Below are 55172 nucleotides of genomic sequence, written 5' to 3' on the forward strand. Positions count from 1 at the left end.
CAGCTATCTCGGTGAGCGCAGCGTCGGGCACGTCGACCCGGGCTCGGCGTCGGCCACCCTGCTGCTCGAGGCCCTGGCCGACACCGTTGCCGACCCCGTCGCCGACCCCGCCGCCGACCCCGCGGCCGACCCCGGCACCCCGTGATCGGCATCGTCGTCGTCTCGCACAGTGCCGCGCTCGCCGCGGCCGCGGTCGACCTGGCCGCGCAGATGGTGCCGAGCGGCGGGCCGGTGGTCGCGGTCGCCGCCGGCACCACCGACGGCGGGCTGGGCACCGACGCCACGGAGGTGGCGTCCGCGCTCGAGACGGCTGCGTCGCCCGACGGCGTCCTGGTGCTGATGGACCTCGGCTCCGCCGTCCTCAGCGCCGAGCTGGCCCTCGAGCTGAGCCCGCCCGACGGCCACGAGGTCCGGCTCAGCAGCGCCCCGCTGGTCGAGGGACTGGTCGCGGCAGTGGTGCGCGCGGCCGGGGGCGCCGACCTCGCGACGGTGACCGCCGAGGCCGAGAACGCCTTGGCCCCCAAGCGGGCAGCGCTCGGTCCCGCGGGTGACGTCGCACCCACCGCCGCCGACCCCGCGACCGGCCCGGACGGCGCACGCCTGACGCTCACCAACCCGCAGGGCCTGCACGCCCGGCCCGCGGCGCTGCTCGCGACGGCAGTCGGCGACCTCGACGCCGAGGTGGTGATCACCCATGACGGGCGCAGCGCCGACGCGGCGAGCTCGCTCGAGCTGATGGCGCTCGGCGCCGGTCCGGGCGCCGAGGTCGTGGTCACCGCCACGGGGCCGGACGCCGACGCCGCGGTCCGGGCGGTCACCGCGCTCGTGGCCGACGGCTTCGGCGAGGCCTGAGGGCCTACCAGCCGGTGACGATGTCGAGGACGTCGCCGAGGCGGTGGGCCACCGCGTCAGGCTCGCCCTCGGTGTGGCCGACCTGGCTGGGCGGGATCGCGCTGTGGGGCACGTGGATGGCGCGCAGCCCGGCGTGGTGGGCGCCCCACACGTCGTCGAAGAGCCGGTCGCCGACGTAGACACAGCGGGCGGGGTCGCTCGCGCCGACGGCGTCCATCGCCGCCCGGAACGCCTGCGGCGACGGCTTGGTCCACGGGATCTCGCTGGAGTAGACGTCGCCGTCGATCAGGTGGCGCACCCCGTCGCGGTCGAAGATGCCCTCGTGGACCGCGCGCGGCCAGATCGTGTTGGACAGGACGCCGACCTTGACGCCCCGCTCGTGGAGGGCCTCCCACAGCGGCCCAACCTCGGGGTCGGTGGCGGTGTGCGGCGCCCAGAACTCGTAGTAGGCCGCGAGCAGGTCGGGGTCGTGGGCGAGGCCGGCCTCGGTGAAGAGGTCGGCGACCGTCGAGCTCTGCTGGTGGTCACGGCTGCGGCCCCAGATCACGTCGCCCGCGCGGTGGAGCCGCTCGGCCGACACGCTGACGTCGTGGTCGACGTCGACCACCGCCTGCGCGAGCGCCAGCGACTCGGCGTGGAAGTCGATGTCGTGCCACTGCGTGAGGGTGCCGCCCCAGTCGAAGATCACCGCGTCGATGGTGTGCTCAGCCATGGGCAGAGACTAGGAGGCGGCACCGACGATCTCGGCGACCAGGCGCTCCGGCTGGTCGAGGCTGACGAAGGTCAGCGCGTCGTCGACCACGACGAGGCGCGCGTCGGGGAACGTCGCGGCCAGCCGCTCGGCCAGCGCCAGCTTGAAGAAGGGGTCGCGCCGCGCCCACACCAGGAGCACCGGACGCTCGAACGCCGCCAGGCTCGGCGCCACCGCGACGAGGTCGTCGCGACTCCAGCCCCGCGCGAACCTCGCCACGTCGCGTCGTACGCCGGCGTCGCTGAGGTAGGGCGTCACCCACGGCAGGGTCTCGGCGGCGGTGAGGCGCCGGCGCACGAGCCAGCCGAAGCCGAGCCGGCTGGTCCGCAGCCGGCCGACCCTCATCGACTGCAGCGCCACGCGGGCGGCCCGCGGGTGCCGGGCGAGACGGAAGAGCAGGTCGAACGGGAACGGCGGGAAGGTGTCGAACGCGTCGCAGTCGGTGAGCACCAGCCGGCCGACGCGCGAGGCGTCGGTGTCGAGGAGCAGCTGGCAGACCGCTCCCCCGGTGTCGCTTCCGACGAGGACGACGTCGTCCAGGTCGAGCGCGGCGAGGAACGTGAGCACGATCCGAGCGACGCCGCGAGGCGACAGGTCGGCGTCGGCACCCATCGCCGTGGCGTGCGCACCCAGGGGCCAGGTCGGCACCAGGCAGCGGAAGCCCTGCTCGGCGAGACGGTCGGGCACGTCGCCCCAGAGCGAGGAGTCGACGAGGAAGCCGTGGACGAGGACGACGGCGCGCCCGTCGGCGGGTCCGACCTCGCGGTAGTGGACCCGTCCGGCGGGGAGGTCGATGCCGTGGCTGCTCATGGAGGACTCCCCGCTATCGTTGCGAACACGTTGTACGTAACTTACGGACAGGTTGTATGAAAAGCAAGCGAACCCAGGCCGAGCGCACGGCCGGCACCCGTGCCGCGCTGGTCGCTGCCGCCCGCCCGCTCTTCGCGACCCGGGGCTACGCCGCGGTCGGTACCGACGAGATCGCGTCGGCGGCGGGGGTGACGAGAGGCGCGCTCTACCACCAGTTCGGGGGCAAGGAGGAGCTCTTCGTCGCGGTCTTCGAGCAGGTCGAGCAGGAGATCGTCCACCGGCTCGCGGCCGGTGCGGCCGGCGCCGGTGCGGCCGCCGATCCCTTCGCCGCGCTCGAGGACGACATCGGCGCCTGGCTCACCGTCTGCGCCGAGCCCGAGATCCACCGGATCGTCCTCATCGAGGCGCCGGCGGCCCTCGGCTGGGAGCGGTGGCGCGAGATCGGTCGCGGCTACGGCGTCGGGCTCGTCGAGCTGGTCGTCCAGGGCCTCGTCGACGCGGGCGCGATCGCGCCGCAGCCGGTCCGGCCGCTCGCCCACGTGCTGGTGGGCGCGCTCGAGGAGGCCGCGCTGTACGCCGCCCGCGCCCAGGACCGGACCGCCGCGACCGCGGAGGTGCGGGCCGCGCTGGTCGCCCTGGTGCGGGGGTTGGTCCGCTAGCGGCCAGCCAGGAGGACGTGTCCGTGTGGACCTCGGATCAGGAACGCACCAGCGCGACCAGGTGGTCGACGACCGCCGTGGCGGCGACGTCCTCGCGCTCGCCGGTCCGGCGGTCCTTGACCTCGACCACGCCGTCGGCCAGGCCCTTGCCGATGACGACGATGGTCGGGACGCCGATGAGCTCGGCGTCCTTGAACTTCACGCCGGGGCTGATCTTGCCGCGACGGTCGTCGTAGAGGACGCGGACGCCGGCGGCGTCGAGCTCGCGGGCGATCTCCTCAGCGGCCGTGTAGAGCGACTCGTCCTTGCCGGCCGCGACGAGGTGCACGTCGGCCGGGGCCACGTTGCGGGGCCAGCACAGGCCGACGTCGTCGAGGGTGCCCTCGGCGATCGCGGCGACGGCGCGGGTGACGCCGACGCCGTAGGAGCCCATGGTGACCGTCACGAGCTTGCCGTTGACGTCGAGCACCCGGAGGTCGAGGGCGTCGGCGTACTTGCGGCCGAGCTGGAAGACGTGGCCCATCTCGATGCCGCGGGCGCTCTCGAGGGTGCCGACGTCGCAGACCGGGCAGGCGTCACCGTCGCGGACGTCGGCGGCCTCGATCGTGCCGTCGGGCGTGAAGTCGCGGCCGACCACGAGGTCGAGCACGTGGCTGCCGTCGACGCCGGCGCCGGTGACCCAGCGGGTGCCCTCGACGACGCGGGGGTCGACGAGGTAGCGGATCTCGGAGGCGCTCTTCTCGCCGAGCGCGCCGGGACCGATGTAGCCCTTGACCAGCGCGGGGTGCCTGGCGAGCTCGGCCTCGTCCATGGCCTCGACCTCGATGGGCTCGAGCTGGCCCTCGAGGCGCTTCTGGTCGACGTCGCGGTCGCCGGGGATGCCGATGGCGAGGGGCTCACGGGTGCCGTCGGGGTGCTTGAGGACCACGAGGACGTTCTTGAGCGTGTCGCCGGCCGCCCAGGGCCGGTCGTCGCGGGGGAAGGCCGCGTTGAGGTGGTCGACGAGGGTCTGGATCGTGGGCGTCGCGGGGGTGGCCTCGGCGTGCGCGGCCGGCGTCTCGTCGTAGGACGTGGGCGCGGGTGCGCGTACCTCGACGGCCTCGACGTTGGCGGCGTAGTCGCAGTTGGTGCAGCGGACGTAGGTGTCCTCACCCACCGCGGCGCGGGCCAGGAACTCCTCGGACTTGGAGCCGCCCATCGCACCCGAGGTGGCCTTGACGATCACGTAGTCGAAGCCGAGCCGGTCGAAGATCCGGATGTAGGCGTCGCGGTGCTTCTGGTAGCTCGCCTCGAGCCCGGCGTCGTCGACGTCGAAGGAGTAGGAGTCCTTCATCGTGAACTCGCGGCCGCGCAGCAGCCCGGCGCGGGGGCGCGCCTCGTCGCGGTACTTGGTCTGGACCTGGTAGATCGAGAGCGGCAGGTCCTTGTAGGACGAGTAGAGGTCCTTGACCACCAGGGTGAACATCTCCTCGTGCGTGGGGCCGAGGAGGTAGTCGCCGCCCTTGCGGTCCTTGAGCCGGAAGATGCCGTCGCCGTACTCGGTCCAGCGGCCGGTCGCCTCGTAGGGCTCGCGGGGCAGGAGCGCGGGGAAGCTGAGCTCCTGCGCGCCGATGCCGTCCATCTCGTCGCGGATGATCGCCTCGACGCGGCGCAGCACCCGCAGCCCGAGGGGCAGCCACGAGTAGATGCCGGGCGCCGCGCGGCGGATGTAGCCGGCCCGCACGAGCAGGCGGTGGCTCGGGACCTCGGCGTCGGCAGGGTCGTCGCGCAGGGTGCGCACGAACAGGGTCGACATCCGCATGATCATGAGGTGCAGGCTACGGGTGACCCGACCGCGCCCACCAATCAGTTCGGGTACGCCGGTCGCTTCCACGACGGTCGAGCCGGGCGAGCCCCCGGCGGGACCGCGTCGACCACCGCGCGCGCGAGGTGCGAGCCCGTCAGGCGGGGCGCCTGGTCGCGGCGAGCGCGGCCTTGATCATCGGCCACTGGCCGGGGAGCCGGGCGATCGCACCGACCTTGAGCGCGGTGTTGTCGGTGCCGAGCGCGTCGGCGGCCATCTTGACGTTGGCCGGGAAGACGCCGAGCAGGAGCCCCACGCTCCCCCAGCCGGCGAGCCGCCGGGTCGGCGGCGCCAGGAGCCCCGCGGCGAGGGCGAGCTCGGCGACCCCGCTGCCGAGGATGACCTCGCGGTGCGCGGGCACCCACGACGGCATGATCGGCTCGTAGACCTGGGGCTTCACGAGGTGGATGAGGCCGCTGCCGAGGAAGCCGAGGGCGAGGAACCGGGTGCTGCGCGCGATGGTCACCGGGCGATCCTAGGAAACCCGGGCGTCGGCGTCAGAACATGACGGTCGAGAACCGCGTCGTCTCCTCGAAGCCGACCCGCTTGTAGGCCCGTCGGGCGGGCTGGTTCCACTCGTTGACGTAGAGCGACACGAGGGGCGCGATGTCGGCCTGGACCATCTGGACGACGGCAGCCATCCCGGCGACGGCGAGGCCCTCGCCGCGACGGTCGGGCGGCACCCAGACGCCCTGGATCTGGGCGGCGTCGGCGGTGGCGCAGGCGACCTCGGCCTTGAAGACCAGCCGGCCGCCGTCGAAGCGGGCGAACGACCAGCCCCGCGACATCAGCTGGGTGACGCGGGCGCGGTAGAGGTCGCCGGTGCCGCCCGCCTCGGGCGAGACGCCGACCTCCTCGGTGTACATCGCGACGCAGGCGGGATAGAGCAGCGGCAGGTCGGCGCGCTCGGTACGCCGGACGAACCGGTCGGCCTCGACCGCGGGCTTGCCCTCGATCACCATGTGCGGCTGCATCCAGCGGGTCTCCCGGGGTCGGCCCCACGTGCCGGCGACGCCGTTCCAGAACGTCCGGACGGCCTCGTGCGGCCCGACGATCGTGGTCGCGGTGCGGCTGCGGGTGAGGGCGCGCTCGGCGAACGCGCGGGCGTCGTCGGGGGTCGCCTCGATCGGCACCAGGTTGGCACCCACGTGGCACGCGGCGACCAGCTCGCCCGCGTCGAAGCGGCCCCACATCTCGCCACCGAGCCAGCGCGGCTCGAGGCTCGTCGTACGCGCCCGGTAGAGCGCGAACACGTTGGCGACGGGGTCGCGGTTGGCGAGCCTCAGGAAGGCCTCGAGGTCGGGGGTCCCCAGGACCCGGACCCCGTGACGACTGGCTGGCACGCGCCAACCCTAGTCACCATCGACAGGGTCAGGAGACGGAGACCGCGGCGGAGGCGCCGTCGACGGCCTCCATGCCCTCGGCGAGGCGCATGGCCTCCTCGATGAGCGTCTCGACGATCTGGGACTCCGGGACGGTCTTGATGACCTCGCCCTTGACGAAGATCTGGCCCTTGCCGTTGCCGGAGGCGACGCCGAGGTCGGCCTCGCGCGCCTCGCCAGGTCCGTTGACGACGCAGCCCATCACGGCCACCCGCAGCGGGACCTCGAGGCCGTCGAGGCCCGCGGTCACCTGCTCGGCGAGCGTGTAGACGTCGACCTGGGCGCGCCCGCAGGACGGGCAGCTGACGATCTCGAGCTTGCGCGGACGCAGGTTGAGCGACTGCAGGATCTGGATGCCGACCTTGACCTCCTCGACCGGAGGCGCGCTCAGCGACACGCGGATGGTGTCGCCGATGCCCTGGCTCAGCAGCGCGCCGAAGGCCGTCGCCGACTTGATGGTGCCCTGGAACGCCGGGCCGGCCTCGGTGACACCGAGATGGAGCGGCCAGTCGCCGGCCTCGGCCAGCAGCTCGTAGGCGCGGACCATGATCACCGGGTCGTTGTGCTTCACCGAGATCTTGAAGTCGCGGAACCCGTGCTCCTCGAACAGCCCGGCCACCCAGACGGCGCTCTCGACGAGCGCCTCGGGTGTGGCCTTGCCGTACTTCTCGAGCAGCCGCTTGTCGAGCGACCCGGCGTTGACGCCGATCCGGATGCTCGTGCCGCGGTCCTGGGCGGCGCGGGCGATCTCCTTGACCTGGTCGTCGAACTTGCGGATGTTGCCGGGGTTGACCCGGACGGCCGCACAGCCGGCATCGATCGCGGCGAAGACGTACTTGGGCTGGAAGTGGATGTCGGCGATGACCGGGATCTGCGAGTGCTGGGCGATCTCGGCGAGCGCGTTGGCGTCGACCTGGTCGGGGCAGGCGACGCGGACGATGTCGCAGCCCGTCGCCGTCAGCTCGGCGATCTGCTGGAGCGTGGCGTTGACGTCGGCGGTCACGGTGGTCGTCATCGACTGCACCGACACCGGCGACTCGCTGCCGACGCCGACCTTGCCGACCTGGATCTGACGGGTGGTACGACGGGGGGCCAGCACGGGCGGGGGCGCGGCGGGCATGCCCAGGCTGATGGGCGTCAAGGTCATGGCTCCAGGCTACTGCCGGGCCCCTCGGACCCCCGAGTCCGCGACACCGTCAGGGTGGGGTCAGAGCGGGCGCTCGACCGGGGCGACGAGGTCGCCCAGGATCAGCACCACGCCCATCACGAGCATGACGCTCGCGACGACGTAGGCGATCGGCAGCAGCCGGGCCGCGTCGACGTAGCCGGGGTCGGGCCGGCGGCGCAGCCGGGCGAGGCGTCGCCGCGTCGCCTCCCACAGCGCGGAGGCGATGTGGCCGCCGTCGAGCGGGAGCAGCGGCACGAAGTTGAACAGGCCGATGAAGAGGTTGAACCCCGCCACCAGCAGGATCAGGAAGAGGACCTTGTTCTCGGTCGACACGTTGCTGTCGGACGTGGTCTCGCCGGCGAACCGGCCACCGCCGACGATGCTGACCGGGCTGTCGGCGGCGCGCTCCTGGAGGCCGAGGACCGCCTCGCCGACGCCGTATACCTTGACCGGCAGGGTCCCGATGGCCTTGACCGTGTCGACGGTCATGTGGCCCATCTGCCCGAGGGTGAAGAGCGGGCCGCCCTTCTCGAGCGGAGTGGTCGTCGACGGGGTGACACCGAGGAAGCCGACCTGGGTGAGGACCTTGTCGTCGGACCTCGTCGGGTCGGGGCGGGCCTGCACCGTGGTGCTGGTCGTCCCGGTGATGACCTGGCCGTCACGCTCGTAGGTGATGACCGCGTCGCCCTCGGCGTTGTCGCGGATCAGGTCGCGCAGCTGCGTCCAGCCGGTGATCGCGACGCCGTTGAACTCGGTGACGGTGTCACCGGGCCGCAGCCCGATCTCGTAGGCGGGGGTCTTGGGGTCGTCGGCCTCGCACTTGGTGCGCTGCTCGGCGTAGGGGATCAGGCACTCCGACACCTCGCTGATCACCGGCTGCCCGGCGTTGATGGTCGTCTCGCCCTCGACGCCGTGGATCGCGAAGATGCCCCAGAACAGGAAGAACGCGATCAGCAGGTTGACGGTCGGGCCGCCCGCCATCACGACGACCTTCTTCCACGACGCCATCTTGTAGAAGAGGCGGTCGGAGTCCTCGGGCTTGACGAGCTCCCACTCGGCGGCCCGGGCGTCGCTGATGAGCTGGGTGAACATGCCGGTGTTGGACTTGCGGACGCGCTGGACGGCGTTGCCGTCCTCGTCGTGCTCGACGGAGTCGACCAGGTCGGCGGCCGCCGGGGGCAGCATCCCGACGATCTTGACGTAGCCGCCGAGCGGGATGGCCTTGACGCCGTACTCGGTCTCGCCGATCTGCTTGCTCCACACGGTCGGCCCGAAGCCGACGAAGTACTGGGTGACCTTCCCGCCGAACTTCTTGGCCGGGATCATGTGACCGAGCTCGTGCAGGCCGATCGACGTCAGGATCGCGCCGAAGAAGATCAGCACGCCGAGCACGTAGAGGAGGACGGTCATTCAGGTTCCGATCAGCTGGTGCGCCAGGTCGCGGGCCCAGCCGTCGGCGGCGAGCACGTCGTCGACGGTGAGCGTGTGCTCCGAGGGTACGTCGTGGGCGCGCACGACGTCCGCGACACGGTCGACGATCTCGACGAACGCGAGCCGGCCGTCGTGGAAGGCCTCGACGCACACCTCGTTGGCCGCGTTGTAGACCGCCGGGGCGGTGCTCCCCCGCTGCCCGGCCTCGCGGGCCAGCTCGATCGCCGGGAACGCGACGTCGTCGACCGGTTCGAAGCGCCAGTCGGCGGCCCGGGTCCAGTCGATCGGGGTCTCCACGTCGGGCACGCGGTCGGGCCAGCCGAGGCCGAGCGCGATGGGCACCAGCATCGTGGGCAGGCCGAGCTGGGCCACGACCGCGCCGTCGACGAACTCCACCATCGAGTGGATGAGCTGCTGGGGGTGCACGACGACGTCGACCCGGTCGAGGGGCACGTCGAAGAGCAGGTGCGCCTCGATCACCTCGAGCCCCTTGTTGACCAGGGTCGCGGAGTTGGTGGTGATGACCTTGCCCATCGCGAAGTTGGGGTGGGCCAGCGCCTGCTCCGGGGTGACCGAGCGGAGGTCGTCACGGGTGCGGCCGCGGAACGGGCCACCGCTGGCGGTCAGGACCAGGCGGCGCACCTCGCCGGCGGTCCCGGCCCGCAGGCTCTGCGCGATCGCGCTGTGCTCGGAGTCGACCGGCACGATCTGACCGGGCCCGGCCCGGTCGCGGACCAGGGGGCCGCCGATGATCAGCGACTCCTTGTTGGCCAGGGCCAGGGTGGTGCCGGCGTCGAGCGCAGCCAGCGTGGGCCGCAGGCCCACGGCCCCGGTGATGCCATTGAGCACGACGTCGCACGGCCGGCCGGCGGCCTCGGTCGACGCCTCCTCCCCCAGCCCGTGGAACCCGGGCGCGAACTCCGCCACCTGGGCGTCGAACAGGTCGCGGTTGCCGCCACCGGCCGTCAGCCCGACGACCCGGAACCGGTCGGGGTTGCGGCGCACGACGTCGAGCGCCTGGGTGCCGATCGAGCCGGTGGAGCCGAGGACGACGACGTCGCGTCGCCCGGTGCTGGGGGGTGCCGCCATGCGGCGAGTGTGTCAGGCGTGGTGCAGGCGGGTGCTCGCGCGACGGACCGGCCGGCCGGTGGCAGCGCCGGTCTGGACGGGGGACGCCACGACGGCGCGCTGGTGGGTGCGGGCGAGGTCGACGACCGCGACGACGGTGAGGACCAGCCCCAGCAGTGCGACGGCGGCGAAACCGATCGCCCAGGGAACGATCGTGGGCAGCAGGGTGAACGACATGAGAGGCTCCTTTGAGTTCTTCTACGAATGTAGAATCTACTGATGTAGAAACTACGTCGGGAGGAACCCGTGGGCAAGTGAGGGAGGATGTCTGCTGCGCCACACCCGGGCGCCCCGCTGAGCCCGATCCCGACCTCGACCCCGACCCCGACCCCAGGAGCGACCGATGGCGCGTCCCGTCGCCGCCGAGCGACGCGGCCTCCTGCTCGACGCCGCGCTCGACGTCGTGGTCGAGCTGGGCCTGCGCGGGCTCACCCACCGCGCCGTCGACCGGTCGGCCGGCCTCGCCGAGGGCACGACCTCGGCCTACTTCCGCACCCGGCAGGCCCTCCACGTGGCCCTGGCCGAACGCGTCACCCGACGCCTGACCGACGACGTCGACCGGGTGCTGCACGAGGTCGGTGAGCACGACGAGGGAAGCACCGAGGCGCTGGCCGCGGTCGCCGGCCTGTTCACCCGGTGGCTCGACGAGACCCCGTTGCTGCTCGCCAAGGTCGAGCTCACGCTCGAGGCCGGGCGCGACCCCGAGATCGCCGCGGTCGTCGCCGCCAGCAAGGCCCGCGTCGTCGACCTCGTGGCCGGCGCCCTGGGCGCCCTCGACCCGGCGCGTCCCGCCGCCGACGCCGCCGTGGTGGTCGCGTCGTTCGACGGCATCCTGCTCGCCGCGCTCCCCATGTCGCCGCACGACCGCGAGGCGTTCGTCGCCGACGCGGTGCGGCTGACGATCGGTGCCCGGGTCGGCTGAGCCCTAGGGACGGTCGGGCTCGCGGGCCAGCGGGTCCTCCACCTCGAGGTCGGCGTCGACGCGCGGGTCGCCGGCGTCGGCGAAGTAGTCGCCGGGCCGGGTCACGTCAGTGCCGTTGGAGACCTTGGCGGCGTTGAGGACGACGCTGAGCACCACCGTGACGACCAGGTTGAGGGCGAACGCGGTGATGGCGACGTAGCCCATGTCGCCGAGGCCCGGGATCTCGGCGAGGCTGCCGCCGAAGTGGTCGGTCGCGGCGCTGGAGATCTGGTAGGCCTCGACCGTGCCGTAGACCATCCCGACGGCCCAGCCGGCCAGCAGCGCCTTGCGGTGGAACCACCGCGTGTAGAGGCTGAAGACGATCGCGGGGAAGGTCTGCAGGATCCAGATGCCGCCGAGGAGCTGGAAGTTGATGGCGTTCTGCTTGTCGAGCGTCAGCACGAACACCAGCGCGAACGCCTTGACCACGAGCGACATCAGCTTGGAGACCTTGGCCTCCTGCTGGGGCGTGGCGTCCTTCTTGAGCCACTCCTTGTAGATGTTGCGCGAGAAGGTGTTGGCCGCGGCGATCGACATGATCGCCGCCGGGACGAGAGCACCGATCGCGATCGCGGCGAAGGCGACGCCGACGAACCAGTCGGGGAAGAAGTCCTCGAAGAGCTGCGGGACCACGAGCTGCGGGTTCTTCTCACCGTCGAGGCCGGTCGGGTCGGTCCCGGCCGCGATCGCCACCCAGCCGAGCAGGGCGAGCAGCCCCAGCACGAACGAGTACGCCGGCAGGATCGCCGCGTTGCGCCGGATCGTGTTGCGGCTGCCGGACGACAGGCTGGCGGTGATCGAGTGGGGATACATGAACAGCGCCATGGCCGACCCGAGCCCCAGCGTCGCGTAGGCCCACATCTGGCCGTCGCCGGGGATGTAGCTCCCGGTGGGCTTGCCGGTCGCGGGGTTGGTCGTCTGCATCTTGTCCTGGGCGGCCCCGAAGATCTCGCCCCAGCCGCCGACCTGCGAGGGCAGGTAGACGACGGCCACGATGATGACGAGGTAGATCAGCCCGTCCTTGACGAACGCGATCACCGCGGGCGCCCGCAGGCCCGAGGAGTAGGTGTAGGCCGCGAGCACGGCGAACGCGATGAGGAGCGGGAGGTCCTTGGCGATGACGTTGTCACCACCGCCGACCCCGGCCACCTCGAGCACCGCCTGGATGCCGACGAGCTGGAGCGCGATGTAGGGCATGGTGGCCACGAACCCGGTGACCGACACGGCCAGCGACAGCTGCCGGTCGTCGTAGCGCCCGCGGACGAAGTCGGCTGTAGTCACGTAGCCGTGGCGGTGGCTGACCGACCACAGCCGCGCCATGAAGACGAAGATGATCGGGTAGAGGATGATCGTGTAGGGCACGGCGAAGAAGCCCGCCACGGCGCCCATCGAGAACATCGCGGCCGGCACGGCCACGAACGTGTAGGCCGTGTAGAGGTCGCCGCCCAGCAGGAACCACGTCACCCAGGTCCCGAACTTGCGCCCGCCCAGGCCCCACTCGTCGAGGCTGTCGAGCTTCTCCGCCCGGCGGAACCGCGACGCCATGAACCCGAGCACGGTGACGAGGAGGAACAACGCGATCAGCACGACGAGGGCCGTCGTGTTGACGCTGGTGTCGGTCACCGAGCCGGTCAGCAGGGGCGTCATCGCCGGCCCCCGCGGGCGCTCTCGACGAGCTTGTAGGCCGTCCAGGTGAAGCCGGAGCAGAGGAAGACCCAGAGGAACTGGTACCAGAAGAAGAACGGGATGCCGCCGATCGACGGGTCCTCCCGCGCATAGCTCGGCACCCACAGCAGCGCGACCACGGGGACCGCGAGGCACACGCAGGCCCAAGCGATCTTGCGGCGGTCGGTGGGGGGCGTGCCGTCGTGCGGGCGTTGGTCCTCGCCCGAGCTCCCGAGACTCATGTGGCGGACGTTACTACCGGACGGCCGTCCCGACGAGGGCCTGCTCGCGGCAAGGGCGTGCCTAGGCGAGCAGCGCCACGATCCCGAGCACCACCGGCACGCAGCCCAGGGTGCTGACGAAGATCGCGTCGCGCGCCAGCAGCTCGGCGCGGCCGTAGCGACCGGCGATGACGAACACGTTCTGGGCGGTCGGCAGGGCCGAGATGACGGCGACCGCGAGCAGGGCGGCGTCCTCGAGACCGACCGCCAGCCCGACGGCGTAGGCCGCTGCGGGTTGCACGAGGAGCTTGAGCCCGACCGCCAGGCCGAGCTCGCCGGGCGGGACGCCGCGACCCGGGAGCGGCCCGAGGCGCAGGCTGACGCCGTACGCCAGCAGCATCGACGGGACCGCCATCCCGCCGACCAGGGCGAGCGGGTCGTTGACCGCCGCCGGCACGGTGACGCCGCTGAGGGCGACGGCCACGCCGGCGATGCTCGCGACCGTGATCGGGTTGCGCAGCGGGCGGGTGACGACCCGGGACCACGACGGGCGGGTCGGGCTCGCCGCGACGTCCAGCACGGTGAGGGCGAGCGGCTGCAGCACGAGCATCTGCAGCAGGAGGACCGGCGCGATCAGCGCGGCGTCGCCCAGGACGTAGGCGGCGATGGGCAGTCCGAGGTTGCCCGCGTTGCAGTAGGACGAGCACATCGACGCGATCACCGTGCGCCCGAGCTCCTCGCGCCGGAGCCGTGCGACCGTCGCGGTGACCGAGACGGTCGCGACGACGCCCGCGACGACGGCGACGAGCGTTCCGGAGAAGATCCGCTCGACGTCGTTGTCCTGCAGCACCGTGAAGAGCAGCGCCGGGCTGGCCAGGAAGAACGCCACCGCGCTCAGCGTGCGCTGGCCGGCCTCGTCGATCACGCCGGTGTGGGCCAGGAGCATCCCGAGGCCGATGATGACCGCGATCGTCGCGAACCCGGCGAGTACTCCCGTCACCTCAGGCCGTTGGCCCTGGTCCTGGCCGGCGGCCGCGGCGCGCGCAGCCACACGCGGAAGAACCGGTCGAGCTGCCAGCCCGTGATCCGCTCGGCGAGGTCGCGGAAGTCGTCGACGGTGCCGTTGCCGTAGCGGTGGTCGCGGGTCCAGGTGCGCAGCAACCGCCAGAAGCGGCGGTCACCGATCCGGTGCCGCAGGGCCTGCACGGCCATCGCGCCCCGGGTGTAGACGGCGTCGTCGAAGACCCGGCCCGGTCCGGGGTCGCCGATGTCGACGTTCCAGCGCGCGTAGCTGCTGCGGGTCAGCCGCAGCCACTGCTGGGCCGTGGGGCCGCCGTGCCGGGCGTCGTAGTAGACCTCCATGAACTGCGCGAAGCCCTCGTTGAGCCAGATGTCGCGCCAGCGCCGTACCGAGACCGAGTCGCCGAACCACTGGTGGGTCAGCTCGTGCACCACGATGTCGACGCCCTGGTAGTCGGGGTAGACCGGACGCGTCTGGTTCTCGAGCGCGAAGGCGCCCTGCTCGAAGCGGTCGCCCAGCGACGTCGCCACGCCGCCGGTCGACTCGAACGGGTAGGGACCGAGGCGTTGCGCGAGCCACGCGGTGATCTCGCCGCTGCGGCGCAGCGACCGCATCGCCGACGCGCGACGCTCCGGCTCGAGCTCCTGCGAGACCGCGACGTAGGACGGCAGCCCGCCCCGCACGGACTGCTCGACGTCGTAGCGCCCGAGGGCGAAGAACGCGAGGTAGGTCGCCATCGGGTGCACCGAGCGCCAGTGCGTGGTCGCCACCGCACCGTCGACCGTGCGGTCGACGAGCAGGCCGTTGGAGACGACCTGGTGGGTGGCCGGACCCGTGACGGTGATGTCGAAGGTCGCTTTGTCGCGCGGGTGGTCGTTGGCGGGGTACCACCAAGGCGCCATGTGGGGCTCGTTCATCGTGACGACCTCGTCCTCGTCGGCGAGCCAGTTGCGCTCGCCGGCGTAGCGGATCGGTCCGGGGCGGCCGGCGTAGGTCACGACGACGTCGGTGGTGGCGCCGCGCGCCAGGGCCGCCGCCGGGGTGACCTGCAGCTCGTGCGCACTGGTCTTGGTGAAGGCGGCCGGGGTGCCGCCGACGGTGACGGCGGAGACCGGCAGCAGCAGGTCGAGGTTGAACCGCGAGAGGTCGGCGGTGGCACGCAGGGTCAGGGTCGTCGTACCGGAGAGCTCGCCGGTGGCGAAGTCGTAGCGGTCGTCGATGTCGTAGTGCTGGACGTCGATGCCGCCGTTGCCGTCGAGCGGCCAGTAGGGGTCGCCGATGCCGGGCGCACCCGGCGCAGGCCGGGCAGGTGCGGGGTCGTCGGCCGGGAGGCTGCCCGTCGCGGACGACGGCAGCAGCCCGAGCAGGAGAGCGGTGGAGGTCAGCGCTCCGAGGCGACGGGTCCGAGACACCCCGAGAACCTAGCCTGCGGCGGGCGCGACCTCCATGAGGCCCCACGGGCTGCCGTAGGCGGTGAGCAGGTCGAGGAACGGCACGGCGTCGAAGGCCTCCGGCCCGAGCACGCCCGCCCCGGTCCACACGCCGGTCGCGAGCAGCTCGAGCGCGACGACCGGGTTGATCGCGGTCTGCCAGACGACGCACTGGTGGCCGTACTCCTGCATCGTCCACTCGTTGTCGACCACGTGGTAGAGGTAGGTCGAGCGTGGCTCGCCGTCCTTGCCCGTGCCGGTGACCCACAGGCCGGCGCAGGTCTTGCCCGTCATCCGCGGCCCGACGGTGGCGGGGTCGGGCAGCACCGCGGCGACGACGTCGCGCGGGCTCACCTCGACGCCCTTGACCCGGACCTTCTCGGTGCGGTCGAGGCCGAGGGTGTGCAGCACCTTGAGGATGGTGATGAACTCGTCGCCGAGGCCGTACTTGAACGTCGCTCGCTTGCAGTCGATCCAGCGCGGCATGAGGAGCACCTCCTCGTGCTCGACGTTGACGCACTCGACCGGCCCGATGCCCTCGGGGAAGTCGAAGACCTCCGGCTCGCTGAACGGCGCCGTGGTGAACCACCCGCCGTCCTGCCAGACCACCGGCGGGTTGAGGCACTCCTCGATCGTCGTCCACATCGAGAACGACGGCGCGAAGACCTCGTTGCCGTCGTCGTCGGTGACGACGAGGTTGGCGCCGTCGCGGGTGCCGAGCTCGTCGATCTCGGAGAACAGGTGGTCGGAGGCGTAGCGCGCGAAGACGTCGGACAGGCCGGGCTCGACGCCGATGCCGACGAGGGCGAGCCGGCCGGCGTCCTCCCACTGCGACGCGGCGGCGAACTGCTCGTCGCCGAGCTTGATGCCCGTCTGCGAGTACGGCGCCTCGGGGTGCGGCTTGGACAGCGACATCGCCATGTCGAGGTAGTCGGCCCCGGCGGCCAGGGCACCCTCGAAGATCGGCATGTTGAAGACCGGGTCGACGGCGTTCATCACGTGGGTGATGCCGTGCTCCTGGCACAGCGCGGTCACCGAGGCGGAGTCGGAGGCGTCGACCTGGGCGGCGACGTAGCGCGGGTCGGCGGCGGCACCCCGCTCGGCCCGGGCCAGGTCGTAGTCGGCGACCACGATCGTCTCGAAGAAGTCACGCCGCGCGGCGATCGCGGTGAACGCGCCGCCGACGCCACCGGCGCCGACCAGGAGGATCCTCACGAGCCGTCCCCGATGTAGCTCATGACGTGCTTGATGCGGGTGTAGTCCTCGAGTCCGTACATGGACAGGTCCTTGCCGTAGCCGGAGTGCTTGAAGCCGCCGTGGGGCATCTCGGAGACGAACGGGATGTGGGTGTTGATCCACACGACACCGAAGTCGAGGCGCTTGGAGACGCGCATCGCGGTGCCGTGGTCCTTGGTCCACACCGACGACGAGAGGCCGTAGCGGACGTCGTTGGCCAGGCGCAGCGCCTCGGCCTCGTCGGCGAAGGACTGGACCGTCAGGACCGGGCCGAAGATCTCGTCCTGGACCTGCTCGTCGCCCTGGCGCAGTCCGGAGATCACGGTGGGCTCGTAGAAGTAGCCGACGTCGCCCTGACGGCCACCGCCGGTCTGCAGGGTCGCGTGGTCGGGGAGCCGGTCGACCATCCCGGCGACCCGGTCGAGCTGGTCGGCGCTGTTGAGCGCGCCGTAGAAGGCGTCCTCGTCGCTGGGCGGGCCCGTGTGCAGTCCGCGGACGGCCTCGGTCAGGGCGGCGGTGAACTCGGCCGCCACGCCGGACTGGCAGAGCACGCGGGTCGCGGCGGTGCAGTCCTGGCCGGCGTTGAAGAGCCCGGCCTCGGCGATCGCGGTGGCGGCCTTCTCGATGTCGGCGTCGTCGAAGACCACGACCGGCGCCTTGCCGCCGAGCTCGAGGTGGACGCGCTTGACGTCGGCCGCCGCGGAGCCCGCGACCTCCATGCCGGCGCGGACCGAGCCGGTGATCGACACCATCTGCGGGGTGCGGTGCTCGACGAGCAGCCGGCCGGTGGCGCGGTCGCCGCAGACGACGTTGAGGACGCCGGGCGGCAGGAACTCCTGGCAGAGCTCGGCCAGGAGCGTCGAGCTGGCCGGCGTGGTGTCGCTCGGCTTGAGGACGACGGTGTTGCCGGCGGCGAGGGCCGGCGCGATCTTCCAGATCATCATCATCAGCGGGTAGTTCCACGGCGTGACCTGGCCGACGACCCCGACGGGCTCGCGACGGACGAACGACGTGTGGTCGGCGAGGTACTCCCCGGCCGACTTGCCCTCGAGCACCCGGGCCGCGCCCGCGAAGAACCGGAAGTGGTCGGAGCTCGGCGGCAGCTCCTCGGAGGCCGTGAGCCCGATCGGCTTGCCGGTGTCCTGCACCTCCACGGCCACGATCTCGTCGGCCCGCGCGTCGATGGCGTCGGCGATGTGGAGCAGCGCCCGCGCCCGCTCCTGCGGCGTCGTCTCGCCCCAGGTCTCGAACGCGGCCGCCGCGGCGGCGTAGGCCCGGTCGACGTCGTCGGCACCCGACAGCGGCGCCTGCGCATAGACCTGGCCGGTGCTGGGGTCGACGACGTCGTACGTCGTGCCGGACGCGGCCGGGACGAGCGCGCCGCCGACGACGTTGGAGAAGGTGAGGTCCGCCATGGGACGTGAGCCTAGCGATCACTGCGGATTTCGTCGCCTGTCGGCGCAAGACCTGCGGATCCACTTGCCCGAGCCCCCTCCGACCGCGCACGATGGGGGCATGGCTCTCGACGAGGCGCACCTGCAGCAGGCCGCCAAGGACCACCTCTGGATGCACTTCACGCGCCACGGCGCCTACGCCGGCAACGACGTGCCGATCATGGTGCGCGGCGAGGGCGTCCATCTCTACGACTCCCAGGGCAAGCGATACCTCGACGGGCTCGCCGGCCTGTTCGTCAGCCAGCTCGGCCACGGGCGCGAGGACCTCGCCGAGGCGGCGGCCCGGCAGGCCAAGGAGCTGGCGTTCATGCCGCTGTGGTCCTACGCCCACCCGAGCGCGATCGAGCTGGCCGAGAAGGTGGCGTCCTACGCCCCCGGCGACCTCAACCGGGTGTTCTTCACCAGCGGTGGCGGCGAGGCGGTCGAGTCGGCGTGGAAGCTCGCCAAGAACTACTTCAAGCTCACCGGCAAGCCGATGAAGCACAAGGTCATCAGCCGCACCATCGCCTACCACGGCACCACCGCGGGCGCCCTCTCGATCACCGGGCTCCCGCTGCTCAAGCAGCAGTTCGAGCCGTTGGTGCCCTCGACGTTCCGGGTGCCCAACACCAACATCTTCCGCGCTCCGATCCACGGCGACGACCCCGACGCGTTCGGTCGCTGGGCCGCCGACCAGATCGGCGTCGCCATCGAGAACGAGGGTCCCGACACCGTCGCCGCCGTCTTCCTCGAGCCGGTGCAGAACGCCGGTGGCTGCTTCCCGCCGCCGCCCGGCTACTTCGACCGGGTCCGTGAGATCTGCGACGAGCACGACGTCCTGCTGGTCTCCGACGAGGTCATCTGCGCCTTCGGGCGCCTCGGCTACATGTTCGGTGCGGAGCGGTTCGGCTACCAGCCCGACATCATCACCTGCGCCAAGGGCATCACCTCCGGCTACGCCCCGCTCGGCGCGATGATCGCCAGCGACCGGCTGATGGCGCCGTTCCTCGAGGACAAGGCAATGTTCGCCCACGGCTACACGTTCGGCGGCCACCCGGTCTCGACGGCCGTGGGTCTCAAGAACCTGCAGATCTTCGAGGAGGAGGGCGTCCTCGAGCACGTCCGCACCAACGCGCCGGCGCTCCGCGCCACCCTCGAGCGCCTCAAGGACCTGCCGATCGTCGGCGACGTCCGCGGCGACGGCTACTTCTACGGCATCGAGCTGGTCAAGGACCAGGCCACGCGCGAGACCTTCACCGCCGAGGAGTGCGAGCGGCTGCTCTTCGGCTTCGTCTCCAAGCAGCTCTACGCCGAGGGCCTCTACTGCCGCGCCGACGACCGGGGCGACCCCGTCGTCCAGCTCGCGCCGCCGCTCGTCTGCGACCAGACCCACTTCGACGAGATGGAGCAGATCCTGCGCACCGTCCTCGACAAGGCCGGGTCGATGCTCTGAGGGCGGGGCTTGTGGAAGGCTCGGTGTCGTGACCACCCGACCGGCTCCCCTCGACGACGTGGCCAAGGCGATCATCGAGCAGCTGCAACGTGACGGACGCCAGTCCTACGCCTCGATCGGCAAGGAGGTCGGGCTGTCCGAGGCCGCCGTGCGTCAGCGCGTGCAGAAGCTCGTCGACGCCGGCATCATGCAGATCGTCGCGGTCACCGACCCCATGCAGCGCGGCTTCGCCCGCCAGGCCATGATCGGCGTGACCGTCACCGGCGCCCTCGAGCCGGTCGCCGACGCCCTGTCCGCGATCGAGGAGGTCGACTACGTCGTCATCACCGCCGGCCGCTACGACCTGCTCGCCGAGATCGTCTGCGAGAGCGACGACCACCTCCTCGAGCTGATCTCCACCCAGATCCGCAGCATCCCCGGCGTCCTCTCCACCGAGACCTTCATGTACCTCGGCCTCCGCAAGCAGTCCTACTCCTGGGGCGTCCGCTGACCTGACCCTCCAGGGGTCGGGACCCCTCGCGAGCCATCGCGACGTGTTGCGTGCAGACGGCTTGAGCGAGGTCCCGCTGTCCTGATATAACTCTATTGAGTTAGTTAACTTAATGGCTCATCGGACCACCACCCCGCCCGGCTCACCGAAGGAGATGTGCTCGTGACCGACCTCGTCACCGGCCTCGGCCCGGTTCGCCGCCACGTCGAACGGGTCGACCACGTCGAACGGGTCGACCGGCTCGACCGCGCCGGAGCCGGCGCCGCCGCTCCCCGCAGCGCCCGCCGCGTCACATCCGAGGAGGTCCGCGACGCCGTGCTGTCCGGCTCGTGGGTCATCGACCTGCGCGGCCGGGCCGCGTTCGCCGAGGGCCACCTGCCCGGGAGCGTCAACGTCGAGTACTCCGCCCAGTTCGCGACCTACGTCGGCTGGCTCGTGCCCTGGGACGACGACCTCGTCCTGCTCACCGACACAGCCGAGGTCCTCGAGCCCGCACTGCGCGACCTCGCCCGGATCGGGATCGACCGCGTCGGTGCGCACGTCGATACCCCCGACAGTCCTCAGGACGGCGCCCACGACGGTGCGCCCGAGCCGCTCACGGCGAGCTACCGGCGGGCCGACTGGGCGGCGTACCGCGAGGCCCGGACCTTCGCCGCCGCCACCGGCACCCGCGGCCCCGTCGTCGTCGACGTCCGCCAGCGCGACGAGTGGCTCGACGGCCACCTTCCCGGCGCGCTGCACCTGCCGGTCCACGAGGTCGAGACGGCCGGGCGCCGGATGCCGCCGGGCGAGCTGTGGGTCCACTGCCGCTCCGGCTACCGCGCCGGCATCGCCGCGAGCCTGCTGCACCGCGCCGGTCGCGACGTCGTGCACGTCGACGACACCTGGGAGCGCGTCGGCGAGCTCCACATCGAGACCACCGCGGCCGCTGCCTGACCGCCGCCGCTTAATCGCTTGCGGACGTCGTACGACGTCCGCCACCCTGGCACCGAGTCGCCGGCGAGCCGCTGGTGCCGTCGAGAGGAGCGTGACATGTCCATGACTGTCGTTGGCCTGTCCGCAGACCACTCCCTCCTCCTCGAAACGAGCACCACCACCCATGACCTCCCAGGGCTTCACGCCTGACCCGTACGACCCCCAGCACGACCTCCACCCCGACTTCACCGTCGACTGGACCACCTACGACGACGTCGACGACGGCACCCAGCGCTGGTCGACCTGGCTCAGCGTCGAGCCGCTCTCGCGCGGCCCTGAGCCCCGTCCCGACTGGGTCGTGACGTCGCAGGGCGCCGTCGACACCGAGCTCGGCATCCTCAAGACCGGCAAGGAGGCCGACGTCTTCCTGCTCGAGCGCGCCGACCCGCTCGAACCCGACAAGGCCGTCGTGATGGCGGCCAAGCGCTACCGCTCCACCGAGCACCGCACGTTCCACCGCTCAGCCGGCTACACCGAGGGCCGCGCGATGAAGCGGTCCCGCGACGAGCGCGCCCTCAAGCGCAAGTCGACCTTCGGCAAGCTCGTCGCGTCCGGCGAGTGGGCGACCTCGGAGTGGGACGCGCTCAAGCGCTTCTGGTCCCTCGGGCTGCCGGTCCCCTACCCGGTGCAGATCGACGGCACCGAGATCCTCATGGAGTGGATCACCGTCGACGGCGACAGTGCGCCGCGCCTCGCGCAGACCCGCCCCGAGCCGGCGCTGCTGGCGTCGTACTTCGACCAGCTGCGCGACGCGATGGCGACGATGGTGCAGTCCGGGATCGTCCATGGCGACCTGTCCGCCTACAACATCCTGGCCGCGGGCGACCGGCTGGTCATCATCGACCTCCCGCAGATCGTCGACCTGGTCGGCAACACCAACGGGTTCGACTACCTGATGCGCGACTGCACCAACGTCTGCGCCTGGTTCCGGCAGAAGGGGCTCGAGGCCGCCGACGAGCAGGAGCTGTTCGGTGACCTGATGGCCCATGCGTTCTAGGGCGGCCCGCCCGGTGGGGTCAGGGCTATCTGACCCCATCGGGTCGCTGCGCTCCGGTCGAGACGTGAGTAGCCTCGGCTGACGTGAAGCGGTCTCGGGGGCGCGTCGTGCACATCGAGTCGGTGGCCGACCTCGACCACCGGCTGGCCGGCGGCGCGCGGCGGCTCGGCTCGTGGCGGGTCCACCGGCTCGACCTGGTCGGCCGGGCCGGGGAGCTGCTCGCCCGCGACGTGCGCGGGGCGGCGTTCCTGGGCTGCACCTTCGCCCCGGGCGACGACGACGCCCTTTCCGCGGCCGGCGCGCTGGTCCTGCCCGACGTCAACGCGTCGCCGCTCGACGTCTACCGGCCGCACCTCTACACGCCCGACGAGCTCTTCGACCGCACGCCCTACTCCCGCAGCCTCGACGCACGCACCTACGCCTGGGCCCAGCGGGTGCCCGGTCGCGACGACACCCTGGCCGCGGCGCTGCACGACCACGCCATCGACGAGGCCCTGGCCCAGTTCGTCTCCGGGAGGCGCATCGTCGGCGTGATGGGCGGCCACGCGCTGGCTCGGGACGAGCCGGCGTACGCCGAGGCGGCCCGGCTCGGACGCGCCCTCGGCCAGACGCTCGTCGTGGCCACCGGTGGCGGCCCGGGCGCGATGGAGGCCGCCAACCTCGGCGGCCGGCTCGCCGCGCTCGACGTGAGCGCCCTGGAGACCGCGCTGGAGATCCTGGCCGAGGTGCCGTCCTACCGCCCCTCGATCGACGCGTGGGCCTCCTGCGCGCGCACCGCCGTCGCCGGCCAGCCCGAGCCCACCACGACCCTGGGCGTGCCGACGTGGCACTACGGCCACGAGCCGCCCAACCTCTTCGCCACGGCGATCGCCAAGTACGTCCGCAACGCCACCCGCGAGGCCGTGCTGCTCGAGGTCTGCGACGCCGGCATCGTGTTCCTGCCCGGCGCCGCCGGGACCGTGCAGGAGGTCTTCCAGGACGCTTGCGAGAACTACTACGCCGAGGAGACCTCGGTCGCGCCCATGGTCCTCGTGGGCCGACGGCACTGGACCAGGACGGTGCCGACCTGGCCGCTGCTGCAGGCGCTGGCCAAGGGCCGGCCGATGGAGTCGCGCGTGCACCTCGTCGACACCGTCGACGAGGCGGCCGCGCTGCTCGCGGGGTGATGATCCGGCCCGCGAACCGCGCAGTTGCGCGGTTCGTGGCCGCCACCCAGCCCGACCCACCTCAGCCCGACAGTGCGTCCCACTCCGCCCGGTCGGCGACGACCTCGCGGTAGTGCCCGACCAGGGCCTCGTTGACCGAGCGCCACGACCGGTCGGCGACCGAGCGCCGCGCGGCCAGGCCCACCCGGCGCCGGAGCGCAGGGTCGGAGGCGAGCAGGTCGACGAAGGTCGCGAGGTCGGCGGCGTCGCCGGGTCGGTAGAGGAAGCCGGCCACGCCGTCGTCCACCACGTCGACCGGTCCGCCCTGGCGCGGGGCGACCACCGGGACGCCGGACGCGAGGGCCTCCTGGGCCGACTGGCAGTAGGTCTCGTGGCGCCCGGTGTGGACGAACACGTCGAGCGAGGCGTACGCCGCCCCGAGCTCGTCACCGTGCAGCACCCCGAGGAGGTGCGCCCCGGGCAGCAGCGACCGCAGCCGGTGCTCCTCGGGCCCGCCGCCGACGACGACCAGCTGGAGGCGCGGGTCGTCGGCCAGGACGGCGAGCAGGTCCAGCTCCTTCTCGGGGGCGAGCCGACCGACGTAGCCGACCAGGACCCGCCCGGGAGCATCACCGAGGAGGCGGGACCGCAGGGCGGGGTCGCGCCGGTCGGGGCGGAACTGCTCCAGGTCGACGCCACGCGGCCACAAGGCGGTGCCGGGGACGTCGAGGTCGGCGAGCTGGCGCAGGCTGGCCGAGGAGGGGGCGAGGGTGCGGTCGACCCGGGTGTGGATGCGGCGGGTGAGGGCCGCCATCGCCGCGGCACCCCCCGGCACGTCGTAGCGCTCGGCGAAGCCGACCAGGTCGGTCTGGTAGATCGCGACCGTCGGGATGCCGAGCTCAGCCGCCACCTTGGCGGCCTGGTAGCCGAGCGTCGCCGGCGAGGCGATGTGGACGACGTCGGGCGCGAACCGGAGCATCGTGCGACGCAGGCGCCGCCGGGTCTCCAGCCCGATCTTGAAGTCGCGGTAGAACGGCAGCGTCGCGCCCCGGGCGTGCCGCACGCGGAAGCCGGCGTAGACGTCGGGGCCGGTCGGGGCGACCACCTCGGCGTCGTGGCCCTCGGCGGCGAGGTGGTCGAGCACCCGGCGCACGGAGCCGGTGACGCCGTTGACCTGTGGGAGGAAGGACTCGGCGACCACCAGGACGCGGAGCCGGGAGGAGGGGCGGGAAGCACGGGCGAGCGGGAGCACGTCGGCCATGACGCCGACGCTAGGGACGCTCCGTCAACGAGGGGCGGTCGCCGCGTGGCGCGTGCGTGGCCCGTTCGTGAACGTCGGTCGTCACCCCGCGGTCACGAGGGGAGCGACCGGGACGACGTAGGAGCGCTCCTGGCCGAACACCGCGAACCCCGCCCGGCGCAGGACCGGGCCCGAGGTCTCGACCCGTCCCTTGACGAGCGCCGTCGTCGCGCCCAGCGACACCGCGTGGTCGAGCCGGGCGGCCAGGATGGCGCGGTAGGCGCCGCGGCCGCGGGCGTCGGGCACGACGCCGCCGCCCCACAGCCGGGCGACGTCGCCGGCCATCGTCAGCCCGCCGGCGGCGACCGGCCGGCCGTCGAGGTAGACCAGCGCACCCGCCGTACGACGGGCGTCGAAGTCGGCGCGGGCCTCGGCCGCCAGCTCGCGGACCCGGTCGTCGCCCGGCATCGACCCCTCGTCGAACGCCTCGATCCCGACCTGGATGACGGCACGGGTGGTGGCCTCGTCGACCTGCCAGCGCACCTCGAGGTCATCGGGCACGTCGAGCGCGCGCGAGCCGGCGGTGAGGTCGAGCGCGAACACGTCGACGGTCTCGTCGATCGTCCCGCCGCGGGACCGCAGGGACGGCTCCAGAGCAGGGGGCGCGTCGAGCTTGACCCAGACCAGGACCTCGTCGTGCCCCCACCCCCGCACGTGGCCGGCGACCTCGTCGAGGGTCTCCTCGACGGGCGCCGCGGGGTCGAACCGGATGACGTGGGGCGGCGAGCGGAAGTAGCCGGGCCAGCGCACGAGCAGGTAGCCGTCGGTCTCGACGGTGGTGGCGTCGGTGGGGTACCAGTTCCAGGCGGCGCTGGCGGTCGCGACGGCCGCGGGCGTCAGGCCCGCCGTCATGACGAGGTCACGCCTCGGTGGCGGCCAGCTGTCCGCAGGCGCCGTCGATCTCGCGACCGCGGGTGTCGCGCACGGTCGTGGGGATGCCGCGGGCCTCGAGCCGGCGGACGAACTCGCGCTCGTCGGCCGGGTCGGACGCCGTCCACTTGCTGCCCGGGGTGGGGTTGAGCGGGATCAGGTTGACGTGGACCCAGCCCCAGTCGCCGCGCATCAGCACGTCGGCGAGGAGGTCGGCGCGCCAGGCCTGGTCGTTGATGCCGCGCATCATGGCGTACTCGATGCTGACGCGACGCTTGGTGGTCTCGGCGTAGTGGAACGCGGCGTCGACGGTCTCGGCGACCGAGAAACGGGTGTTGATCGGCACCAGCTCGTTGCGCAGCTCGTCGTCGGGAGCGTGCAGGCTCAGCGCCAGCGTCACGGGGATGCCCTCGTCGGCGAGCTGGCGGATGCGCGGCACCAGCCCGACCGTCGACACGGTGATGCCGCGGGCGCTCATCCCGAGGCCGTCGGGGCTCGGGTCGACCATCCGGCGTACGGCGCCGATGACGGCCTTGTAGTTGGCCATCGGCTCGCCCATGCCCATGAACACGACGTTGGAGACCCGGCCGGGGCCGCCCGGCACCTCGCCGCGGGCCATCGACCGGGCGCCGGCGACGACCTGCTCGACGATCTCGGCGGTCGACATGTTGCGCTGCAGGCCGCCCTGGCCGGTGGCGCAGAACGGGCAGGCCATGCCACAGCCGGCCTGGCTGGAGACGCAGATCGTGGCGCGGTCGGGGTAGCGCATCAGCACCGACTCGACGAGAGCCCCGTCGAACAGCTTCCACAGGGTCTTGCGGGTGGTGCCCTGGTCGGCCTCCATGGTGCGCAGCGGCGTCATCAGCTCGGGCAGCAGCGCGGCGACGAGCTCGGCGCGCTGGGCGGCCGGCAGGTCGGTCATCTCGGCGGGGTCGTCGACCAGCCGGCCGAAGTAGTGGGTCGAGAGCTGCTTGGCCCGGAAGCCCGGCAGCCCCCGCTCCTCCAGCAGCGCCTTGCGGCCGGCGGCGTCGAGGTCGGCCAGGTGTGGCGGCGGCTTGCGACGACCGCGGGGCTCGTCGAAGACCAGCGGGAGGCTGGTCACGCCGGCCGGCTGGGAGGGATCGGTGCTCTCGGACATCCCCCTGATCGTCCCACTCCCCCGGCGCTCCTGCCGAAACGCCGGAGGACGGGCCTCAGCTGAGCGGCACGACGTCGGCGGCACCCAGCCGGGCGGCGTCGGCGGTGGCGTCATCGGGCATCTGCTGGCTCTGCAGCTCGGCCTCGACCCGCTTGCGGTAGTGGTCGATCTCGAGCGTCCGCTGCTCGTCGCTCCAGCCCAGCTCGGGACCCATCAGCGCGGCGACCTCCTCGGCGGCGCCGACACCGCGGTCGAACGTCTCGATCGACACCCGGGTGCGGCGGGTCAGCACGTCGTCGAGGTGCCGGGCACCCTCGTGGCTGGCGGCGTAGACGACCTCGACACGCAGGTAGTCGGGGGCGTTCTCGAGCGGCTCCCCCAGTGTCGGGTCGGCCGCGACCAGGTCGAGGAGCTCGTGGATCAGCGACCCGTAGCGGTTGAGCAGGTGCTCGATCCACACGTCGTGCAGGCCCGAGGACTCGGCGAGGACGTGGCGCGAGTTGACCAGCGCGCTGTAGCCCTCGGCCCCCAGCAGCGGGACCTTGGCCGTCACCGACGGGCCCACCTTGCGGTCGAAGAGCGACGACAGCCCGAAGACGGCCTCGTCGACGGCGTCCTGCGCCATGATCCGGTACGTCGTGTACTTGCCGCCGGCGACGACGACGAGCCCGGGCGCCGGATGACCGACCGCGTGCTCGCGCGAGAGCTTGGACGTCGCCTCGGACTCGCCCTCGAGCAGCGGCCGCAGCCCGGCGTAGACGCCCTGGACGTCGGCCCGCGTCAGCGGGGTCTCGAGCACGGCGTTGACGTGGTCGAGGAGGTAGTCGATGTCGGCCTCGCTGGCCGCGGGGTGGGCCTTGTCGAGGGTCCAGTCGGTGTCGGTGGTGCCGATGATCCAGTGCTGGCCCCACGGGATGACGAAGAGCACGGACTTCTCGGTGCGCAGGATGAGACCCACCTCGGACCGGATCCGGTCCTTGGGCACGACGAGGTGGATGCCCTTGCTGGCGCGCACGTGGAAGGTGCCGCGCTGGCCGCCGAGGTCCTGCGTCTCGTCGGTCCACACGCCCGTGGCGTTGATGACCTGCTTGGCGCGGATGGTCACCGTGGTGTCGTTCTCGAGGTCGCGCACCACCGCGCCGGTCACCCGCTCGCCCTCGCGCACGAGCTCGACGACGCGGGCACGCGAGGCGATCTTGGCGCCGTAGGCCGCCGCCGTACGGGACAGGAACATGGTGTGGCGGGCGTCGTCGACCTGCGCGTCGTAGTACTTCAGCGCGCCGATCAGCGCGTCCTTGCGCAGCGACGGCACCAGCTTGCGGGCGCCGCGGCGGGTGAGGTGCTGGTGGAGCGGGACCCCGGAGCGACCCGAGATGCGCGACATGGCGTCGTAGAGCGCGACGCCGGAGCCGGCGTAGAAGCGCTCCCACCCGCGGTGCTTGAGGGGATAGAGGAACGCGACGGGGTGCACCAGGTGCGGGGCCAGCTCCTGCAGGAGCAGGCCCCGCTCCTTGAGCGCCTCGGACACCAGCCGGAAGTCGAGCATCTCCAGGTAGCGGAGACCACCGTGGACCAGCTTGCTCGAGCGGCTCGACGTGCCCGAGGCGAAGTCACGCGCCTCGACCAGGCCGACCTTGAGGCCGCGGGTGGCCGCGTCGAGCGCGCTGCCCGCGCCGACCACCCCACCGCCGATCACCAGGACGTCGAGCTCCTCGGCCGCCATGGCGGCCAGGGACGCCTCGCGGAACTCGGGTGACAGTGCGACGGACCTCATGTCGGGGAACCTCTCGTAGCGGTGGTGTGGGGGTGGCGGCGACCGTGGTGGCGCCGATCAGCGGGTCAGTCGACGTCGACCCAGTCGAGCGTGCGGGTCACCGCCTTCTTCCACTGGGTGTAACCCTCCTCGCGCTGCTTGTCATCCCACTGTGGCGACCATCGCTTCGCCTCGTTCCAGTTCTCGACGAGCTCGTCGGTGTTGTTCCAGAAACCGACGGCCAGGCCGGCGGCGTACGCCGCACCGAGAGCCGTGGTCTCGGCGACGACCGGACGGCTCACCTCGACGCCCAGGACGTCGGCCTGGATCTGCATGCACAGCTCGTTGGCGGTCACGCCGCCGTCGACCTTGAGCACCTCGAGCTTGACCCCCGAGTCCTTCTCCATCGCCTCGGCGACGTCACGGCTCTGGTAGCAGATCGACTCCAGGGTCGCCCGGGCCAGGTGGGCGTTGGTGTTGAAGCGCGACAGCCCGACGATCGCCCCGCGGGCGTCGGAGCGCCAGTAGGGCGCGAAGAGCCCCGAGAACGCCGGCACGAAGTAGACGCCCCCGTTGTCGTCGACCTGCCGGGCCAGGGACTCGCTCTGCGCCGCACCGCTGATGATGCCGAGCTGGTCGCGCAGCCACTGCACGGCAGACCCGGTGACGGCGATCGACCCCTCCAGGGCATAGACCGGCTTGTCCTCGCCGAACTTGTAGCAGACCGTCGTGAGCAGGCCGGCCTTGGAGCGCACCAGCTCGGTGCCGGTGTTGAGCAGCATGAAGTTGCCGGTGCCGTAGGTGTTCTTGGCCTCGCCGGGCTCGAAGCAGACCTGGCCGACGGTCGCGGCCTGCTGGTCGCCGAGGATGCCGGTGAGCGGGACCTCGCCCCGCAGCGGACCGTTGGCCCGCGTCGTGCCGTAGCCGCCGGGCTCGCTGGACGACTTGATCTCGGGCAGCATCGCCCGCGGGATGTCGAAGAGCGCGAGCAGCTCGTCGTCCCACTGCAGGGTCTCGAGGTCCATCAGCATCGTGCGGCTGGCGTTGGTCGGCTCGGTGACGTGGACGCCGCCGTCGGTGCCGCCGGTGAGGTTCCAGATCAGCCACGAGTCGGTGTTGCCGAAGAGCGCGTCGCCGGCCTCGGCGGCCTCGCGGACCCCGTCGACGTTCTCGAGGATCCACTGGATCTTGCCGCCGGAGAAGTACGTCGCGGGCGGCAGCCCGGCGCGCTCGCGGATCAGGTCGCCGTGCCCGTCGCGCTCGAGCTTGCTGGCGATCCGGTCGGTGCGGGTGTCCTGCCACACGATCGCGTTGTAGTAGGGCCGGCCGGTGTTCTTGTCCCAGACCACGGTGGTCTCGCGCTGGTTGGTGATGCCGAGGGCGGCCAGGTCGCTCGCCTGCAGCTTGGCCTTGCTGAGCCCGGTCTGGATGACCGAGCTGGTGCGCTCCCAGATCTCCACCGGGTCGTGCTCGACCCACCCGGCCTGCGGCAGGATCTGCTCGTGCTCGAGCTGGTGACGGGCGATCTCGTTGCCACCGTGGTCGAAGATCATGAAACGGGTGCTCGTGGTGCCTTGGTCGACGGCTCCGACGTACTGGGTCATGCGGTTCTCCTGTGTGGTGTGGACGGGTGAGGTGGACGGGCGTTCAGGCGGTCAGACGGTCGGGCGGTCAGAACGCGTCGGTCTGGACGCCCTTCTCGGCGACCGTCTCCGGGTCCTCGACGGGCAGGTGGATCTCGATGAGGAACTTGAACGCGGCGCCACCGATCAGGCCGCCGATGACGGGGGCGACGATCGGCACCCAGAAGTAGACGTCGTTGCTGCCGGCCGCCTCCCAGACGTCGTTGCCGTAGCCCGTCATCCAGGCGGCGAGCCGCGGCCCGAGGTCGCGGGCCGGGTTGATGGCGTAGCCGGCGTTGGCGCCCCACGCCATGCCGATCGCGACCACGATCATGCCGACGAACCAGGGCGTCAGGTTGGCCATCGGCGGGTTGTTGACCGCCGTCGTGAGGGCGAGCACCAGGAAGACCAGGATCGCCGTGCCGAGCACCTGGTCCGAGAACGCGGTCGTGATGGACACGACGGCCTCGCCGTCCGGCGTGGCACCGGGCGAGGTGAAGAAGATCCCCATCGACGCCTTGCCCAGGTCGGGGTCGATCGCCTTGATGAAGTCGGCGTAGGTGAACCGCACGATGATCGCGGCCACGAAGGCACCCGCGAGCTGGGCGAGCGCGTAGGGCGCCACCTTGCCCCACGGGAAGCCGCGGAACGCGGCGAGCGCGATCGTCACGGCCGGGTTGAGGTGCGCGCCGGTGATCTTGCCGGCGGTGTAGATGCCGAGCACGACACCCAGGCCCCACGCCCAGCTGATCGAGTCGACGTCGCCGCGCCCGGCGGCCACGACCGAGGCCACGACCCCGCAGCCGAACAGGATGAGTATCAACGTGCCGGCGAACTCAGCGCTGAGCTCCCCGACGAGGGTGTTCTTGGTCTTCACAGTTCTGGTCTCCCTCCCGAGACGCCGAGTGGCGTCGGTCACACCGTGCCGCAGGTGAGACCGGGCGGCTAGGCCTGGCGTTCGACATCGCCGAACGTTGGGTCGACATTGCCGAACGCCCTACCCTGGACGGGTGCCCGGGTCCATCCAGTCGATCGAGCGTGCCGCCGCCGTGCTCCACTTCCTCGGCGCGGTCCCGGAGCCGGTGCCGCTCGGCGAGCTGTCGCGCATGCTCGCGCTGCCCAAGCCGACGGTCCACGGCATCGTGCGCACGCTGGTCGACGTCGGCTTCGTCGTGCAGGACCCCGACAGCGGTCGCTACACCCTCGGCGAGGGTCTGTCCCGGCTCGGCGAGACCCTCGACCCGCACCTGCTGCGCTCGCGCAGCGTCAACTGGGCCGACGGTCTGGCCGCCCGGACCGGTCTCGAGGTGCAGCTCGGGGTGCTCGCCGGGCAGGGCGTCGAGCTCCTTCACCACGTCTTCCGGCCCGACGGCTCGCCCCAGCGGCTCCGGGTCGGCGAGCTGCAGCCGCTGCACGCGACGGCCCTGGGCCACGTGCTGCTGGCGTTCTCGCCGGCCGCCTCGCGGCTGCAGGAGCTCGTCTCCTCCACGGGTTCGACCCCCACCAGCCCGGTCACCCTGACGCGCGCCGTCCAGCAGGCCTTCCGGCGCGGCTGGGCCGTGGCCGACGGCACGCTCCGTCCCGGTGTCGCGGCCATCGCCGCCCCCGTCCGGCACCACCTGGGCATCGGGGTCGGTGCCCTGGCCGTGGTCGGCCCGCGCGAGCGGGTGCTCTCGGTCGCGGGCGACCCCGTCCCGGCCCTCGTCGAGCAGGTCGTCGCCGCGGCGGCCGCCGTCTCCGCCCACCTCGAGGACCGCCTGTGACCACCCCGACCTACGTCGCCGCCATCGACCAGGGCACCACCTCGACGCGGTGCCTCGTCTTCGACCACGGCGGCCGGATGGTGGCGGTCGCCCAGCACGAGCACCACCAGTACTTCCCGCGGCCGGGGTGGGCCGAGCACGACGCTTCCGAGATCTGGGCCAACACGCTGCGGGTGCTGCCCGAGGCCCTCGACCAGGCCGGGCTGCAGCCCTCCGACCTCGCCGCCGTCGGCATCGCCAACCAGCGGGAGACCACCATCGTCTGGGACCGGGCGACCGGTCGTCCCGTGGCCCCGGCCATCACGTGGCAGGACACCCGCACCGCCGAGCTGGTCGACGAGCTCAACCGGGGGCCTTCCGCCGACCTGTTCCGCGAGGTGTGCGGGCTCGCACCCGCCGGCTACTTCGCCGCGCCACGGTTGCGCTGGCTGCTCGACCACGTGCCCGGCCTGCAGCGTCGTGCGCGAGCCGGCGAGGTCGCGTTCGGCACGGTCGAGAGCTGGCTGATCTGGAACCTCACCGGCGGCACCGACGGCGGCGTCCACGTCACCGACGTCACCAACGCCAGCCGGACCATGCTGATGGACATCCGCACCCTCGACTGGGACCAGCGGCTGCTCGACGCCCTCGACATCCCGGCCGAGATCCTGCCGGAGATCCGGCCCAACGCCCAGGTCTACGGCTCGTGCACGGTCGGGCTGCCCGGCGTACCGATCGGCGGGGCGTTCGGCGACCAGCAGGCGGCCCTCTTCGGCCAGACCTGCTTCGCCACCGGCGAGGCCAAGTGCACCTACGGCACCGGGGCGTTCCTGCTGATGAACACGGGTGACCGGATCGCCACCTCGGAGCACGGGCTCATCTCGACCGTCGCCTACGCCCTGGAGGGCCGGCCACCGGTCTACGCCACCGAGGGGTCGATCGCCGTCGCCGGCGCCCTCGTGCAGTGGTTCCGCGACTCCCTGGAGATGATCCGGTCCGCCCCCGAGATCGAGACGCTCGCCCGTCGGGTCGAGGACAACGGCGGCTGCTACATCGTGCCGGCGTTCGCCGGCCTGTTCGCGCCGCGCTGGCAGTCCGACGCGCGGGGCGTGGTGGTGGGCCTGACGTCCTACGTCACCCGCTCGCACCTGGCGCGCGCCGTGCTGGAGGCCACGGCCTGGCAGACGGCCGAGGTCGTCGAGGCCATGGCGGCCGACACCGGGATCGCCTTCACGGGCCTCAAGGTCGACGGCGGCATGACGGCCAACCACCTGCTCATGCAGTACGTCTCCGACGTGCTCGACCTGCCGGTGGAGCGGCCGCTCGTCGCCGAGTCGGTCTCGCTGGGCGCCGCCTACGCGGCCGGCCTGGCCGTCGGCTACTGGCCCGACCTCGAGGGCCTCCGCGACAACTGGCACCAGGCGGCGCGGTGGGAGCCCACCATGAGCGACCCGCTGCGGCGCCGCGAGCGTGCGGCCTGGGACCGTGCGGTCGAGCGGACGCTGGGCTGGGTGGTCGCCGGCGACACCGTGGTCCCGGCACGCCGGTTCGGCTAGCCCGGCCGGAATGTCAGCCGGCGTGTCAGCCGTCGGCGTTGAGCAGCAGCCAGAACGTCAGCGAGGCGACGAGGAACACGACCGTCGGGGTCGTGAGGATCCCGAACAGCATGTAGCGGGCGAAGCGCCGCGTGCTCCCGACCACGACCAGCACCAGGTTGAGGGCCAGCAGCACGCCGAGCGCCACGAGGAACACCCACGGGTGCGCGCTGACGTCGTAGCCGACGACCTCCAGGATCGCGCCCAGCAGGCCGAGGACGACGACCACGAGCAGGACCCCGGTGAAGAACCCGGACAGCGGCGTGAACACCGGGTGGTCGCGGTGCCAGAAGCGCGGGTGGACGGTGCTGTCGCCGTCGTCGGGCGGACCGTCCCCTGCGGGCTCGATCACGACGGCGGTGTCGCCGGTCGCGGCTGGGGCCGCGGTTGCCCGCCGCTCACGGCGGGGCTTGCGTCGGGCACCGCCGCGCCGGCGGGAGGGGTCGGCTGACCCGTCCCCCTCGGCGGCGTCGTCCGCGGGCTCGGCGCGGACGCTCTCGTCGGTGCTCATCAGGGTGATCGTAGACACCGGTGCCACGGCCTAGGGCCGATCGACCAGGATCACGTCGGGCATCGCCAGCCGGGTCCACCGGTCGAGGTCGGGCGGCGCGTCGGTGAGAGCGGCGACGACCACGGTCCAGGCGGTGCCGTGACCGACCAGCACGACGTCCTCGCCGGGGTGTGCCGCGAGCACCGATCCGACCGTCGCGACCACCCGGCCGCGGCAGGTGGCGAGCGGCTCCCACCCGGGCTCGGCGGGCACGTCGGGGTGCCGGAACGCCCGGCGCACGGCGTCCTCGAGGTCGTCGACCCACGCGCCGTCGCGGACGTGCTCACGCAGGCCGTCGACGATGCCGACCGGCGCGTCGGTGAGCAGCTGGGCCGTCTCGACGGCCTTGGGCTCGGGCGAGGTGTACCAGGACGCACCGGACGGCAGCCGGTCCCGCAGGGCCCACACGTCGTCGTACGCCGCCGGGTCGAGCGTCCACTCGTGGGCCGGGACGGCCCGGTCGACGAGGGGCCGGCCGTGGCGGACCAGGTGGAGGGTCACGGCTTCCCCGCCGGGTCGGAGAGCAGGTAGGCGAGCCCGGAGATCAGGCCCACCACCACGGCGACCACGACGACCGTGCCGACCACGCAGCCGAGGGCGACGGCCAACCACCAGCGGCGGCGGCCCGGCCACAGCAGGGCCAGGACGAGGGCGGCAAGGCTCGGCCACGCGGCGATGGCCAGCAGCAGGGCGTCGCCGATGATCACGTCGGTGGCCATCACGACGACGTACCCGACGACGACCAGCAGGGGCCCGGCCTGCACCCCGAGGGCGAAGGCCGCCCGGTCGGAGCCGGCCTCGCGAGCGGGTTCCCGCATCACGTGAAGACGAGGTAGTGCAGCAGCAGCCAGATCGGGGCGATGGTCGCCAGGAGCGAGTCGAGCCGGTCCATGAGGCCGCCGTGGCCGGGGATGACCTGGCTCATGTCCTTGATGCCGAGGTCGCGCTTGATGACCGACTCGCACAGGTCGCCGAGGGTGGCCATGACGACGGTGATGAGGCCGAGGCACAGGCCGACCCACCAGTCGCCGTCGAGCAGGTAGACGACGAGGAACCACCCGGCCGCGAGGCAGGCGACCGCCGAGCCGACGAAGCCCTCCCACGACTTCTTGGGCGAGATCACCGGCGCCATCGGGTGCTTGCCGAACAGCACGCCCGCGATGTAGCCGCCGATGTCGGAGGAGATGGTGACCAGGATGAAGACCAGGATGCCCTGGACGCCGTCGTCGTCGAGGCCGCCGCCGTCGTGGCCGCCCTCGGAGAGCAGCAGGGCGACGAACGAGCCGAGGAACGGGACGTAGACCAGCGTGAACACCGACGCGGTGGCGGTCTTGACGTAGCCGTCGATGCCGCGGCGCAGCAGCCACAGCATCACGGCGAGCGCGGTGACCGCGGTGGCGGTGACCAGGGCGTCGGTGCCCCAGACGTAGGCGACGACGACCATGACCGCACCGCCGAGCATCAGCGGCTGCTCGGGGAGGTCGATGGCGTGGGCGAGCAGGCCCTTGCGCAGCTCCCAGACCGCCACGACGACCGCGGCGACGACGATGAGCATGAACGCCGGCTTCCACACGGCCAGCGAGGCCGCGACCGCACCGAGCAGCACGACCGCCGAGATGACCGCCGCCCGGAGGTCGCGTCCGGCCCGCCCGTGGTCCTTCTGGGGCGGGGCGGCAGCGCCCGGGAGGGCGCCGGACGAGGGGTCGGACGAGGTCGTCATCTCTGGGGGCGCGGGCCGTCGAGGTCTCAGACCTCGAGCAGCTCGGCCTCCTTGTTCTTGAGCATCTCGTCGATCGCGTCGGTGTGCTTCTTGGTCACGCCGTCGAGCCGCTTCTCGGCGCCGGTGACGTCGTCCTTGCCGACCTCGCCGTCCTTCTCGAGCTTCTCGAGGTTCTGCTTGGCCGTGCGGCGCAGGTTGCGCACCGCGATCCGGCCGTCCTCGGCCTTGGTGCGGGCGATCTTGATGTACTCCTTGCGGCGCTCCTCGGTGAGCTCGGGGAACACGCAGCGCAGGACCTTGCCGTCGTTGGACGGGTTGACGCCGAGGTCGGAGTCGCGGATCGCCCGCTCGACGTTGTTCATGGCGCCCATGTCGTAGGGCTGGATCATGATGATCCTTGCCTCGGGGGCGGTGAAGGAGGCGAGCTGCTGGAGCGGGGTCGGGGAGCCGTAGTAGTCGACGACGATCTTGTTGAACATCGACGGGGTCGCCCGTCCGGCCCGGATCGCGGCGAACTCCTCACGTGTCGCCTCGACCGACTTGTCCATCTTGCCGTCGGCCTCGTTGAGGATGTCCTTGATCACGGGTGCGGTCCTTTCCGGTGGGCGCCCGGTGCTGGGGCGCGGTGTCGTGCCGGGTCGTACGGGTCGTACGGGTTGTGCTGGGTCGAGCAGGGTCGGGCTGGTCAGCTCGCGGTGACGAGCGTCCCGATCCTCTCACCCTGGACGGCCCGCAGGATCGTCCCGGGCTCGCCGAGACCGAACACGATGAGCGGGAGCTTGTTCTCACGGGCCAGGGTGAAGGCGGTCTGGTCGATGATCCGCAGGCCCTGGTTGATGGCCTCGTCGAAGGTGATCTGCTCGATCCGGGTGGCGGTCGGGTCGACCTTGGGGTCGGCGGTGTAGATGCCGTCGACGCCGTTCTTGTCGAAGATGACCACGTCGCAGCGGCTCTCGAGTGCCCGCTGGACGGCGACGGTGTCGGTGGAGAAGAACGGCATGCCCATGCCGGCCCCGAAGATGACGACGCGGCCCTTCTCCATGTGGCGGATGGCGCGCCGCGGGATGTAGGGCTCGGCGACCTGCCCCATCGTGATGGCGGTCTGGACGCGGGTGTCGATGCCGAGCTTCTCCAGGAAGTCCTGGAGCGCCAGGCAGTTCATGACGATCCCGAGCATGCCCATGTAGTCGGCGCGGACCCGGTCCATGCCCCGCTGCTGCAGCTCGGCGCCGCGGAAGAAGTTGCCGCCGCCGGTGACGACGGCGATCTGGACGCCCGTCTCGGCGACCGCGGCGATCTCCCGCGCGATGCCCTGGACGACGTCGGGGTCGACACCGACCTTGCCGCCGCCGAACACCTCGCCCGAGAGCTTGAGCAGGACTCGCTTGTAGCCGGTCATCGGGTCCTTCCGTCGGTGCATCGTCCGTGGTGTCGTCGTGGCGTCGTGCCAACGAAGATCGGGAGCGAGGCTACCGGCCGGTCGCCGTCGCCGCACCGGCCGGTCCGACCCGGCCGACCGGCGTACGGCGGCGCGGGCGTGGGGTGCGGGGTGTCGTGGGGCGAAATCGCCAGCAGCGCTGCCCGTGGTCGGCAGCGCTGCTGGTCGGGTCGTGCGATGGAGCTGGGGTCAGGCGCCGACCTCGAAGCGGGCGAACCGCTTGAGGGTCGTGCCGGACTCGTCGAGCACCTTCTGGACCGACTTCTTGTTCTCGGTCACCGACGGCTGCTCGAGCAGGACGACGTCCTTGAAGAAGCCGTTGAGCCGGCCCTCGGTGATCTTGGCGATCGCCTGCTCGGGCTTGCCCTCCTCGCGGGAGGTCGCCTCGGCGATCTCGCGCTCCTTGGCGACGACGTCGGCGGGGACCTCGTCGCGGGTGAGGTACTGCGGGCGCATGGCCGCGGCCTGCATCGCAGCGGCACGAGCCGCGTCGGCGTCGCCGTCGTACTCGACCAGGACGCCCACGGCGGGCGGCAGGTCGGCGGCACGCTTGTGCATGTAGACGACCGTCGGGCCCTCGAAGTAGGCGACGCGACCGAGCTCGATCTTCTCGCCGATGGAGACGGCCAGGTCGTTGACGACCTCGCCGACCGTCTTGCCGTCGAGCTCGACGGCCTTGAGCGCGTCGGCGTCGACGGCCTTGGCCTGGTCGGCGGCCTCGGCGATCCGCTGGGCGGCCGCGATGAACGGCTCGCCCTTGGCGACGAAGTCGGTCTCGCAGTTGAGCTCGACCAGGGCACCACCGGAGGTGGCGACCAGACCGGCGGAGGCCTCGCGCTCGGCGGCGCGCTCGGCCATCTTCTTGCCGCCCTTGATCCGGAGGATCTCGACGGCCTTGTCGAAGTCGCCGTCGGCCTCGGTGAGGGCCTTCTTGCAGTCCATCATGCCCGCGCCGCTCTGCTCGCGGAGCTTCTTGACGTCAGCGGCGGTGATGTTCGCCATGCGTACTCCTTCGTACGTGTCGCAGTGATCCGGAGGATCAGGACTCGGTGGTGGCCTCGACCGGGGCCTCGGTGGTGGTCTCGGCAGCCTCGGTCGTCTCCTCGGCGGCGGGCGCCTCGGGGACGGCGGACTCGGCGGCCTCGGCGACCTCGACCGACTCGGTGCCCTCGGACGACGCACCGGTCGCCTCGGAGGCAGCAGCCTCGGGCTCGGCGGAGGTCGCGGTCTCGGCGGCCTTCTCGGCGTCGCCGGCGAGCAGCTCGCGCTCCCACTCGGCGAGGGGCTCGGCCGGGGCCGCGGCACCCTCGGAGCCGGTCTTGGCGCCCGAGCGGGCGATGAGGCCCTCGGCGACGGCGTCGGCGACGACCCGGGTCAGCAGGCCGACGGCGCGGATGGCGTCGTCGTTGCCCGGGATCGGGAAGTCGACGAGGTCGGGGTCGCAGTTGGAGTCGAGGATGCCGATGATCGGGATCTTCAGCTTGCGGGCCTCCTCGACGGCGAGGTGCTCCTTGTTGGTGTCGACGATCCACACGGCCGAGGGCGTGCGGGTCATCTCGCGGATGCCGCCGAGCGACTTGTTGAGCTTGTCGCGCTCGCGACGCATCTGCAGCAGCTCCTTCTTGGTGCGGCTGCTGCCGGCGACGTCGTCGAAGTCGACCTCGTCGAGCTCCTTGAGGCGGTTGATCCGCTGGTGCACGGTCTGGAAGTTGGTGAGCATGCCACCGAGCCAGCGCTGGTTGACGTAGGGCATGCCCACGCGGGTCGCCTGCTCGGCGATCGCCTCCTGCGCCTGCTTCTTGGTGCCGACGAACATCACGGTGCCGCCCTTGGAGACGACGTCCTTGACGAACGCGTAGGAGCGGTCGATGTAGGCCAGCGACTGCTGCAGGTCGATGATGTAGATGCCGTTGCGCTCGGTCATGATGAAGCGCTTCATCTTGGGGTTCCAGCGACGGGTCTGGTGCCCGAAGTGGACGCCGCTCTCGAGGAGCTGGCGCATGGTGACGACTGCCATGGTGTTTCTCTTCTCCTGGTCGGACGCACCGCCGTGCACGTGCCCTTCGACCGCTCGCGTGACGCGACCAGCAGGGCACACCGGTGGTGGATCCGGGTTGTCTTCAGTTCGATGCCGCCGGCGGGTGCCGGTGGCCCTGACGTCCCCGCGTGACCGGACCGGCCCGACGGTGGTGCTCGGGCGGGACTGAAGGTCGACGCCCACGAAGGTCTCGTGGTGTGAGGGCGTGCGAATTCCACTCCGAGGAGTGGTCCCCCCAGACTACGGGAGCGCGGCCTCACGGCACGAATCCGCTCGACCCCGGCCGACCCCGCTGCGTCGGGGGCCGCGCCTGTGGAAACGACCCGGAGTCGTCCACAGCCGGCCGGCCCGGTGTGGTCGTCCACAGGGTCGTCCGGCGGTCACCCGGGTCGTCGGTGGACGCGCCCATCCTCGTCGCATGACCTCCCGTCCGCCCACCGCCGGCCCGACCCGGGCCCTGCGGGTCGCCACCGTCGTCCTGGCCGTCCTCTGGTCGCTGCTCGGGCCGGTGCTCGCACCGGTGCTGCCGGCCGCGACCGGTGCGGCCGGCGCCCCGCAGGGCTCGGATCCGGTCGGCGAGTGGCCGCTGCGGCCCGAGCCGGAGGTCGTGGCCGCCTTCGACCCGCCCGACTCCCCCTACGGTGCCGGCCACCGCGGCGTCGACCTGCGCGGCTCCCCCGGCCAGGTCGTCCACACCGCCCTCGCCGGCGTGGTGTCCTACGCCGGTCCCCTGGCGGGCCGCGGCGTGGTCGTCGTCGACCACGGCACCACGCGCACCACCTACCAGCCCGTGACGGCGACCGTCGCCGTCGGCGACCCGGTGTCCCGCGGCAGCCCGATCGGCACCCTGGAGCTGCCGGGCTCGCACTGCTTCCCGCGCGCCTGCCTGCACTGGGGCTGGATCGAGGGGGCCTCGACCTACCTCGACCCGCTGCGCCTGGTCGGCGCGGGCCCCGTGCGGCTGCTGCCGCTCTGGCGCGACGCACCGGCGGGCCCCTCGTCGTCGCGTGCGCCGTCGTCGGAGGTGCTGGCCGCACTGGCGGCCCTGGCCGCGCTGTTCTGAGCCGTTCCCGCTGTCAGGCGCGCGGGTGGGCCTGCTGGTAGGCCCGGCGCAACCGGTCCGTGGTGACGTGGGTGTAGCGCTGCGTCGTGGCCAGCGAGGCGTGACCGAGCAGCTCCTGGACCGATCGCAGGTCGGCGCCGCCCTCGAGCAGGTGGGTCGCGGCAGTGTGCCGCAGGCCGTGGGGGCCCATGTCGGGGGCGCCGGGCACGTCGGCGATCCGGCGGTGCACGAGGGTCCGGACGGCGCGCTGGTCGATCCGACGCCCCCGGGTGCCGACGAACAGCGCGCCACCGGCGCCGTCGGCGACCAGGAGCGGTCGAGCGTGGCGCACCCAGAAGTCGAGGGCCCGCGCGGCCGGCCGGCCGAACGGCACCATCCGCTCCTTGCGGCCCTTGCCCAGCACGCGCACGACGTTGCGCTCGCGGTCGACGTCGTCGACGTCGAGACCGACGAGCTCGCCGACGCGGATGCCGGTGGCGTAGAGCAGCTCGAGCATCGCGATGTCGCGCATCCCGACGGGGCTGCCGTCGTCGGCCGCCGTCACGGCGGCCTCGATCAGGTCGGAGGCCTCGTCGGCCCGCAGCACCGACGGCAGCGTCCGGTGGGCCTTGGGCGAGCCGAGGCTGGAGCCGACGTCGGTCGGGGCACGGCCGGTACGGGCCAGCCACGCGGTGAACACCCGGGCCGCGGTGGCGCGCCGGGCGAGGGTGGTGCGGGAGCGGCCCAGGGTCTGCTGCTGGGCCAGCCAGCTGCGCAGCGTGCGCAGGTCGAGCTGGGCCACGTCGGTCTGGCCGAGCCGCCGGGCGTGCTCGAGGACGCCGGCCACGTCGCCGAGGTAGGCCCGCACGGTGTGCGGCGTGAGGTCGCGCTCGGCGACCAGGTGCCGCTCGTAGTCGGCCAGCGTCCGCATCATCGGCTCGGGGAGACCGTCGCGGTCGTCCCCTCGGTCCGCGGGGCTCGCGTCGTCGGGGGCCTCGGTCACCCGGCCAGCGTAGGAGTCGGCGGCGCCGTCACGTGCGAGCGAGCGCGGTGAGCCGCCATCCGCCGCGGTTGATCTCGACCAGGCCCACGGTCTGCAGTGCGGTGAGGGCGCCCTGCACCTCGCGCACGCCGAGCCCAGCGGTCCGGGCGATGGAGTCGGACCCGGCCGGCGACACCACCGGAACCGCGTCGATGACCTGACGCTGCCGCGGGGTGAGCCGGTCGCGGAGGGTGGCCTCGTCCCAGGCCGGCTCGACCAGGTGCTCCCCCGCCGGCGACACGAGCTCGAGGACGTCGGCGCCGCAGGTCACCAGCGACATGTCCCCGGCGCGCAGGTGTTCGTGGACCCCGCCCGACGCCGCGCTGGTCACCGGACCCGGCACTCCCATCACCGGCCGGTTGAGGATCCCGGCCCAGTGCGCGGTGTTGAGCGAGCCGCTCCGGATCGCCGCCTCGACCACGACCGTGCCGACGGACAGGGCGGCGATGAGGCGGTTGCGGGCGAGGAACCGGATCTTCAGGGGCGCCGCCCCGGGCGGCGCCTCGGACACGATGGCGCCGGTCCGGGCGATGTGCTCGAACATCACCGCGTGGGCGCTGGGGTAGACGCGGTCGGCGCCGCATGCCACCACGGCGACCGTGGGCGCCCCGGCGGCCACCGCACCGCGGTGGGCGGCCCGGTCGATGCCGAAGGCGCCCCCGGACACGACCACATGACCTGCCTGGGCGGCGGTGGCCGCGATCTCGCTCGCCACCTCGTCGCCGTAGGTCGTGGCGGCGCGCGCCCCCACGACCGCCAACGAGGTCGCGAGCGCGTCGAGGCGCAGCGGGCCCTTGACCCACAGCCCGATCGGGACGCCGCCGCGGTCGTTGAGGGCCCCGGCCCCGAGCAGGTCTCCGAGCTGGGTCGGCCACTCGGCGTCGCCGGGCACGACGAAGCGCAGGCCCTGGCGCTCGGCGCGCTCGAGCTCACGCTCGGCGTCGAGGTCGTCGCGGCGAGCCGCGACCTCCTCGGACAGGCCGTCGAGGTCGCTCTCGGCCAGCAGCAGCTGTCGCAGCCGCACCGGGCCGAGCTCGGCCACCAGCCCGGTCATCTTGGTCTCGCCCGGCTCACCGAGCCGGTTGAGGGCGACCCGGGCCAGGCGCTCCTCGTGGGTCACGACGCTCATCCGGCCTCCCGCCCGGCGGTGGTCCGGACGGCGAGCGGCTCGCCCTTGCGCAGCTGGAGCGCGACCGCGACCTGGGCGACACCGGGGACCACGTCGCGACCGCTGGTGACCGACGCGAGGTCGGCCAGGGTCCACGCGAGGCGCTGGACCCGGACGGCCCCGCGACTGCTGATACGACCGTCGTAGAGGTCGCGGTCGACCATCCGCTGAGCGGCCTCGCTCAACGGCCACCGGTCGCGGAGGAACGGGCTCGGCACGTGGGCGTTGAGCCGCCAGCTGCAGCCGGTGTAGCGCTGGTGCTGCCGCGCTCGGGCGGCCGCCACCCGCACCTGCACCTCGGCGGAGGTCTCGGGCGGCGTGAACGGGTCGTGCTGCTCCCTGCGCAGCGGCGCGACGTGGCGGGTGATGTCGACCCGGTCGGCCAGCGGGCCGGTCAGCTTGTTGCGGTAGTCGCGGAGCTGGGGCACCTTGCAGGTGCAGTGGTTGCGTGCCGTCTCGGCACTCCAGTCGCCGCACGGGCACGGGTTGCAGGCCAGCACGAGCATCCCGCGGGCCGGCAGGGTGACGGACTCGTCGGCCCGGGCAACGGTGATGTCGCCGTTCTCCAGCGGTTGTCGCAGGGCCTCGATGATGTCGTTGCGGAAGAGCGGGAACTCGTCGAGGAACAGCACGCCCGCGTGGGCCCGGCTGATCTCGCCGGGACGGACCTGTCCGCTCCCGCCCCCGATGAGGCTCGACTTGCTGGCGTCGTGGTGGGGCGCCGAGAAGGGCGGCCGCGTGATGAGGCCGTCGCCCGGCTCGAGCACCCCGGCGAGGGAGTGGACCGCGGTCAGCTCGAGCGACTCCTCGGAACCGAGGTCGGGCAGCAGGCCCGGGATGCGCTCGGCGAGGCTGGTCTTGCCGGCGCCCTTGGGACCGGAGAGCAGCAGGGCGTGGCCCCCGGCCGCGGCGACCTCGGCGGCGTACTTGGCGTCGGCCATCCCGCGCAGGTCGGCGAGGTCGACCTCGTCGAGACGCTCCTCGCCACGCCAGGACAGCAGCCGCGAGCCGCTCATCGGCGCGACCGGGGCCGCCTCGGGCACCGGTTCGCCGCACAGCTCGGCCACCACCTGGGCTAGCGAGCGCAGGCCGAGGACGGCCATCCCGGGCACCATCGCAGCCTCGCGCGCCTGCGGCTCGGGGACGAAGACGTGGCGCACCCCTCGGTCGGCGGCCGCCAGGACCATCGGCAGCACCCCGGGCACGCAGCGCAGGCCACCGTCGAGGGTGAGCTCGCCGATGAACGCCGTGTGGAGGAGCGCGTCGTGCGGGACGACCCCGTCGGCCGCGAGGATCGAGACCGCCACGGCCAGGTCGAAGTGGGGCCCGCGCTTGACCAGGTCGGCAGGGGACAGCAGAACGGTGACGCGCCGCGTGGTGGCCGGCCAGGCGAAGTCGCTGTTGACGATGGCCATCCGGCACCGGTCCCCCGCCTCGCGCAGGGACAGGTCGGGCCGGCCGACGATCACGAAGTGGGACCCGCCGGCCGACACGTCGGCCTGGACGTCGACGAGGTGGCCGAGGGCGCCGTGGAGGGACACGGTGCGAGCGGTCGCGAACGGCATCAGCACAGACCCCGCACGTGCTCGACGACCGCGGCGCCGCGCGGCGGGCGCAGCACGGCGACCAGGTCGACCCGGGTCTCGCCGGGGCGCAGCCCCCGCGCCTGGGCCCACCGCTGGCCGAGGCGGTGCAGCCGGTCGAGCTTGGCGGCGGTGACCGCCTCGTGGGGGGTGCCCCGGTCGGTGCTGGTGCGGGTCTTGACCTCGCACACCACCAGGACCCGGCCCTCGCGCAGCACGAGGTCGATCTCGCCCTCGTCGCAGCGCCAGTTGCGGTCGAGCACCACCAGCCCGGCCTCGACCAGGTGGCGCTCGGCCACGTGCTCCCCGTAGGCGCCCAGGGCCTGCTTGCTCTGGGCTGTCGTGCCCGTCGTACGTGTCGTCATCGGCTGACCTCCTGCGGCCAGCGTCGACGTCAGCGGGGACGGCCGGAGGTCCGGTGGAGGGCGCCTGTGGACAACCCTGGTCGGGAGGGCGCCTGTGGACGACTCCTGGTCATTTCCACAGGGTGAGGGTCAGCCGACGAGCGTGGGACTCGCGCAGTTGGGGGTCGGGATGCCGAAGACCGTGGCGCCGGCGAGCTCGAGGCCGAGGAGGCGCTGGAGCGGGACGAGGAGCTGGGTGTTGACGAGGGGCAGCAGGTTGCCCAGAACCCCGTTGGTGAGGTTGGTGACCAGCGACGTGGTGAGGTTGGCGATCTGCTGGACGTTGAGGTCGATCCTGAGGCCGAGCAGCCCTCGGGCCTCCAGTCGCGGACCGTCGGTCCACACGGCGCTCACGGAGGTCTTGTCGAGGCCCAGCTCGCCGGAGCCGGACGACTTGCCGGTGTCCCAGTTGGGCGGTGAGTTGGGGACGCGGATCTGGACCGGTCGCGTGGCGCCGGCCTGGGTGGTGGTGGTGGTCAGCTTGAGGGTGCCGTGGACCTCGACCGACAGGATCGAGCCCAGCAGCCCACCGAGGAGCCCGCCGAGGAGTCCGCTCGAGGACAGGATGGTGCCGTTGACCGAGACCGTCTGCTCGACCCGCGCGGCGGTCGCGAGCTGGGAGTTGACCGAGACGTCGACGCCCTGGGGACTGGCGCTCGTGCCGGCGCCGCAGACGATCTGCGTCATGGTGCCTGTGGCGCTGGCCAGGCTGAGCGAGATGTCGGTGCCGCCCGCGGTGACCGTGAGGCCGGTCAGGTTGGGTGCGCTGACCGAGGCCAGGGTGCCCTTGATGCTCACCTCGCCCTGCGCGGTCGAGGCCTTGGCCCCGACCACGCCGCACGCCAGCTGGGCCTTCTCCACGATCTTGACCGAGGTCGTCAGGTTGGTGCCGAGGAGCCCGATGTTGGTGCCGAGGCTGGGAAGTGACAGCGCGTTGGTGCCGTTCGCCAGGAACGCCGCGCCCGTGACCAGGTCGAGGGCGTTGATGATCGCGGACGCGCCGGCCCCGTTGCCCGTCGCCACGGAGATGAGCCCGGCGACCGGGATGGGCCCGAGGGAGCCGACCTGGGCGGCGATGGCGTTGAGCACGTTGGCGTTGACGGTGTCGCCGTGGGCGGCCATCACCTGGGCGGCGGCGACGAAGAGCTGACGGACCGTGACGTTGGCCGTCGCCAGCTCGTCGACGCCTCCGAGCCCGAGCCGGACGGCGAGGTCGAGCAGGTTGATGTCGCCGGTGACGAGGCCCTGGAAGCCCAGGGCGTTGACGTTGATCCCCCCGAGCGCGCCGCCGAGGATGGTCGACAGCAGCGGCGAGTCGGCGGTGTTGAGCCCGGCGGCGTAGGAGCCCAGCCGGAAGCAGGCTGTCGAGCGCGCGGTGCCGACGGCCGAGCGCGTGGCGGCGCCGCTCTGGGCCAGGCCGAACGCGAAGTCGACCTCGGTCCGGGCGGTGACCCGGACCGCCGAGGGCACGGTGGACCCGCTGACCGCCGTGAACGCGCCCGTGGTGGCGTTGACCGTCCCGACGACCGCGTCGACCTGGGGGGCACCGCCGATCGTCGAGAAGTTGCGCGCCACGCTGCGGGTCAGGCCCTGCTGCCAGGCGGCCGACGAGGTCAGGGCACTGGCGCCCTTGGCCCCGTCGAGCTGGCGGGACATGTCGAGGGCGACGACGTCGGCCAGGGCCTGCATGTCGCGGCGGGCGACCCGCTGCGTGCCGAGGTCGACGGTGAACGCGGTGATGGCGATCAGCACCACGGACATCAGGACGCCGACCAGCACGGCCGTCGCTCCCCGCTCGTCACGCCGGCGCCGGCGTACCTGGAGGCCCCGGCCGAGACGCCGGCCAAGGCGCTGGCACGGCTCCGGGACGCGCATCAGCTCACCTCCGCGACGGCGGTGTACCTGAGGTGGTCGGGCATGGCGAGTCCGAGGCCGGGCAGCGGGATGAGCGGGTGGGCGTCCTGGTTGTAGTCGAGCGCGACGGTGACGCACCGGCTGGTCGCGGCGCCGGTGCAGGCCGCGACGGTGACGACGCAGGTCCCGACGCTCGAGCCGCCGCGCGTCAGTGCGCCCGACGTACCGCAGCTCATGCCGTAGGTCGACAGGCTGTTGGTGACCGCGGTCCGGGCGGCGCTGGTCTGCTGCGCGGGCGTGAAGCCGGCGGGGGCGACGGCCGCGGCGCGGGCACCCTCGGCGGCTCCCTGGCTCAGCGACTGGCGGAAGGCCAGCATGTAGCCGTAGGTGATGACGCCGAACACGAGGTAGAGGAGGGGGAGGGAGACGAGGGCGAACTCGATCGCTGCCGCCCCGCGCTCGGAGAGGCGCTCACGGCGCCGCCTGCGACCCATCATCCCTCTTTGCCCGTCTCGAGTTGGGGCGTCCCCGGCGCCGCGAGGTCCAAGCGTAGGACGGCGGAGCGTCTCGAGGCAGGGGACTAGAGGAGATCTGACCGATCGGACTAGTCACTGCCGCCCGGCCGGGAACGACCCGCGACGACCGGGGATCAGGGCTTGGGCGGGTCGACGTCGGGCTGCACGAGCTCCTCGACGTTGACGTCCTTGAAGGTCAGCACCTTGACGTTCTTGGCGAACCGCGCCGGCCGGTACATGTCCCACACCCACGCGTCGGACATCGAGACCTCGAAGAACACGTCGTCGGCCTCGGTCCGCGCCTTCACGTCGACCTGGTTGCAGAGGTAGAAGCGTCGGTCGGTCTCGACGACGTACTTGAAGATCCCGACGACGTCGCGGTACTCGCGGTAGAGGGTGAGCTCCTGCTCGGTCTCGTACTTCTCGAGCTCCTCTGCACTCATGATGCGAGCCTAGTCGCATGGACCCCGCCGACACGCTCGACCCGCAAGGCCCGCCGCTCTCCGGCCGCGGGACGGTGCACCAGTGGTGGCGCGACCTCACGTTCGTGCACTGGCGCGTCGATCCCGAGCGCGTCGCCCCGCTGCTCCCCCGCGGCGTCCGTCCCGACGTCCACGACGGCGCGAGCTGGGTCGGGCTCATCCCGTTCACCCTCTCCGAGGGCGGGTTCGGGGCCGCCGGCCGCCCCGTCCCCCGCTTCGGCACGTTCCTCGAGACCAACGTCCGTCTCTACTCGCTGGACGACGAGGGACGCCACGGCGTCGTCTTCCGGTCCCTGGAGGCCGCACAGGTCCCCATCGTCATCGGCGCCAACGCCTCGCTGCGGATCCCCTACAAGCTGGCCCGCATGAGCCGCGAGCCTGCGGAGCTCCCCCACGACCCGACCGGCACCGTCGTGACGTACCGGACGCGACGGCGCACCGGCAGCCACCCGACCAGCGCCATGACCGTCGAGGTCGGCGCGGCGGTCGCGGAGCCCAGCCCCCTCGAGCACTTCCTCACCGCCCGGTTCGGCGCCCACACCAGGGCGTGGGGCCGCACGCTGTGGGTGCCCAACACCCACGGGCCGTGGCCGCTGCACGCGGCGCGCCTGGTGTCGCTGGACGACGAGCTCGTCGCCGCGGCCGGGCTGCCGGGGATCGTGGGGTCAGGCCCCGAGTCGGTGCTGTTCTCCAGCGGGGTCCACACCGTCTTCGGCACCCCGGTCGTCGTCCGCTGATCGCGGGGGCAGCGGGGGCTCCAGGCCGGCGGCGCGGCGTACGTTGACGAAGCGCATGCGGTGGACCGACGACGGGCCGTGGGCCTCAAGGGCCGCGGTGTGGACGTCGGTGATGTAGCCCTTGTGCGTCTTGAAGTCGTACGCCGGGTGGTCGGCGTCGAGCTCGACCATGATCCGGTCGCGGGTGACCTTGGCCAGCACCGACGCGGCGGCGACGCAGGCCGCGACCCGGTCGCCCTTCCACACCGCCAGGCCGGGGGTGCCGAGGCCGTCGACGGGGAACCCGTCGGAGAGCACGTAGTCGGGCCGCACGTCGAGCTGAGCGACGGCGCGGCGCAGGGCCTCGATGTTGGCGACGTGCATGCCGAGCCGGTCGCACTCGCCGTGGGGCACCACGACGACCGCCCAGGCGAGGGCCCGGCGCACGACCTGGGCGTAGCAGCGCTCGCGGGCCTTCTCGGTGAGCAGCTTGGAGTCGGCCAGCCCGGGGATGATGCCGGCCTTGCCGGGCGGCAGGATCGCGGCCCCGGCGACCAGCGGTCCGGCGCACGCCCCGCGTCCGGCCTCGTCGACGCCGGCGACCAGCTCGACGCCGTGGCGGTGGAGTGCGCGCTCGTAGCCGTAGAGGCCGGCGTCGCGGCGTACGGTCAGTCCGCGCGGGAGCGTGCTCACCGGCGTCGACCTAGTCCTGGGGGTCGGGGACGTCGCTCAGGGCGTCGGGCCGACCGACGAGGTCGAGGTGGCCCAGCGGCCACGCGACGGCGAAGACCTTGCCGACGACGAGGTCGACGTCGACGAAGGGGTCGCGCGTGCAGTCGACCTCCTCGGGCAGGCAGAGGTGGACCGTGGAGTCGGCCGAGTCGGCGCGGTTGTCGCCCATGACGAAGACCTTGCCGGCGGGCACGGGCCCGGCCGTCCAGTCGCACGGCACCATCGGACCGTTGCAGGCGACGCCCTCGCCGCGGGGGGCGATGTAGTCGTCCTCGTCGAGCGGCTCGCCGTTGACGAGGATGCGGCCCTGGTCGTCGCAGCAGGTGATGACGTCGCCCTCGACGCCGATGACGCGCTTCACCAGGTGGCCGCCCTCGGGGTAGAGCCCCACGGTCGACAGCAGGTCCTGGACCGGTCCGGCGTCGTCGTCGGCGGTGTTGCCGAGCCAGCCGCCCGGGTCGGCGAAGACGATGACGTCGCCGCGCTCGGGCGCGCCGCCGAACCAGTAGGACACCTTCTGGACCAGGATCCGGTCGTTCTCGACCAGCCCCGGCTCCATGGAGGCGGACGGGATGTAGAACGCCTGGACGAACAGCGCCTTGACGACGATCGCCAGCACGATCGCGGCCGCCACGAGGAGCAGCGACTCCTGCCAGACCGGGAGCCGCCGGCGGGTGCGGGCACCATCGGACCCGTCGGTGTCCGACGAGTCGGCGTCGGCCGACCCGTCGGACCCGTCGGACGCGGCGGTCGACACGGGACCCTCGCCGTCGTCGGGCGTCGGGCGGTCGTCGTCGTTGGTCACGCGCAGAGCCTAGGAGTGGAGCGGGGAAACCCGGCTCACGCCTCGCGGCGCTCCTTGATCTTGGCGGCCTTGCCGCGCAGGTTGCGCAGGTAGTAGAGCTTGGCGCGACGCACGTCGCCGCGGGTCACGACCTCGATCTCCTCGAAGATCGGGCTGTTGAGCGGGAAGGTGCGCTCGACGCCGACACCGAACGAGACCTTGCGGACCGTGAAGGTGCGGCCGATGCCGCTGCCGTGGATGCGGATGACGACGCCCTGGAAGACCTGGACGCGGGAGCGGCTGCCCTCGACGACCTTGACGTGGACCTTGAGGGTGTCACCGGCGCGGAAGGCCGGGACGTCGTCGCGCTTCTGGGCGTTGCCGAGCTCGGCAATGACGTTGCTGGTCATGTGATCTCCTCGCGAGTGCCACAGGTCAGCCGCGGAACGGATGGGTGTTCAGGTGTGTGCTGCTGGTGGCCCGACCGTGGTGACCGGCGGCGTGAGGCGTCCCCTGTGGCAGACGCCCACGCAGTCCCCCCGGGTGCCAATCATCTGGCTGGTCGGGGCGGACCTTCGGCCGGTCGGACCGAGGGACGAGTCTGCCACAGAGGTTTCAGCGCTCGGTAATCCGCCGGGGCTTGGTGAGGACCACCGCCAGGGGCGGCGGGGTGATGTCGGGGCGGAGCCGGAACCCGGCCTTCTTGTACATCCGGATGTTGTCGACGCTGTGCTCGCCGGTGAAGAGGACGTACGACGTCGCCGCCGGCGGCGCGACCCGCTGGACGTGCTCGAGCAGGACCCGGCCCAGGCCGCGGCCCTGGAGGTCGGGGGCGACCATGATCCGGCCGATGTCCCAGGCCCAGCCGTGGTCGTCGTCGCCCTCGAGGCGGCCCCGTACGGCCCCGACGAGGCGCCCTCCGTCCGATGGCACGCGCACCACGTAGGTCGCCCACTGCGGCAGCCAGGCGAGCACGTCGTCGAGGGTCTCCTTAAGGGCGGGGATGCCCCGGACGTCGTCGTTGGCGATCGCCTCCTGCACCCAGCAGGCGCGCTGCAGGGTGAGCAGCTCGCCGGCATCGGCACGGACGGCGGGCACGATCGTCCACTCGGTGGCGAGGCTGCTGGCGGCGACGAGGTCCGGCCGCCGTTCCGCCGTACGACGCTCGGCCCGGTCGTGCCGCCAGGCGGCGATCCGGCCGTGGTCGCCGGAGAGCAGCACCGGGGGGACGTCGAGGCCTCGCCAGGAGGCGGGCTTGGTGTAGACGGGATATTCGAGCAGGCCGTCCTCGTGGGACTCCTCGACCAGCGACGCGGCGTTGCCCATGAAGCCGGGCAGCAGCCGGACGACCGCCTCGGTGACGGCCAGGGCCGCGACCTCTCCCCCGTTGAGGACGTAGTCGCCGAGGCTGACCTCGACGACCTCCACCCCGGGCCGCGTCGCGGCGTGGTCGAGGACCCGCTGGTCGATGCCCTCGTAGCGACCGCAGGCGAACACCAGGTGCTCGCGCGTCGCGAGCTCGCGGGCGAGGGCCTGCGTGAACGGCATGCCCGAGGGGGTCGGCACGACCAGGGTGCCGCCGTCAGCCAGCACCGCGTCGAGCGCGTCGCCCCAGGGCTCAGGCTTCATCACCATGCCGGCGCCACCGCCGTAGGGCGTGTCGTCGACGGTGCGGTGGCGGTCGCTGGTCCAGCTGCGCAGGTCGTGGACGGCGACGGTCAGCAGCCCGGACTCGACCGCCTTGCCGGGCAGCGAGAGCGAGAGCGGGGCGAACCAGTCGGGAAAGATCGTGAGGTAGTCGAGGCGCACGTCGCGCCTCAGTCGGGCAGTGCGGTGACGAGGCCCGGGCGGTCGGCGACGACGACACGCCCACCGGGGAGGTCGACCTCGGGCACCAGGGCGGAGACGAACGGCACGAGGGTGTCGCGGCCGTCGACGGAGCGGACGGCCAGCAGGTCCTGGGCGCCGTGGACCAGGCCGGTGACCTCGCCGATCAGGGTGCCGTCGACGTCGTGGACGGCGAGCCCGACGAGCTGGTGGTCGTAGTACTCGTCGGGGTCGTCGGGCACCTCGTCGGCGGACACCATGGCGTGCAGGACGACACCGCGCGCCGTCTCGGCCTCGTTGCGGTCGGCGATCTCGGCGAACGCGACCAGCAGCGTCGTCTGGTGCCACCGGCTGCGCTCGACGGTGAGGGTGCGGTGGGAGAACGCCGAGCCGCGGGGCGCCTCGACCCGCAGCGCCGCGCCGTCGGCGAAGCGCCGGTCGGGCTCGTCGCTGCGGACGTCGACGGTCACCTCGCCGCGGATGCCGTGCGGCTTGCCGACCCGGCCGACCACGACCTCGATCTCTTCCACGTCACTCCTCGTCACTCACGGTCGTTCACAGCCCACACACGGTCGGTCCAAAACGGCGCTGACCCGTCGTACGTGTACGACGGGTCAGCGTAGAACGGGTCTAGCGGCGAGGAGCGCGGTCCACGTCGACGAAGTCGATGCGGGCGCCCTCGCGGCCGGCCAGGGCCGACACGACGGTGCGGAACGCCGAAGCGGTCCGGCCACCGCGGCCGATCACCTTGCCGAGGTCGTCGGGGTGCACACGCACCTCGAGGATCGAGCCCCGACGCAGCTGCTTGTCGCGGACGGACACGTCGTCGGGGTGGTCGACGACCCCCCGGACGAGGTGCTCGAGCGCGTCGGCGAGCATCAGGCGCTCGGCTCGGCGTCGGTCTCGGCGGCCTCGGCCGTCTCGGCCGGCGTCTCGACGGCGGGCGCCTCAGCAGCGGGCGTCTCGGCGGGCGCCTCGGCAGCGGGGGTCTCCTCGGCGGGAGCCTCCTCGGCCTTGGGCTCTGCCTTGGGCTCGGCCTTCTTCTCGGCCTTCTTGGCGGGAGCCTTCTTCGTCACGGCCTCGCCGGTGGACTCGCCGCCGGCCTCCTTGAGCGCCTCGTTGAAGATGTCCTGCTTGGCGGTCTTGGCCGGCTTGGTCTTGAGGGTGCCCTCGGTGCCGGTGTAGCCCTTGAAGGTCTGCCAGTCACCGGTGATCTTGAGGATCTTGGCGACGGCCTCGGACGGCTGGGCGCCGACGCCGAGCCAGTACTGCGCGCGGTCGGAGGTGACCTTGATGTAGCTCGGGTCCTCCTTGGGGTGGTAGATCCCGATCTCCTCGAGGACCTTGCCGTCGCGCTTCTTGCGCGAGTCGACGACGACGATGCGGTATTGCGGCACCCGGACCTTGCCCAGGCGCTTCAAACGGATCTTGACGGCCACGGTTGTGGTGTCTCCTCAAAGTTCTTGTGTGTGGGTGAAGGCGACGGGCACGGGTGGGGAACACCAGGCCGACAACCTTCGATGGCCACGACGCGTCGGAGAGAGGGTCCGGTCGCGCGGGACTCAGCGCCCGAGTCTGCCAGATGCGCGCTCAGGGGCCGAAATCCGCATACGGTCGGGTCGGTCGACCGGTTTTCTGTGCTTATCTGATGTAATCCGATGAGGTTAGACGATCCCGAGAGGAGTGCCGTGGCGACGCATCGCGACCAGCCCGGCCGTACGGCGCGGCGTGCGGTCCTGCGCGGCCTCGCCGCCGGCACCGTCGCGGTCGCCGTCGGCTCCTCGCTGGCCGACGACGCCATCGCGGTCAACCGCGGCCGCTCCACCCGGCTCCCGGCCCGGGGCGGCGCTGGCCCGCAGGCCGGTCCCCAGGCCGGGCCCGAGGCCGGGCCCGTCGAGGCGGTGCACGTCGAGCCCGACCCGGCCGGTCGTCGTACGAAGCACAACGTCGTGGTCGTCTCGATCGACGACCTCGGCTGGCACGAGCTCGGCTGCTACGGCAACACGTTCAACGAGACACCCCACATCGACGCCCTCGCGGCCCGTGGCGTGCTGTTCACCCAGGCCTACGCCGCCGCGCCGTTGTGCTCGCCGACCCGGGCCGCGCTGGTCACCGGGCGCTACCCCGCCCGCACCGGGGTCACCGACTTCCTGCGTCCCGAGGACGCGGTCAGCGACAACCACCTCTCGACCCGTATCCCGACCGTGCCCGACGTGCTCGGCCCGCTCGGCTACACCACCGGCCTGATCGGCAAGTGGCACCTCACCGAGACCTACAGCGGCGACTACGCCGGCCGCGCGGGCGGGCCGCTCGCCCACGGCTTCGACGACGTCCGGCTCAGCGAGGAGAAGTACATCGCCGAGGGCGACTACTTCCACCCCTACCGCTTCATGCCCTCGGTGTCGGCCGTCGAGCCCGGCGAGCACCTCACCGACCGGCTCGCCACCGAGGCGGTCGACTTCATCGGCGACCACGCCGACGAGCCGTTCTTCCTCCACCTCTCCAACTACGCCGTGCACACCGACCTCGACCCCCGACCCGACCTGCTGGCCAAGTACGCCGCCAAGCCGGGTGCCGACGACGTGCCCCACAACCCTGAGCTCGCCGCCATGCTCGAGAGCGTCGACCGCCAGGTGGGGGCCGTCGTCGACGCGCTGCGCGAGCGCAGGATCGCCGACAAGACCCTCGTCGTGGTGATCAGCGACAACGGCGGCCAGAGCCGACCCGCCAACCTCCCGCTGCGCGGCGGCAAGGGCGAGCTCTACGAGGGCGGGATCCGGGTGCCGATGATCGCCACCTGGGCCGGCGGACCGCAGCGGCAGGCCCGCACCGTCGACACCCCCGTCAACACCGTCGACCTGCTGCCGACCGCGCTCGAGCTCGCCGGCGGCAGGCCGCGGCGCCGCGACCGGTTCGACGGCATCAGCCTCGCCCCCCTGCTCCTGGGCGACGACGAGCCGCTCGCCGACCGCGTCGGCGACGCGATGTTCTGGGTCTACCCCCACCACATCGGCCGTACCCACCCCCACGCGGCCATCCGCTCCGGCGACCTCAAGCTCGTCAAGCAGCTGCGCGACGACACCGTCGAGCTCTACGACGTCAGCGTGGACGAGGGCGAGAAGAACGACCTCTCGGCCCGCCGCCCGGCCGACACCCGCCGGCTCCGGCGGCTCCTCGACGGCCACCTCCGCGAGGTCGCCGTGCTGCCGCCCGCCCCGTCGCCGACCTCCTACCCCGTCGACGAGTCCCCCGTGGCGTGGGACGCCGCAGACGTGCTGCCCGTCCCGACCGGCTCCTTCGAGGGCCAGACAGCCCTCGAGGGTGACCGGATCCGGGTGAAGTCCGGCGCCCGCACGTCCTACCTCCTGCTCCGCTCCCCCGTCGCCCCGACCTCAGGCCGGGTCGCCGCGGTGCTCGAGCTCGGCGACTTCGCCGACCGCGACCCGCAGCTGGGCGGCCAGCAGACCGCGTTCGTCGGCCTCGCGGTCGACGCCTCCACCTACCTGCTCCTCCGCTACCGCCACGACCTCAAGCGCGTCGGCTGGGACCTCTGCGTCGACGGCGAGATCCTCGACGCGGGCGCCGAGCCGCTCACCTCGCTCGACGGCTCGGTCGACCTCTCTGCGCCGGGGGCGCGCTACGGGTTCGTCCTGCGCGGCAGCAAGGCGACGGCGTACGCCGACCAGGCACAGGGCGGTGGCTGGGAGTTCCTCTTCACCGTCGACACCGGCGGCGCCTTCGACCTCTCCGACCGCGCGCTCCGCAAGCGCACCCGCTACGCCGCGGCCGTGCGCGTCCAGCGCGGGTCGGTCACGCTCGGCCCGCTCACGGCCGCCCGCGCGCGATAGGGCGCGACGACCAGCGACAACCAACGCGGGTGCGGAGTCGTCACACCGGTATGACCGTCCTCGACCACCCCGCCGCGCCGACCACCGCCACCACCCCGGGCGCCCCGCCGCAGCGCCTCTCCCAGCGCCACCCGTGGCTCTTCCCGTGGGCGGTGCGGGCCCACCAGGCCCGTCGCTACGCGCAGTGGCTGCGGCCGGGCACGACCTGGGCCGGCGACCGTGACACCGAGGACCTGCCGGTCCGGGTCAAGCAGCACGGCTCCCTGCTGATGCGCGAGCTGTCGGAGGCCGAGATGGTGCTGCAGCGCAACAAGGTGGTCAACCTGCGGCTCGCGTCGGCCCGCACCGACGGCGTGGT

General features: G+C 72.4%; 57 protein-coding genes and 1 pseudogene (1 of these 58 running past the window's edge). 15 read left to right on the forward strand and 43 right to left on the reverse strand.

The window, feature by feature from the left end; genetic code table 11:
• Positions 1-141 precede the first annotated feature (141 nt).
• Both dhaM and Q7T52_RS20685 read left to right on the forward strand, forming a co-directional pair.
• Positions 142-537: pseudogene (gene dhaM, locus Q7T52_RS20680) on the forward strand (dihydroxyacetone kinase phosphoryl donor subunit DhaM); the annotation flags it as partial.
• Positions 514-852 (forward strand): HPr family phosphocarrier protein, encoded by a 339-nt coding sequence (locus Q7T52_RS20685; protein ID WP_370692339.1) that lies wholly within the window; start codon positions 514-516, stop codon positions 850-852. The pseudogene dhaM and the gene Q7T52_RS20685, both read left to right, overlap by 24 nt.
• Before the next feature lie 4 nt (positions 853-856).
• Here the strand turns inward: Q7T52_RS20685 and Q7T52_RS17850 are convergent, their stop codons facing one another.
• Positions 857-1564, reverse strand: coding sequence for an HAD family hydrolase (locus Q7T52_RS17850; RefSeq protein ID WP_304804853.1), 708 nt, complete (start codon positions 1562-1564; stop codon positions 857-859).
• Between the two features lie 9 nt (positions 1565-1573).
• Complete coding sequence (locus Q7T52_RS17855; protein ID WP_304804854.1) at positions 1574-2413, reverse strand: alpha/beta fold hydrolase; 840 nt, start codon at positions 2411-2413, stop codon at positions 1574-1576.
• A gap of 56 nt (positions 2414-2469) precedes the next feature.
• Here Q7T52_RS17855 and Q7T52_RS17860 point away from each other — a divergent pair, with 56 nt between their 5' ends.
• Entirely contained in the window at positions 2470-3072 is a 603-nt protein-coding gene (locus Q7T52_RS17860) for a TetR/AcrR family transcriptional regulator (protein WP_304804856.1), read from the forward strand.
• Between the two features lie 37 nt (positions 3073-3109).
• On the opposite strand, the gene Q7T52_RS17865 is transcribed toward Q7T52_RS17860, so the two are convergent.
• From Q7T52_RS17865 to Q7T52_RS17895, 7 genes are all read right to left on the reverse strand, one after another.
• A complete protein-coding gene (locus tag Q7T52_RS17865; RefSeq protein WP_304804858.1) occupies positions 3110-4879 on the reverse strand; it encodes a proline--tRNA ligase in 1770 nt (589 codons plus the stop codon).
• A gap of 133 nt (positions 4880-5012) precedes the next feature.
• Positions 5013-5381, reverse strand: a complete 369-nt coding sequence (locus tag Q7T52_RS17870) for a DoxX family protein (protein ID WP_304804860.1) — start codon at positions 5379-5381, stop codon at positions 5013-5015.
• A 31-nt stretch (positions 5382-5412) separates the two neighbouring features.
• Positions 5413-6258, reverse strand: coding sequence for a GNAT family N-acetyltransferase (locus tag Q7T52_RS17875; RefSeq protein ID WP_304804862.1), 846 nt, complete (start codon positions 6256-6258; stop codon positions 5413-5415).
• A gap of 28 nt (positions 6259-6286) precedes the next feature.
• Positions 6287-7444, reverse strand: coding sequence for a flavodoxin-dependent (E)-4-hydroxy-3-methylbut-2-enyl-diphosphate synthase (gene ispG, locus Q7T52_RS17880; RefSeq protein WP_304804864.1), 1158 nt, complete (start codon positions 7442-7444; stop codon positions 6287-6289).
• Between the two features lie 60 nt (positions 7445-7504).
• Entirely contained in the window at positions 7505-8875 is a 1371-nt protein-coding gene (locus Q7T52_RS17885; protein ID WP_304804865.1) for an RIP metalloprotease, read from the reverse strand.
• A complete protein-coding gene (locus Q7T52_RS17890) occupies positions 8876-9985 on the reverse strand; it encodes a 1-deoxy-D-xylulose-5-phosphate reductoisomerase (RefSeq protein ID WP_304804867.1) in 1110 nt (369 codons plus the stop codon).
• Positions 9986-9997: 12 nt separating this feature from the next.
• Positions 9998-10201 (reverse strand): hypothetical protein, encoded by a 204-nt coding sequence (locus Q7T52_RS17895; RefSeq protein WP_304804869.1) that lies wholly within the window; start codon positions 10199-10201, stop codon positions 9998-10000.
• A 166-nt stretch (positions 10202-10367) separates the two neighbouring features.
• Between Q7T52_RS17895 and Q7T52_RS17900 the strand changes: the two genes are divergently transcribed.
• Positions 10368-10946 carry a TetR/AcrR family transcriptional regulator gene (locus Q7T52_RS17900; protein ID WP_304804871.1) on the forward strand — a complete coding sequence of 193 codons (579 nt, stop codon included), beginning with the start codon at positions 10368-10370 and terminating at the stop codon, positions 10944-10946.
• A 3-nt stretch (positions 10947-10949) separates the two neighbouring features.
• On the opposite strand, the gene mctP is transcribed toward Q7T52_RS17900, so the two are convergent.
• The 6 genes from mctP to Q7T52_RS17930 all read right to left on the reverse strand — a co-directional run bounded on the left by mctP (position 10950) and on the right by Q7T52_RS17930 (position 17973).
• Positions 10950-12632 carry a monocarboxylate uptake permease MctP gene (mctP, locus tag Q7T52_RS17905; RefSeq protein ID WP_304804873.1) on the reverse strand — a complete coding sequence of 561 codons (1683 nt, stop codon included), beginning with the start codon at positions 12630-12632 and terminating at the stop codon, positions 10950-10952.
• Positions 12629-12892, reverse strand: a complete 264-nt coding sequence (locus Q7T52_RS17910; RefSeq protein ID WP_304804875.1) for a DUF3311 domain-containing protein — start codon at positions 12890-12892, stop codon at positions 12629-12631. Before Q7T52_RS17910 ends, mctP begins: the two co-directional genes overlap by 4 nt.
• 61 nt (positions 12893-12953) lie before the next feature.
• The gene (locus tag Q7T52_RS17915) at positions 12954-13871 is read right to left on the reverse strand and encodes an AEC family transporter (protein WP_304804876.1); all 918 of its coding nucleotides are present in this window, start codon (positions 13869-13871) and stop codon (positions 12954-12956) included.
• The gene (locus tag Q7T52_RS17920) at positions 13868-15304 is read right to left on the reverse strand and encodes a M1 family metallopeptidase (RefSeq protein WP_304804878.1); all 1437 of its coding nucleotides are present in this window, start codon (positions 15302-15304) and stop codon (positions 13868-13870) included. The genes Q7T52_RS17915 and Q7T52_RS17920 overlap by 4 nt, the downstream gene beginning before the upstream one ends.
• A 9-nt stretch (positions 15305-15313) precedes the next feature.
• Entirely contained in the window at positions 15314-16537 is a 1224-nt protein-coding gene (locus Q7T52_RS17925) for a saccharopine dehydrogenase family protein (protein WP_304804880.1), read from the reverse strand.
• On the reverse strand, positions 16534-17973 hold the full coding sequence (locus Q7T52_RS17930) for a gamma-aminobutyraldehyde dehydrogenase (protein ID WP_304804881.1): 1440 nt from the start codon (positions 17971-17973) through the stop codon (positions 16534-16536). The genes Q7T52_RS17925 and Q7T52_RS17930 overlap by 4 nt, the downstream gene beginning before the upstream one ends.
• A gap of 100 nt (positions 17974-18073) precedes the next feature.
• Between Q7T52_RS17930 and Q7T52_RS17935 the strand changes: the two genes are divergently transcribed.
• From Q7T52_RS17935 to Q7T52_RS17955, 5 genes are all read left to right on the forward strand, one after another.
• Positions 18074-19444: an aspartate aminotransferase family protein gene (locus Q7T52_RS17935; RefSeq protein ID WP_304804883.1), complete on the forward strand. Its 1371-nt coding sequence runs from the start codon at positions 18074-18076 to the stop codon at positions 19442-19444.
• A 28-nt stretch (positions 19445-19472) separates the two neighbouring features.
• Positions 19473-19934 (forward strand): Lrp/AsnC family transcriptional regulator, encoded by a 462-nt coding sequence (locus Q7T52_RS17940; RefSeq protein WP_304804885.1) that lies wholly within the window; start codon positions 19473-19475, stop codon positions 19932-19934.
• A 162-nt stretch (positions 19935-20096) separates the two neighbouring features.
• On the forward strand, positions 20097-20870 hold the full coding sequence (locus Q7T52_RS17945) for a rhodanese-like domain-containing protein (RefSeq protein ID WP_304804887.1): 774 nt from the start codon (positions 20097-20099) through the stop codon (positions 20868-20870).
• Positions 20871-21033: 163 nt separating this feature from the next.
• A complete protein-coding gene (locus Q7T52_RS17950) occupies positions 21034-21906 on the forward strand; it encodes a serine protein kinase RIO (RefSeq protein ID WP_304804889.1) in 873 nt (290 codons plus the stop codon).
• An 83-nt stretch (positions 21907-21989) separates the two neighbouring features.
• A complete protein-coding gene (locus Q7T52_RS17955) occupies positions 21990-23072 on the forward strand; it encodes an LOG family protein (protein ID WP_304804891.1) in 1083 nt (360 codons plus the stop codon).
• Between the two features lie 61 nt (positions 23073-23133).
• Here the strand turns inward: Q7T52_RS17955 and Q7T52_RS17960 are convergent, their stop codons facing one another.
• The 6 genes from Q7T52_RS17960 to Q7T52_RS17985 form a co-directional block, all read right to left on the reverse strand.
• Positions 23134-24312 carry a glycosyltransferase family 1 protein gene (locus tag Q7T52_RS17960; protein WP_304804892.1) on the reverse strand — a complete coding sequence of 393 codons (1179 nt, stop codon included), beginning with the start codon at positions 24310-24312 and terminating at the stop codon, positions 23134-23136.
• An 81-nt stretch (positions 24313-24393) separates the two neighbouring features.
• Positions 24394-25203 (reverse strand): GNAT family N-acetyltransferase, encoded by an 810-nt coding sequence (locus tag Q7T52_RS17965; RefSeq protein ID WP_304804894.1) that lies wholly within the window; start codon positions 25201-25203, stop codon positions 24394-24396.
• Between the two features lie 7 nt (positions 25204-25210).
• Positions 25211-26359 carry a 23S rRNA (adenine(2503)-C(2))-methyltransferase RlmN gene (gene rlmN / locus Q7T52_RS17970; protein ID WP_304804895.1) on the reverse strand — a complete coding sequence of 383 codons (1149 nt, stop codon included), beginning with the start codon at positions 26357-26359 and terminating at the stop codon, positions 25211-25213.
• A 55-nt stretch (positions 26360-26414) separates the two neighbouring features.
• Positions 26415-28133 carry a glycerol-3-phosphate dehydrogenase/oxidase gene (locus Q7T52_RS17975; RefSeq protein WP_304804896.1) on the reverse strand — a complete coding sequence of 573 codons (1719 nt, stop codon included), beginning with the start codon at positions 28131-28133 and terminating at the stop codon, positions 26415-26417.
• A 65-nt stretch (positions 28134-28198) separates the two neighbouring features.
• A complete protein-coding gene (gene glpK, locus Q7T52_RS17980; RefSeq protein WP_304804897.1) occupies positions 28199-29716 on the reverse strand; it encodes a glycerol kinase GlpK in 1518 nt (505 codons plus the stop codon).
• 67 nt (positions 29717-29783) lie between these two features.
• Positions 29784-30611: an MIP/aquaporin family protein gene (locus Q7T52_RS17985; protein WP_304804898.1), complete on the reverse strand. Its 828-nt coding sequence runs from the start codon at positions 30609-30611 to the stop codon at positions 29784-29786.
• Between the two features lie 133 nt (positions 30612-30744).
• On the opposite strand from Q7T52_RS17985, the gene Q7T52_RS17990 reads away from it, so the two are divergent.
• On the forward strand, positions 30745-31497 hold the full coding sequence (locus Q7T52_RS17990) for an IclR family transcriptional regulator (protein WP_304804899.1): 753 nt from the start codon (positions 30745-30747) through the stop codon (positions 31495-31497).
• The gene (glpK, locus tag Q7T52_RS17995; RefSeq protein WP_304804900.1) at positions 31494-33032 is read left to right on the forward strand and encodes a glycerol kinase GlpK; all 1539 of its coding nucleotides are present in this window, start codon (positions 31494-31496) and stop codon (positions 33030-33032) included. The genes Q7T52_RS17990 and glpK (Q7T52_RS17995) overlap by 4 nt, the downstream gene beginning before the upstream one ends.
• A 25-nt stretch (positions 33033-33057) precedes the next feature.
• On the opposite strand, the gene Q7T52_RS18000 is transcribed toward glpK (Q7T52_RS17995), so the two are convergent.
• The 8 genes from Q7T52_RS18000 to rpsB all read right to left on the reverse strand — a co-directional run bounded on the left by Q7T52_RS18000 (position 33058) and on the right by rpsB (position 38796).
• Positions 33058-33582: a hypothetical protein gene (locus Q7T52_RS18000; protein WP_304804901.1), complete on the reverse strand. Its 525-nt coding sequence runs from the start codon at positions 33580-33582 to the stop codon at positions 33058-33060.
• A 30-nt stretch (positions 33583-33612) separates the two neighbouring features.
• Positions 33613-34122 carry a histidine phosphatase family protein gene (locus Q7T52_RS18005; protein ID WP_304804902.1) on the reverse strand — a complete coding sequence of 170 codons (510 nt, stop codon included), beginning with the start codon at positions 34120-34122 and terminating at the stop codon, positions 33613-33615.
• Complete coding sequence (locus Q7T52_RS18010) at positions 34119-34439, reverse strand: hypothetical protein (RefSeq protein ID WP_304804903.1); 321 nt, start codon at positions 34437-34439, stop codon at positions 34119-34121. The genes Q7T52_RS18005 and Q7T52_RS18010 overlap by 4 nt, the downstream gene beginning before the upstream one ends.
• On the reverse strand, positions 34439-35341 hold the full coding sequence (locus Q7T52_RS18015) for a phosphatidate cytidylyltransferase (protein ID WP_304804904.1): 903 nt from the start codon (positions 35339-35341) through the stop codon (positions 34439-34441). The genes Q7T52_RS18010 and Q7T52_RS18015 overlap by 1 nt, the downstream gene beginning before the upstream one ends.
• 26 nt (positions 35342-35367) lie before the next feature.
• The gene (gene frr, locus Q7T52_RS18020) at positions 35368-35922 is read right to left on the reverse strand and encodes a ribosome recycling factor (protein ID WP_304804952.1); all 555 of its coding nucleotides are present in this window, start codon (positions 35920-35922) and stop codon (positions 35368-35370) included.
• 104 nt (positions 35923-36026) lie between these two features.
• A complete protein-coding gene (gene pyrH / locus Q7T52_RS18025; protein WP_304804954.1) occupies positions 36027-36740 on the reverse strand; it encodes a UMP kinase in 714 nt (237 codons plus the stop codon).
• A 228-nt stretch (positions 36741-36968) separates the two neighbouring features.
• Positions 36969-37781 carry a translation elongation factor Ts gene (tsf, locus tag Q7T52_RS18030; RefSeq protein WP_304804905.1) on the reverse strand — a complete coding sequence of 271 codons (813 nt, stop codon included), beginning with the start codon at positions 37779-37781 and terminating at the stop codon, positions 36969-36971.
• A gap of 37 nt (positions 37782-37818) precedes the next feature.
• Positions 37819-38796 carry a 30S ribosomal protein S2 gene (rpsB, locus tag Q7T52_RS18035; protein ID WP_304804907.1) on the reverse strand — a complete coding sequence of 326 codons (978 nt, stop codon included), beginning with the start codon at positions 38794-38796 and terminating at the stop codon, positions 37819-37821.
• 439 nt (positions 38797-39235) lie between these two features.
• On the opposite strand from rpsB, the gene Q7T52_RS18040 reads away from it, so the two are divergent.
• Complete coding sequence (locus Q7T52_RS18040; RefSeq protein WP_304804909.1) at positions 39236-39880, forward strand: murein hydrolase activator EnvC; 645 nt, start codon at positions 39236-39238, stop codon at positions 39878-39880.
• 13 nt (positions 39881-39893) lie between these two features.
• Here Q7T52_RS18040 and Q7T52_RS18045 read toward each other — a convergent pair whose 3' ends face one another.
• The 7 genes from Q7T52_RS18045 to Q7T52_RS18075 form a co-directional block, all read right to left on the reverse strand.
• Positions 39894-40793, reverse strand: coding sequence for a tyrosine recombinase XerC (locus tag Q7T52_RS18045; RefSeq protein ID WP_304804956.1), 900 nt, complete (start codon positions 40791-40793; stop codon positions 39894-39896).
• Between the two features lie 97 nt (positions 40794-40890).
• Positions 40891-42030, reverse strand: a complete 1140-nt coding sequence (dprA, locus tag Q7T52_RS18050) for a DNA-processing protein DprA (protein WP_304804911.1) — start codon at positions 42028-42030, stop codon at positions 40891-40893.
• Positions 42027-43634, reverse strand: coding sequence for a YifB family Mg chelatase-like AAA ATPase (locus tag Q7T52_RS18055; protein ID WP_304804913.1), 1608 nt, complete (start codon positions 43632-43634; stop codon positions 42027-42029). Before Q7T52_RS18055 ends, dprA begins: the two co-directional genes overlap by 4 nt.
• Positions 43634-44017, reverse strand: coding sequence for a YraN family protein (locus tag Q7T52_RS18060; RefSeq protein ID WP_304804915.1), 384 nt, complete (start codon positions 44015-44017; stop codon positions 43634-43636). The genes Q7T52_RS18055 and Q7T52_RS18060 overlap by 1 nt, the downstream gene beginning before the upstream one ends.
• Before the next feature lie 129 nt (positions 44018-44146).
• Positions 44147-45931 carry a hypothetical protein gene (locus Q7T52_RS18065; protein ID WP_304804917.1) on the reverse strand — a complete coding sequence of 595 codons (1785 nt, stop codon included), beginning with the start codon at positions 45929-45931 and terminating at the stop codon, positions 44147-44149.
• A complete protein-coding gene (locus tag Q7T52_RS18070) occupies positions 45931-46404 on the reverse strand; it encodes a TadE family protein (protein WP_304804919.1) in 474 nt (157 codons plus the stop codon). Before Q7T52_RS18070 ends, Q7T52_RS18065 begins: the two co-directional genes overlap by 1 nt.
• A gap of 155 nt (positions 46405-46559) precedes the next feature.
• Positions 46560-46868 (reverse strand): DUF2469 domain-containing protein, encoded by a 309-nt coding sequence (locus Q7T52_RS18075; RefSeq protein ID WP_304804921.1) that lies wholly within the window; start codon positions 46866-46868, stop codon positions 46560-46562.
• A 17-nt stretch (positions 46869-46885) separates the two neighbouring features.
• Between Q7T52_RS18075 and Q7T52_RS18080 the strand changes: the two genes are divergently transcribed.
• On the forward strand, positions 46886-47644 hold the full coding sequence (locus tag Q7T52_RS18080; RefSeq protein ID WP_304804923.1) for a YqjF family protein: 759 nt from the start codon (positions 46886-46888) through the stop codon (positions 47642-47644).
• On the opposite strand, the gene Q7T52_RS18085 is transcribed toward Q7T52_RS18080, so the two are convergent.
• The 7 genes from Q7T52_RS18085 to rpsP form a co-directional block, all read right to left on the reverse strand.
• A complete protein-coding gene (locus Q7T52_RS18085) occupies positions 47573-48316 on the reverse strand; it encodes a ribonuclease HII (RefSeq protein ID WP_304804925.1) in 744 nt (247 codons plus the stop codon). The two genes, Q7T52_RS18080 and Q7T52_RS18085, sit on opposite strands and share 72 nt — an antisense overlap.
• A 10-nt stretch (positions 48317-48326) precedes the next feature.
• Positions 48327-49160, reverse strand: a complete 834-nt coding sequence (lepB, locus tag Q7T52_RS18090) for a signal peptidase I (protein ID WP_304804926.1) — start codon at positions 49158-49160, stop codon at positions 48327-48329.
• A 35-nt stretch (positions 49161-49195) separates the two neighbouring features.
• Positions 49196-49549: a 50S ribosomal protein L19 gene (gene rplS, locus Q7T52_RS18095; protein ID WP_304804928.1), complete on the reverse strand. Its 354-nt coding sequence runs from the start codon at positions 49547-49549 to the stop codon at positions 49196-49198.
• Between the two features lie 205 nt (positions 49550-49754).
• Entirely contained in the window at positions 49755-50948 is a 1194-nt protein-coding gene (trmD, locus tag Q7T52_RS18100) for a tRNA (guanosine(37)-N1)-methyltransferase TrmD (protein ID WP_304804930.1), read from the reverse strand.
• A gap of 8 nt (positions 50949-50956) precedes the next feature.
• The gene (gene rimM, locus Q7T52_RS18105; RefSeq protein WP_304804932.1) at positions 50957-51496 is read right to left on the reverse strand and encodes a ribosome maturation factor RimM; all 540 of its coding nucleotides are present in this window, start codon (positions 51494-51496) and stop codon (positions 50957-50959) included.
• 100 nt (positions 51497-51596) lie between these two features.
• Complete coding sequence (locus Q7T52_RS18110; RefSeq protein ID WP_304804934.1) at positions 51597-51845, reverse strand: RNA-binding protein; 249 nt, start codon at positions 51843-51845, stop codon at positions 51597-51599.
• The gene (gene rpsP / locus Q7T52_RS18115; RefSeq protein ID WP_304804936.1) at positions 51845-52405 is read right to left on the reverse strand and encodes a 30S ribosomal protein S16; all 561 of its coding nucleotides are present in this window, start codon (positions 52403-52405) and stop codon (positions 51845-51847) included. The genes Q7T52_RS18110 and rpsP overlap by 1 nt, the downstream gene beginning before the upstream one ends.
• A gap of 249 nt (positions 52406-52654) precedes the next feature.
• Here rpsP and Q7T52_RS18120 point away from each other — a divergent pair, with 249 nt between their 5' ends.
• Both Q7T52_RS18120 and Q7T52_RS18125 read left to right on the forward strand, forming a co-directional pair.
• The gene (locus tag Q7T52_RS18120) at positions 52655-54814 is read left to right on the forward strand and encodes a sulfatase (RefSeq protein ID WP_304804938.1); all 2160 of its coding nucleotides are present in this window, start codon (positions 52655-52657) and stop codon (positions 54812-54814) included.
• A 50-nt stretch (positions 54815-54864) separates the two neighbouring features.
• Positions 54865-55172: the 5' portion of a VanW family protein gene (locus Q7T52_RS18125; protein ID WP_304804940.1), read on the forward strand. It continues 574 nt past the right edge of the window; only the first 308 of its 882 coding nucleotides appear in the window; the start codon lies at positions 54865-54867; its stop codon lies beyond the right edge, outside the window.

It is taken from the genome of Nocardioides sp. (genome assembly GCF_030655615.1).
Lineage (GTDB): Bacteria > Actinomycetota > Actinomycetes > Propionibacteriales > Nocardioidaceae > Nocardioides.

What these genes read in the sequence shown, in the direction of transcription:
- Q7T52_RS17850 (WP_304804853.1), bottom strand. Translation starts at nt 1,564, where the DNA reads ATGGCTGAGCACACCATCGACGCGGTGATCTTCGACTGGGGCGGCACC.
- Q7T52_RS17855 (WP_304804854.1), bottom strand. Translation starts at nt 2,413, where the DNA reads ATGAGCAGCCACGGCATCGACCTCCCCGCCGGACGGGTCCACTACCGC.
- Q7T52_RS17860 (WP_304804856.1), top strand. Translation starts at nt 2,470, where the DNA reads ATGAAAAGCAAGCGAACCCAGGCCGAGCGCACGGCCGGCACCCGTGCC.
- Q7T52_RS17865 (WP_304804858.1), bottom strand. Translation starts at nt 4,879, where the DNA reads ATGATCATGCGGATGTCGACCCTGTTCGTGCGCACCCTGCGCGACGAC.
- ispG (WP_304804864.1), bottom strand. Translation starts at nt 7,444, where the DNA reads ATGACCTTGACGCCCATCAGCCTGGGCATGCCCGCCGCGCCCCCGCCC.
- Q7T52_RS17885 (WP_304804865.1), bottom strand. Translation starts at nt 8,875, where the DNA reads ATGACCGTCCTCCTCTACGTGCTCGGCGTGCTGATCTTCTTCGGCGCG.
- Q7T52_RS17890 (WP_304804867.1), bottom strand. Translation starts at nt 9,985, where the DNA reads ATGGCGGCACCCCCCAGCACCGGGCGACGCGACGTCGTCGTCCTCGGC.
- Q7T52_RS17895 (WP_304804869.1), bottom strand. Translation starts at nt 10,201, where the DNA reads ATGTCGTTCACCCTGCTGCCCACGATCGTTCCCTGGGCGATCGGTTTC.
- Q7T52_RS17900 (WP_304804871.1), top strand. Translation starts at nt 10,368, where the DNA reads ATGGCGCGTCCCGTCGCCGCCGAGCGACGCGGCCTCCTGCTCGACGCC.
- mctP (WP_304804873.1), bottom strand. Translation starts at nt 12,632, where the DNA reads ATGACGCCCCTGCTGACCGGCTCGGTGACCGACACCAGCGTCAACACG.
- Q7T52_RS17910 (WP_304804875.1), bottom strand. Translation starts at nt 12,892, where the DNA reads ATGAGTCTCGGGAGCTCGGGCGAGGACCAACGCCCGCACGACGGCACG.
- Q7T52_RS17930 (WP_304804881.1), bottom strand. Translation starts at nt 17,973, where the DNA reads ATGGCGGACCTCACCTTCTCCAACGTCGTCGGCGGCGCGCTCGTCCCG.
- Q7T52_RS17935 (WP_304804883.1), top strand. Translation starts at nt 18,074, where the DNA reads ATGGCTCTCGACGAGGCGCACCTGCAGCAGGCCGCCAAGGACCACCTC.
- Q7T52_RS17950 (WP_304804889.1), top strand. Translation starts at nt 21,034, where the DNA reads ATGACCTCCCAGGGCTTCACGCCTGACCCGTACGACCCCCAGCACGAC.
- Q7T52_RS17960 (WP_304804892.1), bottom strand. Translation starts at nt 24,312, where the DNA reads ATGGCCGACGTGCTCCCGCTCGCCCGTGCTTCCCGCCCCTCCTCCCGG.
- Q7T52_RS17965 (WP_304804894.1), bottom strand. Translation starts at nt 25,203, where the DNA reads ATGACGGCGGGCCTGACGCCCGCGGCCGTCGCGACCGCCAGCGCCGCC.
- rlmN (WP_304804895.1), bottom strand. Translation starts at nt 26,359, where the DNA reads ATGTCCGAGAGCACCGATCCCTCCCAGCCGGCCGGCGTGACCAGCCTC.
- Q7T52_RS17975 (WP_304804896.1), bottom strand. Translation starts at nt 28,133, where the DNA reads ATGAGGTCCGTCGCACTGTCACCCGAGTTCCGCGAGGCGTCCCTGGCC.
- glpK (WP_304804897.1), bottom strand. Translation starts at nt 29,716, where the DNA reads ATGACCCAGTACGTCGGAGCCGTCGACCAAGGCACCACGAGCACCCGT.
- Q7T52_RS18000 (WP_304804901.1), bottom strand. Translation starts at nt 33,582, where the DNA reads ATGAGCACCGACGAGAGCGTCCGCGCCGAGCCCGCGGACGACGCCGCC.
- Q7T52_RS18010 (WP_304804903.1), bottom strand. Translation starts at nt 34,439, where the DNA reads ATGCGGGAACCCGCTCGCGAGGCCGGCTCCGACCGGGCGGCCTTCGCC.
- Q7T52_RS18015 (WP_304804904.1), bottom strand. Translation starts at nt 35,341, where the DNA reads ATGACGACCTCGTCCGACCCCTCGTCCGGCGCCCTCCCGGGCGCTGCC.
- pyrH (WP_304804954.1), bottom strand. Translation starts at nt 36,740, where the DNA reads ATGACCGGCTACAAGCGAGTCCTGCTCAAGCTCTCGGGCGAGGTGTTC.
- tsf (WP_304804905.1), bottom strand. Translation starts at nt 37,781, where the DNA reads ATGGCGAACATCACCGCCGCTGACGTCAAGAAGCTCCGCGAGCAGAGC.
- rpsB (WP_304804907.1), bottom strand. Translation starts at nt 38,796, where the DNA reads ATGGCAGTCGTCACCATGCGCCAGCTCCTCGAGAGCGGCGTCCACTTC.
- Q7T52_RS18040 (WP_304804909.1), top strand. Translation starts at nt 39,236, where the DNA reads ATGACCTCCCGTCCGCCCACCGCCGGCCCGACCCGGGCCCTGCGGGTC.
- Q7T52_RS18045 (WP_304804956.1), bottom strand. Translation starts at nt 40,793, where the DNA reads ATGATGCGGACGCTGGCCGACTACGAGCGGCACCTGGTCGCCGAGCGC.
- dprA (WP_304804911.1), bottom strand. Translation starts at nt 42,030, where the DNA reads ATGAGCGTCGTGACCCACGAGGAGCGCCTGGCCCGGGTCGCCCTCAAC.
- Q7T52_RS18055 (WP_304804913.1), bottom strand. Translation starts at nt 43,634, where the DNA reads ATGCCGTTCGCGACCGCTCGCACCGTGTCCCTCCACGGCGCCCTCGGC.
- Q7T52_RS18060 (WP_304804915.1), bottom strand. Translation starts at nt 44,017, where the DNA reads ATGACGACACGTACGACGGGCACGACAGCCCAGAGCAAGCAGGCCCTG.
- Q7T52_RS18065 (WP_304804917.1), bottom strand. Translation starts at nt 45,931, where the DNA reads ATGCGCGTCCCGGAGCCGTGCCAGCGCCTTGGCCGGCGTCTCGGCCGG.
- Q7T52_RS18070 (WP_304804919.1), bottom strand. Translation starts at nt 46,404, where the DNA reads ATGGGTCGCAGGCGGCGCCGTGAGCGCCTCTCCGAGCGCGGGGCGGCA.
- Q7T52_RS18075 (WP_304804921.1), bottom strand. Translation starts at nt 46,868, where the DNA reads ATGAGTGCAGAGGAGCTCGAGAAGTACGAGACCGAGCAGGAGCTCACC.
- Q7T52_RS18080 (WP_304804923.1), top strand. Translation starts at nt 46,886, where the DNA reads ATGGACCCCGCCGACACGCTCGACCCGCAAGGCCCGCCGCTCTCCGGC.
- rplS (WP_304804928.1), bottom strand. Translation starts at nt 49,549, where the DNA reads ATGACCAGCAACGTCATTGCCGAGCTCGGCAACGCCCAGAAGCGCGAC.
- Q7T52_RS18110 (WP_304804934.1), bottom strand. Translation starts at nt 51,845, where the DNA reads ATGCTCGCCGACGCGCTCGAGCACCTCGTCCGGGGGGTCGTCGACCAC.